The sequence below is a fragment of the Ruegeria sp. YKSF070 genome (assembly GCF_059612725.1).
Genome location: NZ_JBXWRD010000027.1, coordinates 1 through 56,581, shown reverse-complemented (window position 1 = coordinate 56,581; position 56,581 = coordinate 1). Strand labels below are relative to the sequence as shown.

The window sequence follows — 56,581 nt, the reverse complement described above, 5'->3', positions numbered from 1 at the left end:
CTACAGCTTTGCAGCGAAGCGTCTGACGGCGCTGGTCATGTGCCTTGCGCTCATGATCAGCGGCATGGCTGCAGCTGTCGCGATGGAACATCCAGGACACGAGAGCGACGGAAGCGTGGCGTGGGCGGTATCCGACCCCGGCTTGATCGCGCATGCATCACACCACATGCCGGCTGGCGAGTCAGACGCAGAGTGCTGTGAGCCCGAGACCAAAGCTGCGTCAGGCTGCCACATGTCGGCGTGCTGTCTTTCCGAATTGCAATACTCGGATACTTTGACATCCTCGGATCACGGCCGAAGCACATGTGATCAGGCCATAGCGCAAGTAGTCGGACCTTCGATCGCTACGCCACTCCCTGAACGACCTCCTCGATTTTCCTGACAAGTTCGTGGCGGCCCGAGCCCTCGTTTGGCTCGGGTCGATATTGAATTTCGGGCCGGTCTCAAGCGGATCGGCTGTCAGGAGGTTGCAATGCGTGGACGCTACACGGCTCTCGCGATCCTTGCCCTCGCGGGCGGGACCGCAGGCGGCATAACCCTTGAGAGGTTCTACCTCAATCCGGGGAATACGGGCGGGTCGGGTGGGCCGGAGGTCCTCTATTGGGTCGCTCCGATGGACCCGAATTTCCGGCAGCCCGGACCGGGCAAGTCACCCATGGGGATGGACTTGATCCCGGTCTATGCCGGTCAGGAACCGTCCGGCGATCCGGCGGAAGTCTCGCTCAGCGCGGCCGAAGTCAACGCAATCGGAGTAAGGACCGCGCTGGCCCGGATGACCGATGTGGCCCAAAGAATCGAAACCGTCGGTTTCGTTGGCTACGACGAGCACCTTACCAGCCACGTTCACACGCGCGTCGATGGGTGGATCGAGGTCCTGAATGTCAGGGCGGTTGGCGACACTGTCCGGAAGGGCGACGTCCTGTTCGAGCTCTTTTCTCCCGAGTTCGGCATCGCGAGCTTCGATTTCCTGCGGGCGATCGAACCCGGCACCGGACTGTCGATTGAAGCAGCGCGCAACAAACTGCGCAGCCACGGTGCCACCGAAAGGCAGATCGCCGAGATCGAAGAAACCCGCGAATTCTCGCGTCGCATCGCGGTCGAAGCGCCGAGGGATGGTATCGTGGTGGCTCTCCAGGCAGCAGACGGCATGTTCCTGCAGCCAGGAACTCAAGCGGTCTCGATTACGGATCTGAGCCAGGTCTGGTTGATCGTGGATGTTTTCGAACGCGACATCTCGCGTTTGACCGAACAGATGACCGCTATGGCCAGCTTCGAACATCTTCCCGGAAGAGTCTTCGAGGGCGAGATCGATTATGTCTACCCGGAGCTCGACCCGCGCACGCGCACCCTTCCGGTTCGCCTGCGGTTCGACAATTCGGAAGGCCTGCTGCGTCCGGGGATGTTCGGTAACGTGAGTCTCGTTCCCGATGTCAGCCGTCAGGTTCTGACCGTGCCGTCCGAGGCGGTGCTCCGCACCGGAGCGGCCGAACGGGTGATCCTGAAAACGGGCGAAGGCACCTTCCGGCCGCGGCTTGTCACGACCGGACTGCGCGACAGCTTTGGAGAAGGCGGCCGCACCGAAATCCTGCAAGGATTGGCTCCGGGCGAGGAGGTCGTCGCCTCCGCACAGTTCCTGATCGACAGCGAAAGCGCCCTGAGCGCAGGTTTCATGCGAATGGCGCCGACCGATGAAGAGCCTGCCCGCGGGACGGGCACGCTTGTCGCGCTCGACCGGGAACGGCGGATCGCGACGTTGCGCCATGACGCGCTGGAGAGCCTCGACTGGCCCGCCATGACGTCCGAGTTTCCGGTGCGCGCAGATGTGTCGCTCGACCGGCTCCGCGAGGGAGAGGAGGTGGCGTTCCGCGCCGCCCGGGGCGCCGACGGTCTGCTTGGCCTGCTCGAGCTGGGACCCGATGACGGTGTCGCGGCGACGGGAACAGGAATGGCGCTGGCCGTGACGCCGGACGGCAGGCTGACGCTCGATCACGGCCCCATTCCGGACCTTGGCTGGCCGGCCATGCAGATGGATCTCGATGTGGCCGGTCTCGATCCCGCGAGCGTGCCCCTCGATACGCCCATTGAGTTCGATCTCGCCAAGGACGAGAACGGCATGTTCTCCATCATCGCGGTGCGCGCCGAGCGCGAGGACGCAGGATCGGCACAAGAGGGGGGCGAAGCACCGACAGTTTCGGCCCCGCCAATCATCGTTTCCGGAACGATCGACGCTATCGACGCGGCAACGGGAAAGGCGACGATCACCCACGGACCGATCACCGAGATCGGTATGCCCGGCATGACGATGGCCTTCGATGTCGATCCGGGATTGCACCTCGCCTACCTCGAAACGGGTCGCGAGATGACGCTCACCTTCGCGCGCGCGGACGGCATGACCATGGTGCTGGCGGCGGCCGAGCCTGTTGCGCCGACCGCGTCGCCCATCGTCGTCACCGGCACCATCGACGACGTCGATACCGCGACCGGTCGGGCGACCATCACGCATGGCCCGATCATGGAAATCGGGATGCCGGGAATGACGATGGAGTTCGCCATCGATGCCAACCTCGATCTGGCGTCTCTGGCAACCGGGACGGAGATGTCGCTCACCTTCGCGCGCCCCGACGGCATGACGATGGTGCTGACCGATGCCGATCCCGTGCAGCCGCCGATGGAGGTCTCGGGCACCATCAATGCGGTCGACGCAGACGCGAGGATAGCCAACATAACGCATGGACCCATGACCGAAATCGGCATGCCGGGCATGACGATGGATTTCGCCATCGGGGACGGGCTTGATCCGGCCGCCCTGCCCACAGGGGAAGAACTCACCCTGCTTCTGCATCGCAACCCCGACTTCTCCATGACACTCGTCGGCACCACCGCTGCGCGGGGTGTTTCGCAATGATCCCGGCCATCATCCGCGCCTCGATCGCGAACCGCTTCATCATCGTGGCGCTCGCGCTCATGATGGCGGCGGCCGGGATCTGGGCCATCCGCGAGACGCCGGTGGACGCGATACCGGACCTGTCGGACGTGCAGGTGATCGTGCGCACGCCCTTTCCCGGCCAGGCGCCGCAAGTCGTCGAGAACCAGATCACCTATCCGCTCGCCACTGCGATGCTCGCCGTGCCGGGCGCGCAGGACGTGCGCGGCTTCTCCTTCTTCGGTGACAGTTTCGTCTACGTCGTCTTCGAAGATGGCACAGATCTTTACTGGGCACGCTCACGCGTTCTGGAGTATCTCGGCCAGATCACCGGAAGCCTACCCGAAGGCGTGTCGCCGCAGCTTGGGCCAGATGCGACGGGCGTAGGCTGGATCTACCAATATGCCCTGATCGACCGCTCAGGAAACCACGACCTGTCGCAGCTGCGCACGCTTCAGGACTGGTTCCTGAAATACGAGTTGCAGGCCGTCGAAGGCGTCTCGGAGGTCGCGACGATCGGCGGAATGGTGAAGCAATACCAGGTCGTCGTCGATCCGAACAAGCTCAGGGCCTTCGACATAACGCTCCAGCAGTTGCGCAACGCCATCCAGTCCGCGAACCGCGAGACCGGCGGCAGCGTGATCGAGATGGGCGAGGCGGAGTTCATGGTGCGGTCGTCGGGATACATTGACGAACTTGCCGACATCGCCAGCGCACCCCTGATGGTCAACGAGCGTGGCGCCGCCTTGACGCTGGGCGACGTGGCCGAGATCCGGCTCGGGCCCGAGATGCGGCGCGGTGTCGGCGAGTTCGACGGCGAGGGCGACGCGGTCGGTGGCGTCGTGATCCTGCGCTGGGGAGGAAATGCGCTCGCCACGATCAAGGCGGTTGAAGCGAGAATAGAGGAACTCCGCCCGAACCTGCCCGAGGGCGTCGAGATCGTCACCACCTACGACCGCTCCGGGGTGATCGAACGCGCCATTGAGAACCTGCAGAAGAAGCTGACAGAGGAATTCATCGTCGTAGTGCTGGTCTGCGCGGCTTTTCTTCTGCATCTGCGCTCTTCGCTGGTCATCCTTTTGTCGCTGCCGCTCGGCATCTTTGCGGCCTTCATCCTGATGAAGGCGCAGGGCGTAAACGCCAACATCATGTCCTTGGGCGGCATCGCCATCGCAATCGGCGCCATGGTCGACGCCGCTATCGTGATGATCGAGGCAATGCATCGACGGCTCGAGAAGGAGAAGCTTACCGCCGAGAACCGATGGCGGATCGTGCAGGAATGCGCCTCCGAAGTGGGTCCCGCTCTTTTCTATTCCCTCGCGATCATCACGGTGAGCTTTCTTCCGGTCTTCGTTCTCGAAAATCAGGAAGGGCGCCTCTTCAAGCCGCTCGCCTACACCAAGACCTACGCCATGGCTGCCGCCGCGATCCTGTCGATCACGCTTGTGCCGGTGCTGATGGGCTATTTCGTGCGCGGCCGTATCCTGCCCGAACGAAAGAATCCGCTGAACCGCATCGTGGTCTGGATGTATCGCCCGTTCCTCGACGCGGCCATCGCCTGGCCCTGGGCGACGACACTGCTGGCCGGCGCCGTCGTCGCCTCGATGTGGTATCCGCTCCAGCGTCTCGGCTCCGAGTTCATGCCGGAATTGAACGAGGGCGACTTCCTCTACATGCCCACGCTCTATCCCGGCGTCTCCATCGGCAAGGCGCGCGAGGTCCTGCAGCAGACCGACCGACTTATCGCCACCATCCCCGAGGTGGAAACCGTGCACGGCAAGCTCGGTCGCGCTGATACCGCGACCGATCCGGCCCCTCTGACGATGATCGAGACAACCATCCAGCTGAAGCCCGAGGAGGAATGGCGTCCCGGCATGACGATGGAGAGGATCCGCGACGAACTTGACCGCGTCGTGCAGATACCAGGCGTCACCAACGTCTGGATCCAGCCGATCAAGAACCGGATCGACATGCTCGCAACGGGCATCAAGACGCCCGTGGGCGTGAAGATCTCGGGCGCCGATCTTGATGTCATCGGACAGATCGGCATCGCGGTCGAGGATGCCGTCAGGGGTATAGAGGGCACTGCCTCGGCCTATGCCGAACGCCCCGTGGGCGGCCGCTTCATCGAGGTTGATGTAAAGCGAGAGGCTGCCGCCCGATACATGATGAGCGTCAGCGACGTGCAGGATGTGGTGCAGACGGCCATAGGCGGCATGCAGGTCTCCGAATCCGTCGAAGGGCTTGAACGGTTCCCGATCAACCTGCGCTATCCGCAATCCTGGCGAGACAGTCCGGAACGGCTGGAGAACCTGCCCGTGGTCACGCCGTCGGGTGCTCATGTGCCGCTCGCCGCGCTCACGGACATCCGGATCGTCGATGGACCCGGCATGATCCGGTCCGAGAACGCAAGGCGCACCGGCTTCGTCTTCATCGACATCGCAGGCCGCGACCTTGGCAGCTACGTCGCCGAGGCTCGAGCCCGGGTCGCGGAACAGGTCGCACTGCCGCCGGGCTATTCGCTCACCTGGTCGGGCCAGTACGAGTACATCGAACGGATGCAGGAACGGCTCACCATCGTGGCCCCCGCGACGCTTCTGATCATCACGCTGATGCTCTTCATGGCCTTCAACCGGGTCATCGAGGTGGGCATCATCCTCGCGGCCCTGCCGGTGGCGCTGGCAGGAGGTGTCTGGTTCCTGTGGTATCTCGCCTTCGACATCTCGGTGGCCGTTCTCGTCGGCTTCATCGCGCTCGCCGGTGTCGCGGTCGAGACCGCCATCGTGATGCTTCTCTATCTCAATCTCTCCTGGGAAAAGAGGCGCAAGCTCGCGCAGGCCGAAAACCGCCAGCTAACCCGCGACGACATCGAAGAGGCAGTCTTCGAGGGCGCAGTGCTGCGGGTCCGACCCAAAGTCATGACGGTGGCGACGATCTTCGCAGCCCTGATCCCGATCATGTATGGCACCGGCACCGGTTCGGAGATCATGCAGAGGATCGCTGCCCCCATGATCGGTGGCATGGTCACGGCGACCTTGCTCACCCTTCTCGTGATCCCCTCGATCTTCGTGATCTGGAAAATGCTGGCCCTGGCCCGTGTCAACCGCGAGATCGCCCCCCTCATTCTGCGGCCTGAACAAGCAGTGCCTGCCGAATAGTCGAAAACTGCAACCTGAACTCATGGAGCTTCCGATGAAGATACTGACTGCAACTCTCGGCCTTGTGGCCCTAACGACCATGCCGGCCTTGGCTCAGATGAACCACGGCAGCATGGATCATTCCAACATGCCGATGTCGACCGAACAGATGGAAGGCGCGGTCCACACGAAGGCCGTCGTCAACTCGATCGGCGTCGGCACGGCCAACGTCAGCCACGACCCGATCCCGGAGATCGGCTGGCCTGCTATGACGATGGATCTGCCTCTCCTCGAGAACGCGGAAATGATGGGGGAGATCTCCGCTGGCGACGAAGTTACGCTCATGCTTGTGAAGGGATCGGACGGCATGTACGCAATTGGCGCGATGATGCCGAACTGAGCCACGCAGCGCAGCGACCGGCCACTCTGCGCCGGTCGTTCCATCAAGATATACGGGACTAAGCAATGAACCAAAAACTCTATTTCATTTTAGCTGCGACCGCGCTTTGCCTCGCGCCCGCTCCGCTGCTGGCGCATTCCGAGAAGGAGGGGACGACCCCGGCGAATGGCGCACAACTGAGCGAAACGCCCGAGATGATCCATATGGTATTCAACGACCCTATGCGCGTCACGATGGTCCGCCTGCTCGATGCCGATGGCGCCGACTTGCCCCTGGAGCGTGGCACGGGACTGGAGCCATCGCTGGAGTTTCACGCGGTGCCCGCCACCCTGATGCCGGGCAGTTACACAGTGGAATGGCGTGGACTGGCATCTGACGGACACGCCATGCAGGGCAGCTTTTCCTTCGAGATCGCAGACTGACGCGGCATGATCGCTGTGCTCGCCTCTGCCGATACCGTGACGTGGATCTCAATCCTCGTGAAGACACTGGTGTACGCCGCGACGCTGGTCGCATCGGGAAGCGTGCTGGCATTGATTGGTCTTCGTGAAATCACTGAAGATGGCCGCGCCGCGCTTCGCCGGTTGGCTGTGATCGGCGCTCAGGCAGCGGCCGTGCTGAGCATTCTGCGCGTCCCCATTCGTGCGAGCTTTCTGCTGGGTGGCTCCATCGACGGCGCGATCGATCCGATGATGCTGGGGATTGTGGCCGAAAGTCCGCTTGGCGCGAGCTTGATCGTCCGGTTGATCGGACTGGCGCTCATCCTGACCATTCTCCTGCCCGTGCGGGGTGCAAGGTGGGTCGCGTTTGCCGGAGCGTTCATTGCCTGTGCATCTTTTGCGCTGCGCGGTCATGCGCTCGGCGACCCGCGTCTGCTCCTGGGCGCGCTGGTGACCGTTCATATCGCAGGCCTCGCCTTCTGGCTCGGAAGCTTCGCACCGTTGTCGCGCGCCGCCCGCCAAGAGACCCCTGCGAAAGCCGGGGCGCTTGCGCATGAATTCGGAACGAAGGCCTTCTGGGTCGTTGCTGCGCTCGTCGCGGCCGGTGTTATCACGCTCGTGCTCCTCGGAGCGGCGACACCCGAGGCGCTGTCTTCGCCCTATGGGCAGGCATTCCTGATCAAGTTGGCGCTCTTTGCTGGCGTGCTCGGTCTCGCTGCGCTGAACAAGGTGCGGCTGACGCCGGACCTGAAGGCGGCCGTGCCCGGCGCCGCGCAGCGCCTGCGCCGGTCCATTGCCGTGGAAAGCGCGCTTGTCTTGGCCATTCTCACGACAACCGCCGCCCTCACGACGGTGACATCACCCCCGTCTGAACAGGCGAGGAACGCGTCACAACAAACAAAGGCGGTTCAAGCCGACGCATACATATCTGGAGAAGGCCCATGGCGATCCTAAACCGCCGCCAGTTCCAAAAAACGCTTCTCGGCTCTGTGGCGAGCCTCGGCGTCCCTTGTATCGCTTTGGCCGATGCCACTGCAGACCTCGTCGCTGCCCAAGGACGCGCCCGCCTCGCGCCGGCGGAATATCCGGAGACGGAAGTCTGGGCCTTCGGCGGGTTGGTCCCAGGGCCGACGATACGCTTGGCCCAAGGCACAAGGATGTCGCGGCGCTTTGTGAACGATCTGCCGCAGCCCTCCAGCGTTCATTGGCACGGCATCCGCATCCAAAATGCCATGGACGGTGTCGCCGGCCTGACGCAAACGGCCGTCGAGCCCGGCGACGAGTTTCTCTACGATTTCATTGTGCCGGATGCCGGCACCTACTGGTACCACCCGCACAATCGCAGCTGGGAGCAGATGGCCCGAGGGCTCTATGGCGCCCTTGTAGTGGATGAGGCCGAAGGCGCTCCGGAGGTCGATCTCGACGAAGTATTGCTCATCGACGATTGGCGTCTGAACGACACAGCGCAAATCACGGACGATTTCGGGGTCATGCACGACTGGGCGCATGCAGGACGGATCGGCAACTGGATCACCGTGAACGGGGACGGCGCGTGGTCACGAGAAGTGCAGCGCGGCGCGCGGTTGCGTCTTCGCCTTGTCAACACGGCCAATGCACGGGTCTTTGCTCTGCAGGCCCGTGGCCTTGAGGGTTGGGTTGTCGCACTCGATGGCATGCCGCTAGAGACGCCAGAACGACTTGATCGACTGACCCTCGCGCCTGCGCAGCGGGCCGACCTGATCGTCGATGTGACCGCTGAGGAAGGCGAAGAGGCGCTACTCGTCAGTTTCGAACGTGACGGCGGCTACGCAATTGCGGATTTCCCCGTTCGCGGACTTGCCCGGAACGCCGGTCTTGCCGACCCGGCACCGCTGCCGACTAACCCGGTGCCCGCGCTTGGGGTACTCAGCGAGGCCCGGCGCGCGGAGCTTCTCATGGAGGGGGGCGCCATGGGCAGAATGCGGGGCGCCATGATGGGCGACCGCATGATGGGCATGCGCGACATGGCAGCAGCCGGCAAGGTCTGGGCATTCAATGGAATGGCGGAGATGGGAGAGACACCGTTGATCGACGCCGCCCGAGGCGAAACAATCCGCATCGCCATGACGAACGACACGGCGTGGCCACACGCTATGCACCTGCACGGCCACCATTTCCGCCAGATTTCCGCAGATGGTTCGGTTGGACCGTTGCGCGACACACTTCTGATGAACCGCGGCGAGACGGTCGAGGTGGCCTTCGTCGCGGACAATCCCGGCGACTGGCTTCTCCACTGCCACATGCTGGAGCACTCGGCCGGCGGAATGATGACCTGGCTGCGCGTCTCGTGACGTGGCCGCCCTCAAGACAATCACGAATTGGGAGATAGGACAGATGAACCGCAGACACTTCATCCTTGCCGGGATCGCCTCTGGCTTCACAGCGACAACGCTTGGCCGCCCGGCACTTGCAAGCCTCGGTCAAATGGAAGTTTTCAAATCGCCGACCTGCGGCTGCTGTTCGGCTTGGGTCGACCACATGACCGGCGCAGGGTTCGATGCCCTGGCCCGCGACGTCGATCAGGAAACACTCTGGTCGATGAAAGCTCGCGCCGGCGTCACACCGGAACTGAGTTCTTGCCACACCGCCTTCATCGACGGCTACTTCATCGAAGGTCATGTACCGGCTGGCGATGTGCAGCGGTTGCTGGCAGAACGCCCGGACGCACTTGGCCTCACGGTGCCCGGAATGCCGATCGGCTCGCCTGGCATGGAGATGGGTGACCAGCGCGACGCCTATGACACGCTGCTCGTCTTGCGCGACGGGTCGACCGTGGTCTTCGAGAGCCACTCGTGACGTTCACGTTTCTGAGCATGCGCGAATGCTCAGGCTTTCTTGGTAGCGCGGCTCGATTCTCCTCGGAGCGTGGAGCAATTCATCAAGGTGCCCGCTTCGCTGCCTGGGGCGTGAGGAGCGATCGACGCGCCTTGGCGAAGCCCCGATCCGTCGCGATGAACCGCTCGAGCATGGGAATAATCAGCTTCTTCGGTTCGATCGGCCCCTGTCCTGCCTCTCGGCCCAGTATTTCACCATAGGCGATCAGATCGCGATGCAGCTCTGCGGGCAGTTCCACAGTGAGTTTCACAGGCTTGTCGTCCGGGATGTGGCCGAGTTTCAGCTTGGTCATGTCAGCCTCCGAGTGGCGCGAAGACGAGATCGCGCGTGACGATCACGCGGACGGGGAAGCCCGGGCGAATGGTGAGGGTCGGCGGGACCTCCAGCTGGCGCTGGACGATGCGCTGGCCGGCCTCGTTGATCGTGTCGACGGCCCCGTCGCGGAGCGCGCGGGCGAGGCGATCCTCCTCGTCGAGGGAAAGCTCCGCGCCGACGGCGAGCAGGGTCGAAAGCCCTGCTGCGCGCAGGATGCTGCCCCAGTGATTGTCGACGCGGTCTTCGAGACCGGCGAAGCCCGCCGTATCCGCCCCGGGCTGGCGTTCCAGCACGAGAGATCGCCCATCGGGGAAGATCAGACGTGTCCAGACCAGGAGCACGCGGCGCTGGCCGACGGTCACGCTGTCGTCATAGGCGCCGATCAGGCGGGTGCCCTGCGGGATCAGGAGCAGGCTGCCCGTCGGGCTGTCATAGACGTTTTGGGTCACCTGCGCGGTAATCTGGCCCGGCAGGTCGGAGCGGATCCCGGTAATCAGCGCGGCCGGGATGACAGAGCCGGCCTGCAGGAGCCAGGGTGAGGCCGGGGGGTGCACACGGTCGGGGGCGACCGTTCGGCGATCCGTGGGCGCGGTCAGGAAGGCCTGACTTGGGTCGGTTTCCGGGGTAGCGGCCAAACCGCTTACCGGAGCCGCAGGCGGCATCTGGAACCCGGTGGACGTTGGTGCCCCGGGCCGCGTCTGGAAGAAGAGATCACTAACCCGGGCGGCCTCCAGTTCCGCAAGCCGCTGCTGTTCCGCCGGGTCCATGGTCGGGGGCGCGAGGTTTGGGGTCGCGATCGGCTGGCCCCGTTGCTGCGCATCGAGGATGCCGCCGCCCAGATCGCCCGGCAGCGGCGGTCCGAGCCGCGGGATCGCATCATAGCTGCCCGGCAGATCGCGGAGACCATCGGCGGGTTGGCGGCGGTCCGTGGTGATCAGCTCTTCCGGGGTCGCAGTTCGGTCCGGGCGTTGCAGCCCGTAGATCAGTGCAGCACCTATCCCGAGGCCCGCGACGACGCCAAGCCCGACAATCACCTTTCGGGAAATCCGCGTGACACGCGGCGGATCGGCGCGCAGGCGCATGGCGGCGGCGGTATCGGTCGATGTCTCGCTCATGTCCCCCGCTCCGCTTCCTGCCGCACCACGGTCGCCTCTGTCTGGGGTTCGATCCGCAGGATGCGGACCACCTCCTGTCTTGGACCGCGCCCCAAGCGCAGCTCTGCTGCACCAAACAGCCGGTCGACGATCAGCACATTGCCGTGGATGCGGGAGTTGACGATCTCCAACTCGCCATCGGAGCCCAGCACAAAGAGCGGCGGCATTTCGCCCTGGGCAATGCCACGCGGGAAGACGACATAAGTACGGCGCCCGTCATCAAAGACCGAGACCGGCCGCCAGGGCGGGCTGTCGCCCTGCAGTCCGTAGCGGTGGTTGCGGGCATGCGCGGGCGGAATACGCGGCGTGTTCGGCGCGACGCGTGGGCTCTCGGGCGCACGCGGATAGGCCCAGGAGATGGCCGGCATCCAGGTCTCTTCGCTGGCGTTGAGCTCGATCAGGTAGGTCCGCCGGTCAGTCGAGATCACGAGGTTCGTGCGGATATCGGGCCGCGTGGGTTTCACGAGGACGAGGACGCGGGCGTCGCGGCCCGCGCCGCTTTCGGTGTCGCCGATGATCCAGCGCGCGGTGTCGCCCGCAGCGATCGGGCCGGTGCCGGCGAGACGTTCGCCGGGTTCGAGGGCGATGGTCGTGATCTGGCCCGGGGCGGCATAGACCTGATAGAGAGCGCCCTCGGACCAGGGGTAGATTTGGATCGCGTTGAAGTACCCCGCCTGCCGCGGCTCGACGCGGGCGGCCGCATTGGCATTGCCGACCTGGGCGACCGGGGTCGCGGCCGCCTCGCCGCCCCGGCTCGGGCTCCAGGCGGGCGGGACATGGAGCGGGCGCGGGCGGTCGTCGGGTGCGGTCACGGGGGGTGACGGCAAGGGCGGGACCGCGTCGTCATAGGCGAATTCCGGCGGACGGTCGCTCGCGCAGCCGGCCAGAAGCGTGGTGGCGAGGAGGATGCTGGGCAGGATCGGTCGGGTCATTGGCTCATCTCCCGCGACCAGTTGATCGCGTTCACATAGATTCCGAGGGGGTTGGCGCGCAGACGGTCCGCCGTGCGCGGCGGGTCGATGACGATGGTCAGGATCGCGGTCCAGCGTTCGGTGCGGGTGAGCTGGCCGTTCTCGTAGTGCCGCTCGGACCAGGCGACCCGGAAGCTGTCGGGAGAGGCACGGATGACGCTCGACACCTCGACCGAGACCTGGTCTTCGCCGACCCGCGTGAAGGGATCGTTGGCGCGGGCATGGTCGTTCAGCGCCAGCGCACCACGGTCGGTGGTGAACTCATAGGCGCGGAGCCAGTTCTGGCGGACGACAATGGGATCGGCGGGCAGGCCCCGGACCTCCTCGATGAACCGGGCAAGATGCCAGGCGATCTGCGGATCGCTCGGGCGATACCCGGCACTGGCGGCCTCGACGGCGCGCGCCTCGCCGTACCGGTCGATCTCGACGACATAGGGCACGACGGTGCCGCGTGTAGATTGCCAGACCAGCGCGGTCGCGAATCCGCCCGCGAGGACCAGGCAGCCAAAGGCCATGAGGCGCCAGTTCTTGGCCTGCACCCGGGCGGAGCCGATGCGCTCGTCCCAGACCTGGGCGGCCTTCTGGTAAGGGGTCTCGGGGTCCGGGGTCTTGCCGTAATGCGCGGCGGCGCGTTTGAAGAGGCTCATGGGCGGTCGCTTTCTGAGAGGGAAACGGAGGCACCGGAACCGGGACTGTCCCCGGCCCGCAACGCATGGGTGGCGGCGGAAACACCATGGCTCATGGCCTGGCTGCGGCGCATGGAGCGCGCCCAGGCCGGTGGGCTGCCTGCTGGGGCGGACATGGCGGTCGACGCGCCTTCCGCGCTGCCAAGCGAGGAGGTGCCCCCGGTGGCGGCGAAGCCCGCGCGGGCACCTTCGGCGTGGCTTGCCTTGACGGCGTCGGAGGCCTTGGAAGCTGCCCTACGCAAGGGCGATGCGGCGGCAGACCCAGCAGCGCGGGCCACGCCACCGAGTCCGGAGGCCACACCGGCGGCCCCGGTCTGGCCCATCGATCCGAGACTGTAGGCGGTGGACGCGGCCCCGGTGGCGGCAGCGGCTCCGCGCGTGGCGGCTGCCCCGCCCGAGGCGAGGGCCCCGGCCCCGCGGGCGCCGAGCAGGGCCCCGCCACCAGCCGCGACGGCCGCGCCGCCCACGGCAAGCCCGGTGCCGACGGCAGCGCCTGCGCCCATTTGCGGGCCACCGGAGACAAGGCCCGTGGCGATGCCAGGGCCGAAGATACCGAGACCGAGGAGCGAGAGCGCGGCCAGCACGATCGCCATGGCCTCGTCGATGGTGGGTGTCACGCCGCCGAACCCGGCGGTGAACTGGCCGAAGAGCGTCGAGCCGATGCCGATGATCACGGCGAGCACCAGCACCTTGATGCCGGAGGAAACGACATTGCCCAGCACCCGCTCGGCCATGAAAGCGGTCTTGCCGAAAAGACCGAAGGGGATCAGCACGAAGCCCGCGAGGGTCGTCAGCTTGAACTCGATCAGCGTTACGAAGAGCTGCACCGCGAGCAGAAAGAAGGCCAGGAGCACCAGCACCCAGGCGAAGAGCAGGCAGGCGATCTGGATGAAGTTCTCGAAGAAGGCGACAAAGCCCATGAGATCGGCGGTGGATTCCAGAAGCGGCCGCCCGGCATCGAGCCCGGTCTGCGCCACCCGACCCGGGCGCAGGAGATCGGCGGGCGAGAAGCCGGTGCCGGAGGCGAGCAATCCCAGCCCCGCGAAACTGTCGAAGACGATGGCGGCGAGGCTGTTCCAGTTGGAGATGAGCCAGGCGAAGACGCCGACGAAGAGGGTTTTTTTCACGAGACGGGCGATGATGTCGTCATCGGCGCCCCAGGCCCAGAAGAGCGCAGCGAGCGTCACGTCGATCACGATGAGCGTGCTGGCGATGAAGGCGACCTCGCCGCCCAGAAGCCCGAAGCCAGAGTCGATATAGGAGGTGAAGACCCCGAGGAAGGTGTCGATGACGCCGGTGCCGCCCATGGCTCACTCGCCTCCGGTCCGGTCACGTCCGAGGAAGCGGTCGCGGGTTTCGGCCCAGACGGCGAGGCAGTCGGGATCAGAGGCCGCGGCCTCGCCCAGTTCCTGGCACCTCCGTTGTTCGGCCCGCAAGGGATCGACCTCCGGCATGAGTGGAGCCGCCGGACGCACCGCCTGCCCCGCCTCGTCCCGGCCCATCTCCACCACCGCCGCGGTGATCGCGATGGCGACGAAGACGATGGCGGCGATGCGGGCGAGGACCGATCCCTCCATGGGCCTGCCCTCCTTCAGTTGTTGAACATCCGGGCATTGCCGGGCTGGTAGCCCGCGCCCGGGGTGAGGAACCGCTCGCGCTGGATCCAGCCCTGTTCGGCGGCCGCAGACCGCTCAGCCTCGACGAGCGCCGAGGCGCGGCCATTGGCGGCCACGACCGCGATCAGGTCGGCGATCTGCTGGGATTGCAGCGCAAGAAGCTGGTTGCCCGCCTGGGTCGCCTGCAGGGCACCGACGGCGGACTGGCTTTCGCCGACTAGCGCGGAGAGCTCGGCGCGTTGGCCGTCGAGATTGCCGACGACGCCCGCCTGCACGCGCAGCGCGTCCTGCAGCCCGCCGACGGTGTTTTCCCAGCGGGAGCGTGCATCGGCCAGAAGCTGCGCCTCAGGCGCGGCCATGGGGATATTGGCATAGTCCTGCTGGAAGACCTGGTCGATCTGGGCGACATCGAAGGCGATGTTCTGCGCTTGGGACAGAAGCTGTCGGGTCCGGTCCACGTTCTGCTGCAGCGCATGCAGCGAGGAATAGGGCAGGCTCGCGAGGTTGCGCGCCTGGTTCATCAGCATCTGCGCTTCGTTCTGCAGCTGGGTGATCTGGTTGTTGATCTGCTCGAGCGCCCGGGCCGCGGAGAGGATGTTCTCGGCGTGGTTGCGCGGGTCGTAGACGATGCGCCCGCCCCCGCCGAAGAGGAAGGCCTGCACGGGTGTGGCGAAGATCGGTGAAAGACCGATGGGGGCAGCGAGAGCGAGGGCCAAGGCGGAGGCGCTGGCGAGGTGGGACAGGCGATGGGCGGCATGGGTCATGGGGTGGTCTCCTCTGGGGGTTCGGGGGCTTGGGGGATCGGTGCATCCGGAACTTCAGGCTCCGGCGCGAGATTGGTCAGCTCCGGGATCAACTCGGCAGCCCAGCCGACCCCGCGGGCCTCGAGCCAGGCAGCGAGGAAGCCGTCGCGGCCATGTTCCGCGAGGATTTCCGAGATGAGCGCCTGGTCGGATTTGGATGAGGCGGCGCAAAGCGCGAGGCCTACCTCGGACAGGCCCAGCTCGAAGAGCCGGTTGCCGCGCCGCGACTGGCAATAGTAGTCGCGCTTGGGCGTGGCGCGGGCGAGGATCTCGATCTGCCGGTCATTGAGGCCGAAGCGGCGGTAGATCGCGGTGATCTGGGGCTCGATCGCGCGTTCGTTGGGCAGAAGCAGCCGGGTCGGGCAGCTTTCGATAATCGCGGGCGCGATGGCCGAGGCGTCGATGTCGCTCAGCGACTGGGTCGCGAAGATGACCGAGGCGTTCTTCTTGCGCAGCGTCTTCAGCCATTCACGGAGCTGGCCCGCGAAGCCCTCGTCATCGAGCGCGAGCCAACCCTCGTCGATGATCAGAAGCGTCGGTCGGCCGTCGAGCCGGTCGCCGATGCGGTGGAAGAGGTAGGCGAGGACCGCGGGTGCCGCGGCGGTGCCGACCAGCCCTTCGATCTCGAAGGCCTGGACCGAGGCGGCGCCAAGCTCTTCGGTCTCGGCATCGAGCAGCCGCCCATGGGCGCCGCCCAGGCAATAGGGGCGCAGGGCCTGTTTCAGGTCAGAGGATTGCAGCAGGACGGCGAGACCGGTGATCGTGCGCTCGCCGACCGGGGCCGAGGCCAGCGAGGTCAGCGCAGACCAGAGATGCTCTTTCACCTCCGGCGTGATGACGATGCCCTCGCGGGCGAGGATCGCACCGATCCAGCCCGCGGCCCAGCTGCGCTCGGTGGGATCGTCGATCCGGGCGAGCGGTTGGAGGGAGACCGTGGCCTCCGCGCCTTCGGACAGTTCGCCTCCCAGATCATGCCAGTCGCCGCCCATGGCGAGGGTCGCGGCGCGGATCGAACCCCCGAAATCGAAGGCGAAGACCTGTGCGCCCGGGTAGCGGCGGAACTGCAGCGCCATGAGCGCGAGCAGCACCGATTTGCCCGCCCCGGTGGGACCGACCACCAGCGTGTGGCCGACATCGCCCACGTGGAGCGAGAGACGAAACGGCGTCGCGCCCTCGGTCTTGCCATAAAGCAGGGGCGGGCCGTCGAAATGCGCATCCCGCTCCTCCCCTGCCCAGACGGCGGAGAGCGGGATCATATGGGCGAGGTTCAGAGTGGAGATCGGCGGCTGGCGGACATTGGCGTACGCCTGCCCCGGCAGCGAGCCGAGCCAGGCGTCGACGGCGTTGACCGTCTCGACCATGGCGGTGAAGTCCCGACCCTGCACGACCTTCTCGACCAGGCGCAGCTTCTCGTCGGCGCGGCGCGGGTCCTCATCCCAGACAATGAGCGTTGCCGTGACATAGGCCTCGCCCGCGATATCGGCGCCAAGCTCCTGCAAAGCCATGTCGGCATCGGCGGCCTTGTTGGCGGCGTCCGTGTCGACCAGCGCCGATTGCTCGTTGGTCATCACCTCCTTCAGGATCGCGGCGATGGACTTCCGCTTGGCGAACCATTGGCGGCGGATACGCGCGACCATCCGCGCGGCCTCCATCTTGTCCATCAGGATCGCGCGGGTTGCCCAGCGATAGGGAAAGGCCAGCCGGTTGAGATCATCGAGGATCCCGGGCGTGGTGGCCGTCGGGAAGCCCGAGAGGGTCAGGACGCGGAGATGGGCATTCCCCAGCCGCGGCTCGAGCCCGCCGGTCAGCGGCTGATCGGCCAGAAGCGCGTCGAGATAGGCCGGGGTTTCCGGCACGCGGACGCGGTGGGCCTGCGTCGAGATCGTGGAATGCAGGTAGGTCAGCGTTTCGCTGTCACCCATCCAGCGGCATTCGGGCATAATGCCGTCGAAGAGCGCCAGCACACGATCGGTGCGGTCGATGAAGCCGCGGAGCACCTCGCCTGCATCGATGCCGGTCTTGTCGCGGCCTTCGTAAAGCCAGGTCTCGGCCCGCGCGGCCTCCTCTGGGGGCGGCAGGTAGAGAAAGGTCAGCAGATAGTCCGACTGGAAATGCGCCCCCTGCTCGGCGAACCCCGCGCGGCGCTCGGCATCGAGGAGCGCCGAGGCCGGATCGGGAAAGCGGCTGTCGGGATACTCGGCCGCGACCACCCGCTGCGCCTCGACGAAGATCGCCCAGCCCGAACCGAGCCGGCGGAAGGCGTTGTTGATGCGCCCCGCCGCGGCCACGAGTTCCGCCGCGACGGCGCTGTCGAGATCGGGCCCCCGGAACCGGGCCGAGCGCTGCAGGCTGCCATCCTTGTTCAGCACCACGCCGGGCGCCACCATCGCCGCCCAGGGCAGGTAATCCGCCAGCCGCGTCCCTTTCCGGCGATATTCCGCGAGGTTCATCATGGGCGCGCCCTCAAACCTCGAGATGACCGGGCAGCCGCAGATGCCGGCGACCGACCTCGACGAAGAGTGGATCGCGCCGGGCGGCCCAGACCGCCACCAGGTGGCCCAGAAGGCCGATGACGATTCCCGCGACCCAGAGCTGCAGCCCGAGCCCGATGGCCCCGGCCAGCGTGCCGTTCAGGATCGCGAAGGCCCGCGGCGCACCGGCCAGCAGGATCGGCTCGGTCAATGCTCGATGGACCGGGACGGTGAAGCCCGGCACGTCCGCCAGCTGCTCGAACGTGCTATCCATCAGATCAGCGCCCCGCCGCCGAAGCTGAAGAAGCTCAGGAAGAAGGAACTGGCCGCGAAGGCGATGGAGATGCCGAAGACGATCTGGATCAGGCGGCGGAAGCCCCCGGAGGTGTCGCCGAAGGCCAGCGTCAGGCCGGTCACGATGATGATGATCACCGCGATGATCTTGGCGACCGGCCCCTCGATCGACTCGAGGATCGATTGCAGCGGCGCTTCCCAGGGCATGGAAGAGCCTGCCGCCCGGGCGGGTCCGGCCAGCATCAGGGTGACGGTGGCGTAGGTGACGGCGTGCGCGGCCTGCGCGCGCAGCCGGTGAAGGGGTCGGGTCATGAAGGGTCTCCTGTTTCAGTTTCCATCCCGGTCGGCGGCGCCGCCGGTGTGATGCGATAGTCACCGTCCGGTCCCAGCCCCTCGATGCGGGCGAGCTCGGCGAGGTGGCGGTTGGCCCCGCGCCCGGAGAGGACGGCGATGAGATCGATGGTCTCGGCGATGAGGGCGCGCGGCACGGTGATCACGGCCTCCTGGATGAGCTGCTCCATCCGGCGCAGCGCGCCGAGGGCGGAGCCCGCATGGATGGTCCCGATGCCGCCGGGATGGCCGGTGCCCCAGGCCTTCAAGAGGTCCAGCGCCTCGGCCCCGCGCACCTCGCCGATGGGAATGCGGTCGGGGCGCAGGCGCAGCGAGGAGCGGACAAGATCGGAAAGCGAAGCAACGCCGTCCTTGGTGCGCAAAGCGACTAGGTTGGGTGCTGTGCATTGCAGCTCGCGTGTATCCTCGATGATCACGACGCGGTCGGACGATCCGGCCACTTCGGCCAGAAGCGCGTTGGTCAGGGTCGTCTTGCCGGTCGAGGTGCCGCCCGCCACGAGGATATTGGCGCGGGCGGCAACGGCGTCGCGCAACAGCGCCGCCTGGGTCTCGCTCATGATCCCGGAAGCGACATAGTCGGCAAGCGTGAAGACCGCGACGGCGGGTTTGCGGATCGCGAAACAGGGCGCGGTGACCACGGGCGGCAGGAGCCCTTCGAAGCGTTCCCCGGTCTCGGGCAGTTCGGCCGAGACGCGCGGCCGCGCCGCATGCACCTCGGCCCCGACATGATGGGCGACGAGCCGCACGATCCGCTCGCCATCGGCGGGCGAGAGCGTGGCGCCGGTATCGGAGAGCCCTTCGGACAGCCGGTCGATCCAGAGCCGCCCGTCGGGATTGAGCATGACCTCGACGGTCATCGGGTCTTCCAGAAACCCGGCGATGGCGGGCCCGAGCGCCGTGCGCAGCATTCGCGCGCCGCGGGCCATCGCTTCAGGTTTCCGAGCTGCCTCTGCCATGCTTTCCCCGTTCCGTGAGTAGTGGCCGACGGGCGGCCCTGGATCGGGTCCATCAAGAAAACCGGAAACCGGCTGCGCTCAACAGGTCATCAAGGGGCGTAGGGCTCTGGCGTGCAAAGACAGGGAAAAGGGTCAGTTGGACCCGAGTTATCAGATCTCCAAAATCAAAAAACTCAGCACGCTCTGTTGGCGCTCCGATTCGAGCATTTCCTGCTGCTGAAGCCGGAGGTCAAAGCGCACATTGGAAATCGGATCTCCGCCCTCGACGGCCGGCACCGGCAAGGTGCCAGCGTCAAAAAGCGCGATGGATGCGCCGCCCGGCAGCGTGCTTAGGCGCAACTCTGATCCATAGATGTCCGCGCCGCCTTTGCGCAGGCATTGGCGAAAAAACCGGGCGCGGTTCTGGGGATCGTCAAGCGCAGCGTAAACCTCATCGATCAACTCGTAGGCCGCTTCACCACCCGGCAACTCAGTCAGCAAGATGGATGCAATGTAGACCTGAACGTCCGCGTTGGGGCGAAGCTGCTCAAGCGAAAACCGGTGCTGCCGCGCAGACTTAAGGGTCGTCTTCACTTCCAGCGCAAAGCGCTCGGTCATGAAGTCGTAACGGGAACGGGCGGACGATGACCATGCGCGTGCTGCGGCGTTCACATCTTGTGCGGTGCGGATGATGTGCAACTCACCCCAAAGCCCAACCACGTCTTTCAACTCGTCGCTCAGCCGCGCGAAGAGGTCCGCAATCGAAAGGATTTGGTCGCGTACTGCCGCTGCTGAGTGATCCGCGCCGGGCGTCAGGAACGCTTCTTCCAAAAGGCGGAGGAAGACGCGGATGATGTCGGGATCGTCATTGGCAAGGGAAACCAGCGTGTAGGTGCCGGAAAGAGCACTGCCATCCTGAAGCTGGATATCGCAGGGGCACGCGAAGCGAACCTCAACGGCCTTCAGCTTCAGATCAGGCTGGCCATCATCCTCGGCCATCTCGAAGAGCAAATAGGGCTGCCCTTGCGCATCCAAGGAAAGCCAGAGGCCATGTGCACCATCGATCTTGTTCCCGAAGAGATGCTGGCAGGCATCCGGGAAGCGGCGCGCAAGTTCCTGATACGCCTCAAACAGCATCGTCCTCTCGTTCTACCCAAACACGCTCCGCCAGGTGCTCGGGGATGTGCACGGCGAGCACGGGCAAGTCTTCCAGAAGCACGCGGTTCTTGGCGGCATTTTCTAAGTGATAGCGATGAATCTGGAAGGTGATCGTGTCATCGGCCCGGATTTGGCGCGCGCCGGGATAATTGGTGCGCGCGTTGCTACCCTGAAAGAGGTTTCTGATCTTGGGCGGGTCTTTGGTATCAAGACTGCGGCGCGCTTCCACGCCCGACCATGGGCCGGAGAAGGCAAAGACGCTGCACCGCATCTCAGCATCTTCGCTGGCCAGCTTTTCAAGGCCGACCATGATGGCCGAGTGCTGCAAGCTATCGCCGGGGTTCTTGTAGCGGATTTGCCCAATGAAGGGGATTATCTCGCTGAGCGGAATGTCGTCGCTGAACGCAGGAATGGTCTGCTGCTGGTTCCAGCCATGCTGCTTATATTCCCAGAAGTCGAACGCGCCGAGTAGCTGGTTTACTGCTTCGCGGTTATCGGCGACGAAGCCGGTATCCTCATAGGGGTAGTCGGGGTAAATCCACCCCTCCCGCCCGCGCGACTGGTACATGTCGAGCAAGATGACAGAGCGCCGTGTCGGCTGAAGCCTCTGGCTGAGGAACCAGGTGCGCCGCCAGTCCTTCAGGCCGCTCCCATCTTTGATGTGCTTGGAGATCGATGAGCGGACCGATTCCTCGTGGGACACGTAGTCTTGGAACGCTTCGATGTTTTCTGTCGTCAGATAGATGCGGCAGAGGCCAAGATAGCGCTTCTTGTAGCCGAAGAAGCGCGCGCGCTGCTGGATGTTGTCGGCGTTTCCGATGCCGATGGACCTCGGCATGTAGGAGACCGTCAGGCCTTCAACGGTGAAGCCACGGTCCAGGCCGATCCCGCCGACAAGTATCCAGCTATAGTCGCCCTTCCAATCGATGGAGGGGATTTTGGTCTTCTCGCGGGTGTTGAGCTCGGCGATGGCGGTTTCCGACACAGCGTCGAAGAGCAGCGGCTCGATCTGGTTGAAGCCGTAGTTGACCGCGTAGGTCTCGCTCAACCGTTCGAAGGCAGCGCGAAAACCTGCCAGCAAGTCGTCATGGCCGTGATGATCCGGGTCGTCCAAAATGGACGCCCATTCATCGCGCGTGTTCCGCGCCCATCTTGAAAACATGAGATGATCGGCCTTCGGGATGGCCGGATGGATCATCATGGAGCGATTGCCGCCGCCCTGGTCATCTTCTTCGCGCAAGCCGATGGCTACGCCAACGAAGAAGTCTTTCAGGGCCTCCAGCATGCTGGCAGGCGGGCTCGCTGGCGGATCGTCCCTGTCCGGTACATCGGTTTGGGGAATGAGCTCGATGTATTTGTCCGGCCCGTCCACAAAGAACTCTATGCCGCCGACATAGGCGTCGCCGGGTGTCAGCACCGCCCCAAAGTCAGGCGAGAGCGTGTCGATGCGGCTGATCAGAAGCGGCGCTTGCGGTGTGGCAGTGTAGAGAAGATAGCTGTGATGCGGGAAAAGACGGCGCAGCGCCGTGATGCGCGCGTAGGTCGTGCTTTCTTCTTGTTGCAGGGCCTTGGTATTCATCCCCGCTTGGTCGCCTTCGTCATCAATGATGAGCGTCGGCACGTTCGTCAGATCGACCCCGGCGAGCAATGTGGCTAGATGATCAAGATGGCGATGCTCCTTCATGGAGACGATCAGAACAGTGCGCGAGCGCGTGCTCCCCTTGCGCCATTTCGCAAGCTCGCTTTTGACCCGCTCAACCTCAGCACCCTGAAAGCCTTTGTCTCTGGTCGAGAACAGCTTCCAGTTCCGGTTCTTCTCGACTTCCAAGTCCTTCTTCAGACGTTCGAAGGATTGCTCGACCAAGTTGTTAGTCGTTCCGGCCAGAAGAAGGACGATCTGATAGTCATTGTCGTGCGCGAGCGCAGACAGGCTTGTGAAGGAAAGCGTCTTGCCGCTCTGGACATAGCCGATGATCAGGCCAGTATTGTGATCGCCCGGATTCTTCGGATCAGCGCATTGACGCATGATCGACAAGGTTTCCGAGACCAGCCGGGTCTTCTCGACCTCTGAAAGTGATGTGTTTGACTGAAGAAGGCGCGTTAGGGCCGGACCTTGCGCCGGGTTCCATTTGCCGGACGTCTGGCGCTCGTGAATCTGGATAATGCCTTCGTCACTCATCGGGGACAGTCCTCGTCACCAGGTTCTTGAGGATTTCATTGGTGTATTGCCGGATTGCTTTGGGGTGATGCGAGGCAAGTTCCGTGGCGATGACTTCTGACAGTGCCATGGTGGCAGCGATGTTCAGGACCGCCGCAAAACCTTCCGAGTCCAGATTAGGAAACTGCGCCATGAACGGATGGAGCATGGCCACGCGGATCAGCACTTCGCGCGGATCGGGGTCTGTGATGGCTGGTCTGCTTTGGATGGAAAGCCAATCGCTTTCCTTGTCGGCATAGGACAATTCGAGCTTCACGATCCAAGGCGTCCCCCGGAACAAAAACTCAAACTGAAAATCATCGCGCTCACCTTCCGCAACCGCGTCAAGCTGCTCCCCTACATCGGGAAGGTTCGCGTCCGGCGAAGGCTCAGGGCGCGGCGATTGGGCGCTTGGAAACGTCTGCTGCGATGTAACCAGGGCTCTGTGATCGAACTGCTTGGCCACGGCGGGCGCTGCGCTGCGGGCGACCTTGCGCGCGTTGCGCGCGTCCTCCAAGGCCCTGTACTTTTGTGTCTGCTTGATGATCGGCAGGTCTTCGGCGTTCAGGATTTTGTAGAGCTTCCGAAGAAACTCGTCTTCATGCTCGCCCCACTGAACACCGTCCTTGGTATGCGAGACACTGAAGCCCTTCAGATGGATTTCGCCAAAGATGCGCTGCGATTCATAGCTATTTGGCCGCTTGAAAATGTCGGCAGGCCGGTAGGTTTCATCAGCGCTGCCAAGGACCAGTCTATTGCGCCGGAAGAGCGCGAGGCCAGCAAGGCGGGTATCGGCCTTCTCCCGGATAGCAACGAAGCCGGTAGCTGATTTTCCTGGCCCGAGATCGATGTCGATATCGCGCTTCCAAGTGATCTGTGGTCCATCGGGGTCTTTGTAGGATGGCGTGACCAAAACCTTGGGCTCGTCGTATCTAAGGCGCTCACCGTCCACAAAGAGTTCCAGCGCGCCTGATCGTAGGAAGATGCGGTAGATGCTGGCCAGATGCTCTTTGATCTTGCCGATGGTCCGGCCCTTTGGAAAGCGGCGAATGTCTTCCAGCCGGATTTCCGTGTAGTGCTTGTCTTCGGACGCAACCGAAGTGACGACATTCAACTCTTCGATGCTGTCATGGACGATGTGATCGATATCGAAGAAGACAGTGCGCTCGTCTCTTTCTCCAAGTGCACTGGAGCGGACGCTCCATTTCGGCGCGAACCAGCATGCCGCGCTCTTCATGCCCATGCCGAACTCGGACAGACCCGTTGCATCAGGTGGGATTTCGGCAGGCCGGAAGGCACGTTGATAGTCAGATGAGGCAATGCCGGCAGCGTTGTCGAGAACCACGATCCGGCTGTCGTCCGCATCGAAGGTGATATCGACCCGCAAAACGTAGGAACCGCCCGAAGTGGCTTCTAAGTCCTTGCGACGCGAGATACTGCTCTGGATCGAGTTATCAACGAACTCGGCCAAGGCATACCACGCCTTGTAGTTAAGGTGCGGCAGCACCGAAAGGACGTTCACACCGGGCCGGATATTGACCGTGTTTAGGCGGCTCATATTACTCTGCGGCAACGGCCCGCTGTACGGACTCCGCTGCATCTTCTCTGGTGACAAGGGCGGCGAAGATGCGCTTCACAACTTCAACATTTACGGCATTGCCAAAGGCTTTATAGGCACCGTTCTTGGTGCTTGGCAAATGGGTGAGCTCAAGGCTTTGCAGGCGGCTGCATTCACGCGGCGTCATATAGCGCCGCTCCCATCCGATGATGGGAACTTGACTCGTTGTCATCGCAATGAGTGAGGGAGCAGTATCGGCCTTTTTGATGCGAATGCCGCTCGCCCGGAATTGGATAACGTGTTTCCAGATATCCCGCGCTCCGCCTTTAATATTCCATTCGAGCTTCTGAAAGCTGGGCGGGAAGGACCTAATCTGGTCAATCCAAGGATCGATGATTGATCTGTGCTCGGCGTAGAAGGCGCGGTTCTTTTCGATGAAATCAATCTTCCATGCCGGAAAGTGCTCAAGCTTTGTGCGGGCATAGCCTGGAAGCGCAGCTTCAGTCTCTTCGGCCGATAGTCCCTTCAAGGACTGCCCGAATGCGCCCTTATACCGGCCAAGCCGACGAAATCCGCGCTCATACGGTGTCAGGCCATCTAGGGGATAATCTGCACCGAATTCCATCGCCCAAATCGGGAATGACGGCAGTTCCATATTTTTCGGGAACGCCGCCACGAATTCCTGCCAGATGGTAAGATAATGGACATGGCTTGGGCTCAGGTGCAGAGCATCCTCGGGGCTATTGTCTAAGACGGACGAAATGGAAAGCTGCGCCGCGTCTTCTGGCACCGGCCAGGAAAAGCCGCCAAGCCCTTCGCGGTCGCCAATGATGAAGGCGCGTTCACGCTTTTGCGGCACCCCGAACATATGCGGGGACAAGCGCGCAAAATCGACATCATAGTCGAGCGCGCGCAGCCGGGTGCAGATATTCTGCCACGTCCTGCCGCCGTCATGGCGGACAAGGTTTGGCACATTTTCGATGATGAAGAAGCGCGGTTCCTTCAGACGCAAAATGTCGATCACGTAATCGATGAGGTCGCCCCATTGGGGGCATTGCAGGCCTTTCTGCTCGCCAGCCTTGGAGAACGGCTGGCAGGGAAAGCCTGCGCAAAGGACATCATGATCAGGGATTGAAGGAATATCGACGCTGCGGATATCGCCGTGGGGCTTTGTACCATAGTTCTTCTCGTACAAAGCGGCCAGATCGGCGTTGATCTCCGAGGCGAACACGCACTCACCGCCTGACGCGCTCAGCGCCTGATGAAATCCGCCCAGACCGGCGAAAAGATCGATGAAGTTCATCTGGGCCAAGGCACTCAAGCTCGCAGTCTAGAAGTTTCAGTTGGGCGTTGGCGATATCCTTGAAGGCCAAGCGTTTTCCCGACACACGATATAGACACACTTCACAACGTCAACGCAAAACCTGCCAATCAGTATGGTAAAGTACGACTTTCTCGGGACTACCGCTTCGCCTGCGCATCACCGACTATCTCATCCGCAAACCACCGCCCCTTCTGCACCCGCTTGCCCAAGGTCTCGACGAACCCGTCGAACCGCTCGCGGCCCTTGGCCTGTGCCGCGGCTTGCTTCTCAGGCGCAATCGGTGGGGTGATGGTGAGCCAGAAGCGGACGAAGAGCGCGAGGGTCTCGGTCGTGATCCGCTGGTCGCGCTCCAGACGCGCGACCTGGCGTGAGAGGCGGTCGAGGCGGCGCGTCAGGGCGGCCTCCCGCATGTCGGAATGATCGGGCGAGAGGAAGGACTCGACGGCCGCTTCGACGATGGCGGAGCGGGTCACCCGTTTCCGGTCGGCGATGTCGTTGATCCGCCCGATCAACTCGGCTGGCAGGGAGAGGTTGAGACGGTCCCGCATGGATTTGCCCTCAGAGATCGATGCCGTCGTTGCGGTCCATCGAAGCCTGCCGGGCCACCTGCCCCATCTGCTTGCGCAGGGCCCGCCGTTGCCGTGCCGCCTCCTCCGGTTCGTCATCGAGCATCATCTCGAACTCGCGCGCTGGTTCTGTCGTCTTTTCCGGGGCTGTAGCCACATGCTCAGGCAAGTCAGGTTCCCGACGCGGGCCTGCATTCGCCTCATCAGCTTCACCCGACGGCGCCGACGCGCGCAAAGGCGTAGCGGCTTCGATGGTCGGGAGAGATGACCATGGATCATCCTGCATCATCGGCATGCCTTGCTCCGGTTCTGGCGGCCCAACCACGCGATCAACAAACCGCTTGTCCTCGAAATACCGCGCCTTCTTTGCCCGGATCGGCGGGCAGCCTGCGACCATGACGATCTCGTCCTCTGGCGGCAGCTGCATAATCTCGCCGGGCGTCATGAGTTGGCGCGCAGTTTCGGAGCGCGAGACCATGAGGTGACCCAGCCAGGGTGCCAACCGGTGGCCCGCGTAGTTCCTCATCGCCTTCAACTCGGTTGCCGTACCAAGGGCATCCGAGACACGCTTGGCAGTCCGTTCATCATTGGTCGCGAAGCTCACCCGGACGTGGCAATTGTCGAGGATGGCGTTGTTCTGGCCATAGGCCTTCTCGATCTGATTGAGCGACTGCGCGATCAGGAAGCTCTTGATCCCGTAGCCCGCCATGAAGGCCAGCGCACTTTCGAAGAAATCGAGCCGCCCGAGTGCGGGGAATTCGTCGAGCATCATCAAGACGCGATGACGACGGCGGGTGTCCTTCAGGTCCTCCGTCAATCGGCGGCCGATCTGGTTCAGCACCAGGCGGATCAGCGGCTTGGTGCGCGAGATGTCCGAGGGCGGCACGACGAGGTAAAGGGTCGTCGGGTGTTCTGCACCGATAAGGTCGTCGATCCGCCAGTCGCAGCGCCGTGTCACATGGGCGACGACGGGATCGCGGTAGAGGCCAAGGAAGGACATCGCCGTCGAGAGAACGCCCGAGCGTTCGTTGTCGGACTTGTTCAGAAGCTCCCGCGCGGTCGAGGCAATGACCGGATGCGGGCCGGCCCCTCCCAGATGACGCGCCGCCATCATGGTTTCGAGCGTCTGCTCGATCGGGCGGCGTGGGTCGGAGAGGAAGGCGGCAACGCCGGCCAGTGTCTTGTCGGGTTCGGCATAAAGCACATGCAGGATCGCGCCGACCAGCAGTGAGTGCGAGGTCTTTTCCCAATGGTTTCGCTTCTCCAGAGACCCTTCGGGATCGACAAGTACATCGGCCACGTTCTGAACATCGCGTACCTCCCACTCGCCCCGGCGAACTTCGAGCAGCGGGTTGTAGGCGGCCGAGGTCAGGCTGGTTGGATCGAAGCGCAGCACCCGGCCATGGCGCGCGCGGAACCCGGCCGTCAGGTCCCAGTTTTCGCCCTTGATGTCATGGACAATGGCGGAGCCCGGCCAGGTCAGCAGCGACGGGACAACGATGCCAACCCCCTTGCCCGACCGGGTCGGCGCGAAGCAGAGCACATGCTCCGGCCCGTCATGGCGCAGGTAGTCCTGATCCAGCTTGCCGAGCACGACACCATCGGAACTCAGCAGCCCGGCGGCCTCGACCTCGGCCCTGTTCGCCCAGCGGGCCGAACCATAGGTATCGACGTCGGCGGCCTCGCGCGCCCGGATGACGGACATGGTGATGGCCACGGCGATGGAGATGAACCCGCCCGAGGCCGCGATCGCGCCGCCCTCCCAGAAGACCGTTCGCGCATAGGCGTCGTAGAAGTACCACCACCAGAAGAATGCAGGGGGCGGGTAGATCGGCAGGCCGAAGGCCTCGAACCATGGGCTGCCCAGCTGCGCCTGAAACCCCAGCCGCCAGGCGACCCATTGCGTTGCGCCCCAGGTCGTCGTGAGCACGATCAGGAAGACAGCGAGGATCTGGCCCCAGAGGATTTTCGTAGCGGTCATACGGGTATGGTCGAACCATCAAATCCAGATGCAACCTTCGTCGTCGATGCGTCGCATTCTTGGATATCATAGTGCATATAAAGGACAGGTTGTTCCGGCAGAGTGACGCGTTCGTTCGCGCAGTACACGAGTGCTACGGCAATCCGACTTGAGGTATACTTTGGTTGAAGCGATTGTTCATCTAAGACCCGGAAAACTGAGAGGTGAACGTCTCGTGAGTGATAATCAATTGAAAAGACTTCTTGAAAAACTCGAGAGCTTAACTGATGGCACATACTCCCTTTCAGAAGAACAAAGCCGCAGGCTGATCGAAGCTTTTTGCCGAGTAAAACCGCCGGAAATACCTGAGAGCGAGCGCCGGATGGAACTAATTGTAGTCTCACACGGCGGTCGGAGGGGCGGCGCAAGCATCAAGCCAGGAAACATCGTACTAAATTGGTCAAAGCTTGTAGGAGCATTACCAGGTATTGCGTTGACCGGTGCGGGAGCAGCATCAAATCCGTGGCTGGCCTGCTTAGGCGCTTTGGTTATCTGGAAGGACCTTTACTCAACTTCAAAGGTCGAACTCAGCAAGGAGCATGCGATTGCGATCGTTGCGATGTGGAAGAATCACGATGGCAGACATCGTATCTCAGAAATGAGCGCTTTAAATTTGACGAATAAGGCTCTTGCCGAAGCCGATCTGAACGAATTAAGCGACAAATCCTTCGCGCAAGTAATCGATGACCTATCTAAAATTGGGTGCATCGAGCTATCGGACGGCGAGATCTGGTTGCGTGAATGGATTCGCAGAAGTTGGCCATAGGCCTTATTCCGCAACAATTCCGAATTGACGCATCCTTCTACAACTCAAGCCCGCGCTTGCGCCCGAGGCTCCAGTCGATTCCACCGCCGCCGCGCACGATCCCCGTGATGTGCAGGCCAAGGCGGGGCTCGATCTCGCGAGACCAGGGGACGAGCTGGAAACTGCGTCCGCCGTCCTGGCCGATACCCTCGATCATCGCATAGCGGCCGGAGGTCAGACGGAGCTGCCGGGTGTAGGTGCCGGACACTTGCTCACCGGACTTTGCGGGACGATGAGGCAAGCCTGTCTCGGTCTCGAGGGTCTGGCCGACAGTATCGAGCTCACGCTTCCGCAGGGTCGCGAGAAGATTGCGCTGGAAGATGATCCGCTGTCCCTGCCTTTGTGCCAGCCCCTCATCCACCAAATGTTCGGCGCGGGCATCGAGCGCGTTCCGGACCTCCGCCCCGAACCCGCCCATCGCAAGCGGCATGCGGGAACGTTCGACCAGACGGTGATCGAGCCAAGTCGCGCCTGGCGCGGTGATCTGGCCTTGCAGGTCGAGATCGGACCGGTTGGCCAGGACAAGCGTCGGGCGCGGATCGTCCGGACCACCGAAGCGGCGCACCTCGACGATGCCGCCCGGCGCGGGCGCGTGGTCGAACGCGTCCAGACCGCGAAAGCGTACGTGGTGCGCGCGCCCGTCCGTGCCATCGATCACGGCATAGGCGGTGCCGGACTGCTCGTCGTACAGGCCGGTCGCGACCAGCCGCCCGATGATCGGGTCCCCTGCCCGGCCTTCGTCGATGGCGAAGTCGGAGAACCCGCGGTCTTGCCGCCGCTCGGCGAAGGCGCGGTGCATCGTCTTGATGATGTCGCCGCGCTCGCCCAGATCGCGGAGCGTGCGTTCCGCTTCGAGCCCGAGCATCCATTCACCGGGGCGGCCTTCCGAGGCCAGGCCGAGTTTCCGAAGGTGCTGCAAGCGGCCGACCATCAACCGGCGGATTTGCGGGTCCGCGGGTCCGGGTGCTGAGGGGCGCAGGTCGAGAAGACCGAGTTCGTCGGCCTGATAGCGCAGCTCCCGATCGAGGCGCGTCCAGCGTTCCGCCGTGACCTCCCGTTCGAGCGCATGCCGGATTTCGTGCTCCGGTTTCGGACCGAGCTCCAGCGCGACCAGATCCTCGGCGCGGGACCGAAGCCCGCTACTGATGTAATCGCGCGCGATCACAAGATCGCCGCCACGATCATCGACGCCGCGGACGATCAGATGCACATGCGGATTGTCGGTGTTCCAGTGATCCACTGCGACCCATTCCAGCCGCGTGCCGAGATCGGCCTCCATCCGCCGCGCAAGGTCGCATGTGAAGTCGCGGAGGTCCTCCATCTCGGCGGCGTCCTCGGGCGAGATGATGAAGCGGAAATGGTGACGATCGTTTTCGCATCGTGCCGCGAAGTCGGAACCGTCCAGACCGTCGGTCTCGGCATCGAAGAGCAGACCCCTCTCCCCAACCTTGCCGACACCGTCGCGGCGCAAATAGGCCAGATGGGTCGAGAGCGGTGCCGCGCGATAGGCCCGGCCCTTGTGGCGAGCGATGCGGGCTTTGACGACAACGCGGCGCGCGGGCGAGAACAGTCGGCTGCGCCCGAACCGGCCATGACCGCGCCCGAAGGTCGAGCACCTTGGCCGACCCAGACTGCGCGATGGCGCGGTATGCCCGGCTTTCTGAGCCGCACGCAGCACCCGGTCCACGAAGCCTTTGGAACTCGGCGTTCGGGTGCTACGGGGTTTGCCCGGTCGGATCCGGAAGTCGCGCTCGGTCTCGGTCATGCGCTGCCCCATCCGAGGCCTGAAACGCACCTGTGCATGCCGGAGCGTTGAAATCGCAGGGAAAAATCTCGCAACCTGCACACGACCGAAAGACATGCACTCGAAAAGGCCAGTCCCGTCAGGGACTTGCGGCATTCGTGGCAGGGGCTTTTATCTCGCCCTTTTTCCTTCCCACCCGTTGTCCAAGCGCGCCCTTCCGCCTCCCATACGAAACGGCTCGCCCACGCACACAAAGCTACGATCGCGTTCATGGCCGTGTCTCCGGGCCGGGCCGAGCAACGAATATGCCGGGATCTGGGGTGGCTGGACCCGTTTCGCGGGCCGGTCGATCTGCATCCGGGCTGCCGCCATTTTGTTGTGGATGCTCCGCCGATCTGTCGGTGAACAGCGACGCCTCGCGCCAATCAGCGACGGTTGCGCGGTTCGGCAGCGGCGCCGTGCCGTCCAGGCGCGGAGCCAACATCGCGACATAAGCGCGGGTTTCGGCGGGCAGTGGACGGCCCTCCGAGAGGTATGCGTCGTACCGCCCCGGCCCGGCATTGTAGGCGGCGAGCATGCCACCGACGGTGCCATAGCGATCGAGCATGGCGCGCAGATAGGCCGTGCCCGCCAGGATGTTATCGCGCGGATCGAATGGATCAGCGTCGAGACCGTGGTCCTGCCGCAGAGCGGCCCATGTTCCGGGCATGACCTGCATCAGCCCCATGGCCCCGGCCCGGCTGACGGCGCCCGGATCGCCCGCGCTTTCGGCCTGCATTACGGCACGGATCCAGTGTTCCGGGATGGCAAAGCGTACCGAGGCTTCGGCAATTGCGGCTGCATGGGGATCGCGGGCTGGATCGCGGATGACGACTGGGATTTCTGCGAGAGCCGGACCACTGGTCGGTGTTGTCACGGCAAGGCCGGAAAGAAGGAAGGCGGCCAATATTTGCGCGATGCAAGGTCGCTCGACTGTGATCCGGTTGCTGCGTTTCGATCTATTCAGCGCCATCGCTCACCCTGCCCCATTGCGCTTGGGCGGACGGTTCCATTGCAGCGACCAGACCGAACTTTCACCGTTGCGGAAGAGATTTGCCCGGATAGGCTGCGCCAGCATCGGATCGTCGATCAGCACCGAGAAATACTCGCCGGCCTTCTCCCCGGTGCGCGCCCAGGCCGCCCCGATTTCACGGGCAAGGTCGCCATCTCCGTGAAAAAGACGGTAGTCGGGTGCGTTCTCGGCTTCGGTCGTCTCGGCTTTGTCGAGGGAGACCTCAAGGTCCAGTGTCAGCGTTCGGACATACCCGGCAAAGCCGGATTTCGTGCGGGTGAATTCACCGATCTGGGGCATGGCGTGCCTCCTTTCTGTTGCGGTGCGGTGTGGGCTCCGGATGCGCCGACTTGGCGGTAATGGCGTCGTCGACGGTCCAAAGCGGTGTCAGTCGGGCGGTGATCGCGGTGCGCGGCAAGGGCCCGAAATACCGCCCGTCCAGGCTGTCCGGCGCATCCGGGTTCATGAGAAAGACTTCGCCAGCTCCAAGTCGATGACAGCCCTGCCATACGGGCAGATCGCGGCCGTAGCGGTCCTGCACATGGGCGTAGCCGAGACGACGTTGATCGACCGTGACCCTGTCGCCCGAGCGGCAGACCAACGCCCCTTCGAGCGCCACGACATGCTTGAGCAGCGGCACGCCGCGCGGCATGTATCCGCGCTCATCGAGGTAGTCCGAAAGCGCCGGAGGCGGCTGCACGGCGACCAAATCCCCGATGGTCAGGTGGCCAACCGAGTGCAACCGATAGAGCCCGACAGGAACGCTCGCGCTGGCATTCCAAAGAACGCGCGGCGACCAGCTAGCAATGGCATGCAGGACGATCAGGGTGACCGACAAGGCCGTCGCCCAGACGATGGTGCGCCGCGCAGTCATAGCCCAAGGCTCCGCCGCTTGAGCCAGGCTCGGTGCTGAAGACGCGTATAGGTGTGGGCCGGTTGTGCGGTGGTCAGGCGATTGTGCAGGTGTCGCCAGTAGTCCGGCGAGGCATCCGCCGGGTCGATCCCGAGCGCCTCGATCGCGTCGATCGCCTGCAACACGCGTTCGACCTTGGGCCAGCCGTGGGTAGAGAGCAGCAAAGTCCCTCCGGGCAGCAGATAGGGCAGCGTTTGAAGGGGAGTTCCGGGCTTCGCAACCTGCAGGATGTCGAAGCGCGAGAGGACCGTGCCATAGGCGTTGGCCGCCCAGCGATTGACCCCGAAGACGGCGCCTGGCGCGAAGCCGAAGCGGCGCCGGTGATGATCAATGCGCTGCTCGCAGACCGAATGGCCGAACCGGACCCATTGTTCGATGTGCCCCTCTTTCCAGGTCAGTTCGACGAAGGTTAGGTCGCCTTCTCTGCCAATGGTCTGTGTATCAACCGCGCGCGGTTCGGAGCGGATCGGACTCATGTCGTCGCCCTCCTCGACGTGCCGAGAGGTCGCTCGGGCCTGTCAATCCGAGGGTCTGTTTCGAGGGATATAGAGCGTCCGCGTGCGGGCTTGTCCCCAGCGGGGGCGGCACAACAAGAGTTAGATTCTTTGTTAGAGTCTAAGTTACGGCTCCGAATTCTGTCGTCTTTTGAGATGGATGGACCCGTACCGGGTTCCTGATAGCACGAGGGTCGGGTTCCCGATGGCACGACACTCCGGGTTCCCGATGGCACGAGCCCGTCCACAGGTTGTCCACAGGGCTCGAAGGCGAGCAGTCGTCGCCCCCGCGCCTCAATCTCGAGCGCCAGGCGATAACCCGGCAGTGGCTGTCGGCGGATGATGTCCCGCAGCTCAAAGGCAAAGCGTTTGAAGGGTGAGAGGCTGCCGGATTTGACGTGGAGATGTCGGAATTCGAACCGCCACCCAGCCTTTTGGCGGCCACCATGCTTGCGAACCAGCCGATAGAGCCAGCGATCGAGGCCACCCGTCAGATCGAAATACGCGCGGTCGATGGTCAGGATCAGCGCATCGTCGAGGACGGCTCGGTAGAACCAGTCCGGCACGATCAGCTCGATCCCGTCCGGGCGGCCGCCGCTATCGGACCGCTCCGTCCACTCGTTGATCCAGGAAAACCGGTGCCGACGTCCTTCGGCCGGCTGGCGGATCGAGGTGCGAACCGTCGTCGATTGCAGCCGGTCCAGCGCGGCCTTCAACCGATGATAATCGCGGACGGAGGTGCCGCGGCCGATGAATGTTAGAATCTGGTACGGCGTCGCCGCCATGAGCCGCGATGTGCGAAGCCCGGCGTCGCGCGCCTCGACGATCTGGCTTGCGGCCCAGATCAGGATATCGGCGTCCCAGATCGTGGCCATGCCATGGTCGGCCACGGCTTCGACACGGATTTCGATACCGCCCGCCGAGAACTCGATGGGTCGCGTGCGACGGGTCTTGGAGAGGGAAAAGAAAGGATAGGACATGAGGTCCTGCGCGTCCCGCACCGCGAACTCGCCTGGGAGAGCGTGGAACAGATCGAGCTGACCGCGTTCTGACGCACTGCAGGACATTGGAGCTGCCTCGACCGGATCAGCGGAAGGCCCGGCCCGCGGGCGGGGTCGCGGTCAGCACGTGACGCTTTGCGGGCAGCACGCGGCCTCCGCGCGGATCGGACGTCGAAGTCACGGAACCGCGCTGGACCCAAGCTTCCAGATCCTCGATCGAATAAACCACCCGCCCACCGAGCTTGTGATAGGCCGGACCGGTGCCGTAGGTCCGGTGCTTTTCGAGGGTGCGCGCGGATAGACTGAGGAACTGCGCGGCCTCCTTGGTCCGCAGATAGCGTGGCGGCAGGGGAGCGTGATCGGGTTGCATGGAAAGCCTCCGTGGGGTCCGTGGGGCCGCCGGACAAAGGCGGCTGATTGGGGCCACGATGGCGAAGTGCGACAGATGGGATGGAGTGCGAAGAACGCAGGGTCGAAATCGCACTTGCCGAGGCTTGGGCAGCGTTCTCGATTATGCCCTTAAGTCTCTGCTATGGGAGCGTACTCGGTTTTTGCACGTTCCAATCGTGCTTCTTGAGTTCCAAGTCCCCACCGACGATCAAAAAAGAACTCCAGCGCTTTTCTGGTTTCGACTCGAAGCCATTCGCCTTCAAAGCCGAATTCACGTCTGACGACCTTTGCTTGCTCATCTGAAAGTCCTGTCTTTGGTCGCAGCCAGATGATTGCTCGAGTATTCCAATCCACGTCCTCCGGCAGAGGCTTGTCTATGACTTTCTCCTCGAAGGAGCTGTCAGGATCGATGCGGATCGGGAGGTAGTTCCGATATTCACCGTGCTTGAAACTGTGGGCACGCAAGTGCACGCTTTCACCATCGGACGTGAAGCGGGTCGGCGCAATCCACTGCCCTTCGTCGGCACCGGACGACATCGACGTGTACCGTACGTGGAGGGCTTTCCCCGACCTGCTTGCCTGGTGAAGCAGCGCGATAGTCCTCCGATCTGCCTTGCGTTCCGGTCGTGGCAACGCGGAAGGCGGCGTATTTTCATCATCGCTCGTCAGGATATCGAGGGCTTCGGTCAGGCCGGATGGTGCTAAAGGCTCGTGTTCGATCGCAGCAATATAGGTCTTTCGCACCGGATCATAGGTCGGCGGTGTACTGTGCGCGAGACCGAGATAGACACGAAAGTCCAGCGCTGCCTGCGCGGTCGAAATACCGAAGCGGTCGATCAGATCCTTGCGGTTTGCCATACCCCGCCAAGTCAGGCAGCGGTCCAGAAAGATCAGGCGCTCTCTCTGCGCATGTTTGAGGTCGTCAAGCTTCATGTGCGCATCCCTACCTTGACTCTCGCCTGTATGTCCATCTAGAAAATATACGAATAAAAAATATACGGATTATTGCCATGAGGATTCTTCACACCGCCGACCTCCATCTCGGGCGTCAGTTCAACGGGATTCCTCTCGATGCCGATCACGGAGCAATACTCGATCAGATCGTTTCGGCGATCACCTCCCGCGACGTTGACGTTCTTGTAATTGCAGGAGATATTTTTGACCGGGCTGCCCCGCCGACGTCTGCCGTGCGTCAGTTCAATGGGTTCTTGGCGCGCGTTGCCTCGGAGACCGAGGCGGCCGTGGTAATGATCGCCGGCAATCACGACTCGGGTGATCGAATCGCGTCCATGGCGATCATGACAGACACACGACGCGCTTTGATACGTGGGGCTATCAGTGCGGACGAGAAGCCGCTGTTACTTACGGACGCCCACGGACCTGTGGCGTTCACAGGGTTGCCCTTCGCCTACGAGTATGCCGCCCGTGAATGTTTTTCCGACGAAGCTCTCCACACTCCCGAGGACGTTCTCGCGGCTCAGGTGGCTTGCGGACGGCGTAACATTCCCAATGGTACGCGTTGGGTCGTCGTTTCGCATGCTTTCGTAGCCGGGGCTTCGAGCAGCGAAAGTGAACGACCTCTCACTAGGGTCGGCGGCATCGAGACCGTCAGTTCGGCCGTGTTCGAGGGTGCCCACTATGTGGCTCTTGGCCATCTGCACCGGCCGCAATCGGTTGGTGCCCCTCATATCCGGTACTCGGGATCGCCATTAGCTTTCGGGTTTGATGAATCTGACTGCCAGAAGTCGATGAGCCTCGTCGAGATCGATGCAGTCGGGCAAACCACGATTGAGAGCATTCCTTTCACACCCATTCGCCAAGTGCGCGTCTTGAAGGGACGTCACGCAGAACTTCTCCTCGCAGACAGATCTGACGATTTTATCAAAGCCGTGCTTACCGATGATGCGCCTGTGATCGATGGAATGAAGCGCATCCGCGACGTGTTCCCGAACGCCTGTGAACTTATCTACGAGCGGGATGAACAGGCGCCAGAAGTAAAGTCCTTAACGGGACGTGCCCTAGTGGTCGCGAACCCTGTCGAAGTCATTGGCAACTTCGTTGAACATGTGCGGGACGAAGGGTTCTCAGAGAAGGAACTGGAGGTCGTAGCGTCGGCACTCGGTCGCCTGCGTGAGACGGAGGATGTCCAATGAGACCGGTTCGGCTAACACTTCAGGCGTTCGGTCCCTATCCAGGTCGGGTGGTTATCGACTTTCGGGATGCCGTCGAGGCGGGTCTTTTCGGCATCTACGGACAAACAGGATCAGGTAAATCGACCATCTTCAGCGCGATGACCTTTGCGCTCTTTGGAGAAGCGGCGAAGGCAGAGCAAGACGCTCCTTCGTTGCGCTCGGATCACGCCGATCCGGATATAATGACCGAGGCGGAGTTCGTGTTCGACATTGGTGAGCGGCGATTTGTTGTGCTTCGCCGGCCCGACCAGATGCGACCCAAGGCACGCGGTGAAGGCGAGACGCGGAGCGCACACGAAGCTTACCTGTTCGATGCGACCGGAATGTCGTTAGACAACATTACAGACGCGGCGCGGGGCAAGATCGTGGCAGAAAAGAAGGTGCGCGACGTCGACGCGGCCGTCGTCGAGATGCTTGGATATGGCTCCGAGCAATTTCGCCAGATCGTCCTCCTGCCGCAAGGGCGCTTCGAGAAGTTCCTTTCGGCCAAGACGAAAGAGCGCCTCGAAATCCTGCGAGAACTCTTCGATGTCTCGCTATACGAGAAGCTCATGGCCGATCTCAAGTCAGCAGCCGATGAGGCTGAACGGCAGGTGCGAGAGGAACGTGCGCTCTGCATCAGGCAACTCGCGGCAGAAGGGTTCGAAAGCACTGATGCACTGATTTCGGGCATCGAAGCCGCAACTGGGAAATGCGCAGAGCTACGCGCGAACGAAGAAACCGGGAAGGCGACGGCGGAAGCTGCCGAGAAAGCAGTGCGTCAGGCGGAGGCGATCGAAGAAAAATTCGCGACGGCCGAAAAGATGAACGAACGGCTTCGCGCACTTGAGGCGCAGAAGGGCGATGTCGAGACGCTTTCTGAGCAGGTCCGACAAGCCGAGCGCGCGCGCGGTCTGATCGATGTCGAGGAACGAGTGAGGGATGCCGAACGTGAGGTTGGTGAAGCCGAGGGCGCGCGCAAGAAGGCTGACGAGGCCAGCGAGCTTGCTTCCAGAGAAGCAGAAAAGGCGGCAGAGGCGCTCCGGCGCGAGGACGATCGTGCCGATGAGGTCGAAACCCTGCGCCGGAGAAGTGATGAACTGGAGAGGTATGGTCGAATCCTCGAGGCAGCGGCCGATAGCAATCAGGAAGTCGAAACCGCGCTGAAAGAGCAGCTGGACGCCGACAACGCTTTTCAGGCAGCAAAGGCACAACTGACCGAACTGCAGGAGAAGCGCACCTCGAAAAGCGCAGAGCTAAAAGCTGCGCGCGAAACGGAGGAGAAGCGCGCCGAGATCGCGGGTCGGCACGCAGAGCTCGACAAACGGCATCTGGCCGCCAAGTCCTACGAGGGCGCTTTGCAGGATGTTGCAACGGCTCAGGCCGCTGTCGAAGAACAACTGCGGACGTCGGAAGCTGCGGCCGGAAAGGCCGAGAAGGCGCGAGATGATTATGAGACGGCCGAACGGGATCTAGCTGCCGCACAGGCGCTTCACCTTGCGACGAGATTGGAAGCAGGGTCGCCATGTCCGGTCTGCGGCGCAACCGAACATCCTGCGCCGGCGACTGGCGAGATCGGTAGTGCCGGCCTGGACAAGGCATTCCGAGAGTCACGAGAAGCATGGCTGGCCGCCGATCGCGATGCCCGGAAAGCTGGCGAAGCACTGGTCGGGGTGCAAGCGACGCTCGAGGAGCGACAGAAACGCTTGTCCACCCTTGAACCGCCAGAGGAGCGTGCAGCCGTCATCGCGGCGCAGATCGGTCGTGAAGACGACGCACTCGCAGCGCTTGGGCCCAGGGTCGACATTCTTGCCGCGGAGACCGGGATCGAGGAACTGGCACTTCAGATCGAGGAATTGGAGCGGAAACGCGATGAGTTGCGGGACTGCTTCAATGAGCGGCGGAACAAGGCAACTGAGGCCAAAGCGGCGCGCGATGGCAGGCTCGCCGAGGTGCCAGAGAACCTGCGCGATGTTCCGGCGCTCGCGGCCACACTGAAGAAGGTGACCGGATCTCTGGAGACGCTTCAGGTGGCGCGGACTGCCGCGGAAAAGGCGCTGAACTCCGCGCGCGAACAGGCACTCGGCGCGGCTAAGGATCTTGAAGGCGCGGATAAGGCGCTTGTGGACTGTAAGGCGCGCCATCAAAAGTCGGTTGCGGTCTTCCGAACGAGACTGGCTGGAGCTGGCCTCACAGCAGAGGCGTTTCAGTCTCTTAAGCCGGCCGTCGAAACTCTCAATGAGGATAGGGAAACCGTCGAGACATACCGGCGCGAGCACAAAAGTGCGTCTGATGCAGCCGCAGATGCTGCCTCTGCGATTGAAGGCATGTCCCGGCTTGACATCAAAGCGCTGCGGGAAACGCACCAGTCCCTTGCTGAGGCACTCGGTAAGGCGACCGAAGAACGTGTCGCCGCCCAGACCCGTGTCGATCATTTGGATCGGCTTAGAAAGGGGATGGAAGAGACGCTGCGCAAGCTTGACGAAGCCGAAGCGGCATCAGGCCCGCTGCGCGGACTAGCTGCGCTGGTGAACGGGCAGAACTCGCAAAGACTGACCCTGGAGACATTCGCGATAGGCACGATGTTCGATCAGATTCTGGAAGCGGCAAACTTACGCTTCGGCCCAATGACAAACTATCAGTATAGTCTTGAGCGCGAGATGGAGAATGGAGGGCGAGGTAAACGAGGCCTTGGAACACAGGTGTTTGACGCGCACACCGGGAAATCGCGCGCCACGAGCACCCTCTCAGGTGGTGAGACGTTCATTGCCGCGCTCGCTCTCGCACTCGGTCTTGCCGACGTGGTCGAAAGCGCGAGCGGCAAGGTGCGGCTTGACACGATTTTTATCGACGAAGGATTTGGAAGCCTCGACACCGAAAATGGGTCCGGCACGCTCGACCAGGTACTCCAGGTTCTCAACTCCATCGTCCGACAGAACCGTGCCGTGGGGCTGATTTCGCATGTACCGCTCGTCCAGGAGGCGATCCCCAACGGCTTCTATGTCAGAAAAGGGATCTCTGGGAGTAGCGTGGAAGAAAGAGGGCTTGTCTGACTGGTCACCGCTGGATCCCAAGACGCTCACATACACGGCGGCTGCCGGACGGCAGGACCACTGCAGTTCGTGCAAGCTGGGTACTGCAGCATTCGCCAGACGAGAAGAAGCGTCGGAGCTTTCGTCACCAATGCCCTATGTGCGGTACCGAAGTAATCACGGTGCGAATGCCCAACGGCGGGAGCGCCCATTTTGAAGGGAAGAGAGGACTCACAAAGATCAAGCATCCCTGCTTGCACCTCGGCGAAAGGCTTAGTCGGCAAAGAGATGACAAGACCCCCGATCTATTCGACTTTGAATCGCACGGACAATGACTTGCACACCCTTTTCGATGGCGCCAAAACCGGTTTCCGGCTCAGAGGTAGCGGTAGCGCTTAACGCTGCAGCGACGGCTTTAAAAGTCTCAAGTAGCCACCGTCGACCATGCTTTCGGCTTCTGATAACAGCCTCATAACGACGAAACGCTCCGGAGCGCTTTGCCAATCGTCCCGGGCGAACCGCTCTCGCTGAAAGACCATCTCAGCTATCTCGCGATATGATGCTCCGGCGCGCCGTCCATCATATGCCTGCAACATGCGTTTGGCACGCAGTCGCTTCTGACGGGTGAGGCGTTTGTCGGCAGGAACCACTCTGCCGTGAAGCTGCGCAAGCAAGCGAAAGACGGCGTCGAGACGAGCAAAGCCATCCTGATCGAGAGGGACGATCGCCACAAGCGCATCGTGCTCGGAATCCGATTGCAGAACCTGCAGGCGACGTTGCCCTCCGGCGCCAAGAAGATGGTGGAGGCCGTCATGGGCGTATTTGACTGTCCCTTCAGGCAGGATCGTCGGTTCCACCTCGCCGCTCAGGACCTCCGGAACCCTCTGCAGCACGACCACCGAGTGATCGATCCGGGGGGCCCAGAGTACGCAGGCCTTTGGAGCAGGGAGGTTGGGATCGGCCGCGAAATCGCAACCCCCATTTGTCGAGGAGCGCTGCTTTCAGAGACGCGTCGTCGGGTGCGGCCTTGGAAAGGGTCGCATAGTCCTTCGCATAGCGCTTGTTGCGGCGCAGCCATTCCCAGGCAATATCGGACGCGCTCAGGTCTTCGACGTAGTCGTACTCTGCCGAGGAACGCCAGCCGGAGCGTTCCGACGGCATGACAAATCCCGTTCGTCAACTTCTCAGAAACGACCTGATTTTACACGTTTTGATTGATCTTCGGGAGTCCGGCCCACCCGACATGAGCGGGTTTCGGCGTGACTCAGCCGTTCGGGCCGTCGCCCCGCTGCCGAAGCAGATCGCGATAGCCGCGCTCGGTCATCCAGCGGGCCCGCGCGAGGTGACTATCATAGACATTCCTGCAGCGATCGGGATCATGCTTCGGATCGAGTCCAAACAGGACTTCGACCACTTCCTGCCAATCGGCTCCTTCCTCGGCAGCGTCGAAAATGCGGAGGTAGAGAACCATATGGGCATGGTCGTAGTCGGTCAGCGTGTCGCTGTCCGGCGGAGCATCCAGAAATGTCGTCTCGCCCTGTGCCATTTGCCTACAGGATCGCAGGAACGACCCCCCTCCCGATGTTGCCTTTCCGTGCAGGCGCGCCACCGATACCCGCATCAACCGATTACGATCACTTGGCCTTTTTCGCCTTGGTCACATCGATCAAGACGCCTTCACCCTTGTCCGAATGCAGAAACGTGATCCCTGCATCCTCGAACACCCGGCGCACCTGATCCTCAGTCGACTCGTACACACGAAGATCCTTCTCGGATTCGAGCCTCTTCAGTGCGGTCAGTGATACCAGGGCCTTATCGGCTAGCTCCTGCTGCGTCCATCCCAGCAATGCGCGCGCGGCCCGTGATTGTCGGGCGGTGATCATGATGATCACCTCCCACCCGGCCATTCACACATGCCAGAACTACGACTATTTTAGTCGCATTTCCGGGGGCTTGCCAGTGATCATCGCGGTCAGTGGCCGTTTCGGGCACTGGATCGCGAGGAAGGCGACCTGCGTGCGACTCAGTGCCCATCCAGCCGCTGGGCGCGGCGGGATATCGCCGAATGATACGAATTGTGATCGGCGTCCGGCAGTGCCATCGGAGAAGCCCGGCGGCTCGCGCCGCCGGGCTTCGTTGCCGAGTCAGGACTGGTCGTCCTCATCGTCGATGAAGGAGGGCTCCTCTTCCTCGGCCTGCTTGGCCTTGGTCAGGAAGTCGACCGTCTCGGCGATGATCTCGCAGCCGTAGCGATCGACACCCGCGGCGTCGGTCCACTTGGTGTAGTGGATGCGACCGCGGACCAAGAGCTTCATCCCCTTCTCGCAATACTGCTGGACCGTCTTGCCGAGGCCGTTGAAGCAGGTGATGCGGTGCCATTCTGTGTCCTGGACGCGGTAGCCGTTCTCGTCGCGGACGACCCGGCCTTCGGAATAGCGCGGGCGGGAGGTGGCAAGGGTGAGGGTTGTGATCGATGTGCCGCCCTGGGTGGTGCGGGTCTCGGGGGTCTGGCCGATGTTGCCGGCGAGGATGACGATGTTCTGCATGGTATGTCTCCGTTGCTTCATCCGGAGGGACCGTCCCTCCGATGAGGCCCGTCAAAGACCGCTGGACGTGGCCTGCACGGACGCCCCCGGTGTCCGCTCGACCCCCAAGGCGGGACGTGGCGCGGGCAGGCGTGGAACACGCCAACACGGGTCCCGCCGCGCGGGGTTGCTGGCCTTGGACGGACGGGCTTAGGGGATCAATCAGGAGGAGGGACAGGTCCTCTCGGGGGAGCGCCAAAGGGGACGCAGTGCCGAACAATCTTTCTCGCGAAGGGCAACTTGGCCCCCAGATCACGCGCCCATCGGCAATCAGCCTCACGCACCCACCGTCGCGTGCCACAGCTGCGCCGTGTCCGACGGCCAGAAACCGCAGGCAGAACAGAGCACGTCAGGCGCCATTCACCACACTCACAGGCATCGGCCCGGTTGGTCCATGGTCATGCGAGAAGACAGGGATGATCCGGGCTTTGGCCTGCGATCAGCCAAGAACCGTCGAAGCGCGGATTTCCACCGCGCCTACGATCAACTGACGAGGGACGGCCGCAACCAAGGGCTAAGGGTCGAGAAGCCCCTCGCCCAAGGCATTGAGGTTGACCATCGCCGCAACCGCGACGACCGCGCCGCAGCCACTGCAGATCAACGTCAGCATGACACCCGGCTCGAGCGCATGTTTCGCGACGCCATGGGCCAGCGCGTAACCCGCCACGGCGGCGGGCACCGCAAAGAGACCGAGCGCCCCGAGGCGGAGGAACGGGTTCCGAGCAAAGCCGAGAATAGCGATCACGAGCGCGACGGAGACCGCCGCTCCCGCCAGGCCAGCAAGGAAGGACAGGCCGAAAGCGGCACCGCCACCATGAACCTGCAGGAACGCGGCGATCCCGGCCATGACCGGCAGCGCGAAGACCGCGAAGCGAAAGGCCAGTACGCCGAGGGCGATGGACAGAGAGATGGCAAGAAGAACAAGCGACATGGACGCCTCCATAGGTCGGTGACTTTGGGGATCACAACAGGCTGCCCGAATGTGCGCACCGCCTGCGACTATGCTGCTTCGCCGGTTCTGCTGATTGGATTATGCCTCAAGGTCATGGGTTTCCCAAGCCGAGCATCATACAGAAGCGGACCTTCGCGCATGTTCCAGCCAAGGACGGCAGTGCGGACAAAGCGCCATTTCGCTGCGCTCGCACCGCTGTCCGCTTAAGGAAACACGATTGACGTTTCGCGGTTTTGGAGTCCAGCAGGGAGCGTTGCAATCCGGCACTGGTTTGTGCGGTAGACCCTAGGAAAGTACCGGAAACTTATTGATGATGTGCGGTAGCCAGCTGCTGCTTGTCAGGTGTGGAGTGCCCCGGATCAATCACCTTGAGCGGCTGCCAACGAAGGACCTCCGTTACGTTGCAACCAACATGTACGCCACTTCAAAAAGAACATACCGATAGGTGACCCCGTTTATCGTGACGCGAAGCAACGCAACTTCATTCAAATACCGGTTTCCACCCCTTTCGACGACACGCAGGCGCCGTTCTACATGTCCACCCGTCTTTGAAAAGAGTTCCTTGATCACTGCTTTTGGCACAGCCTTGTTTCGCTTTGTTTTCTTGATTTCAGAAACAAGCACAGCTTCTCCAATGACGGCCGCAACCTCGACCAAAAGGAAGACCCCGCCAAACAAGGAGCCCCCGATTGCACCGACCGCCAGCCCACCAGCCCCTTTAACAATCGCAATACCCACCGTCTCAGCTTCGGAATTTCGGCTAAAGGAAAGAAAGGACACTACCGACCGGGACATCTTATCACCGACAGTTTTGGTGCCCACCAACTTGCCCAACGACCGGTGCAAATTGTCCGTGTCACCATCGGTAACACTGTTCAGGGCATTAGCTGCCTCCGGACCGAGTAAAACAGCACAAGAGTAAAATCGTCCCCCTCCAAGCGACGCGGTTTGTGTCGTGAAAAACTGCCTTTCCGGAAACTTTGACGGGCCCTTGATGAAAGGGCTTTGATCATAGGTTTCGAATAGCCGAAACGGATCGACGACTTTCGCACCTCGCGAACAGACCGACGCGGCGTAGACAGAACTTGCGCAGATCGTAAAAACGCAAAACGAGAATACAGTTCGAAAACACTGCATTTACTTACAGTAGTAAATTGTGCCGGGACCGCAGTTTTCATAATACACAGGCGGGCGTGGCTTCGGAGGCGTTGTAACTGGTGGTTTTTCCGGCTCTGTTGGAAATAGCTTTGCATCCAGATCCAGGGACAGCGATGCTAGCATCGCGTGGAGTTCTACATCGTCCAGGCAGATTTCAACACCCGCTCCGACCTGACAAAGCTCTTCGCGCATAGGATAAAGTCGCAGAAAGAAAATCCTGTCGCGGATATACCGCTGGACGATGGGCTTGTTTTCATCTTTGGACCAGAGTTCATGCGCTGGAATGTCGAGATGCTTGCTCATAACACTCACATTCAAATCGGCATTTCGCACGGGCAACGCAACGGCATACCGAAAAAGCTGTCTTGCCAACTCCCCTAGGGGTGTCAGGTTCGTATTTAGGGCAGGTGATGATGTCGCAACCATTTTGAAAGTCTTTGTGGCCGGATCAAACTGCGCTTCTTGCGCCGTTTGGTTTGCCGTTGCAAACAGGAAAGACAGCCCGAAATCTGGCGCTAAACTGTTGGCTGCGTCTGGCGACAGCCTGAGCCTCGAAGTCATATTCGTAAACTCTGCTTCATCTGCAAATTTTTGGCCCGCAAGCTCCTTGAGACGCTGCTCTCTAGATCCAAACGCAAACTCTGTTTTGGCTTGGTCTAGGCTGGTTTCGATCGAACAAGTGCCTTCCGCGAAATCAGCTTCCTCATAATAACAATCCTCTAGCGCTGTCAGAAGCGCTCGTATTGTACGCCTGATGTTGTCTCGGTTTGCCAACACCTCATTTTCCCCACCCACAGATGCAATCGACAGGTTCGAATAGGCGAATTCTTCCGGTTTCGCAGTGGAGTCATACTGGGTCAGATAAATGTCACGCGCAGCCTCATTGTACATGCCCAGAAGGTCATTCAAAAAGAAATAAAGCCTGGAATAATCAGCCATCGGGAACGTTGTTCCGACCAGATCATAGGGGGCACCCGCCACAGATGTGTAGGGAAAAACGGTGGCCGAAAAGGCACTTGGGTTTGTGTACACAGTGGACACATCAATAGATTGCGAAAACGTTTCGGGATTGAAATCTTTATCAAACTTAATCAGTTCAGATCCGCCTTCCTGTAGGATCCTGATTTGAGCACGCTGATCCCGTGTCGTTGCCTGTTCAGTATCGATGAATTTTCCAGAGAACGATACGCCCCAACCGCTCGCGCTGGCAGACGCCTCAATCCTTTGCTTTTCTTCTGTATTTGACACGTCGCGCGTAGCCATAACCGAAATTCGTGCACCACGTCTTACACTGGCGACATACCCCGTACCGCAGGCTTGCCGAAACAGGACCCTGCGTTGGGTTTCCGTGAGGCTGTCATCATTCAAAAGCGCTTGAATTTCGGGAGTAAAACCAAGCAGCGTGCCTCGATTAATGCCCAGCAATTCTCGTTCCGACAGACGCAAATCTTCATCGGATTGGAGGGTTCTTACGTTTGCTGCTTGGGTGCTTCCAACTTCAAAGGTAAACTGAGAGAGTATGTTTGCAGAGTCGCGTTTAATGCTCTCGGACCGATCATAAGAGCCGGAAACAGAGGCATCAATAAAGCCCCAATCCACCGAACCTGACAGGCTGGCAAAGCTGGACCTGCTCAGTTCATAAGAGTTTCTGATCACTCGGTTGTTGTGGCTGAAGGCCGTCTTCTGTAAATCGATTTCGATGAACTGAACGCAAGTAGAATTCGTTTTCCGACCCAGTAAGGCATCCCACCCAGAACCCACCTCAACCCCATAACTTGGATACGCGATTTCAATGGGTTGCAGCGCTCTCAATTCAGAGGCCAGTTCTTGGGCCTCACCGCCTTGCCACGGGAAAAAGCCTGCCAAAGATGCCAAGATGATTTTGATGGGGCTGGTCACACTGGTCTTCATTCATTCAGTCCTTCGACTCACATTTTGAAACGACGTCGACCACGACCGAAGAGTCGACGTTTTGCATGATTACACCGTTAACAATGACTTGGCCGACCTCTAGCTCAATGTGGACCAATTCATCCTTTGGCAGAATGATCACATCTTTCGGTCCAAAAATTACTATGGACGACGCCACGATCGCACATGTTAGCATTCTAAAATCCGCCTTGCTCAAGTCCTCCACGTGCTCCGAAAGCTGTCGTGGTATTGGCAGGTTGCTATATGGTAGCCTGACTTTCAACCTTGATCGAAAAAGCCGCGCCACCCACAACCATAAGAACTTTGCCGTCCCGACGGTAAGAATTGGACATTGGACCCGTCAGATGAGGCCACTCAGATCGAGGTTGTGTTATGGGCTTATGTTTCTGTTTATCGTAGGTTTATGTTATCGACGGCTTTTGGTGACAACCTAAACCGGAATTTAGTGCGACGTGCAGCACCGGTAGCTTTGGGCTCGAACCGGCAGTTTGCTGCGATGGGCATGAACGTCCGGTCTGACGCAGTGGCCGCATGATTTGCATTTCGAGGAGATAGCAGCGCTCACGCGCCGCCCTCGTGCTTCAAGATCGGAATGCCTAGCTTGCGGGCCTTATCTGCGAGGTTCTCCTGGATCCCGGTGCCGGGAAAGACGAGCACACCGATCGGCAGGACATCCAGCATCGCGTCGTTGCGCTTGAACGGGGCCGAACGGCCGTGTTTGATCCAGTCGGGCCTGAAGGCGACCTGCGGCACCTTGCGGTGATCGGCCCAGCGGGACGCGATGAGTTCCGCGCCCTTGGGTGACCCGCCGTGGAGCAGCACCATATCCCGGTGCTTGGCATGGACCTTGTCGAGCCGCGCCCAGATCAGGCGGTGATCGTTGAAATCCGCCCCGCCGGTCACGGCCACCTTGGGGCCTTCGGGCAGAAGCAGCTGCGCCTCGGCCCGGCGGCGGGCGGCGAGGAAATCCCGGCTGTCGATCATCGCGGCGGTCAGGTTGCGATGGCTGACGCGCGAGCCGGTCCGGGGATACCAGGGCTTGCCGAGGTGATGCTCGAAGCCCTCGGCGGCGAGGTCGCGAAAGAGTTCCAGCGCGGTGCGCCGTTCGACCATGCTCTGCCCCTCGGCCACGAGGCGTTCGAGTTCGAGGGATTTGACCTCGGAGCCGTCCTGTTCCAGTTGCAGGCGGCGCTGCGCCTGTTCGTTGTCGTCGAGTTGCCGTTCGGCCCGGGCCAGCGCTCGGTGGAAGAGGTTGACCGCGCCCCAGAGCAGTTCATCGAGATCAGGCTCGAGGCGCGTATCACCCAGCGTCGCGACAAGGGCGTCGAGGATATCGGTGACGGCACCGGCGATCTGGCTGCCCTCGGGCAAGGCACGCGGGTCGGGTTCATCTTCGTACGGGCGCCAGCCGTAGAGCTGGAGTTCGGTCAGGATATGGGCGGTCGAGGACGTGCTGTGATGCGGCTCGTGGGCATCGGTTTCGGGATCGAGGGTCATCTGCGGGTTCCTTCCTCGGGGGAGCCGCGCGCCACACGCGGCCTTCGTGGCAGGAACGCGCCCATGGACGGGGCGGCCGGGCAGCCCGAGCCCTTCGCGAGGGCCTTGATGGTCAAGCCCGGCTATTTTGCCTCGCGATGCAAAGCGCCCCAACGGGGCGCGGCGGAAAATAGCCGGAGCGCGGCCATTGCCGGGCCGTCCCGATTGTGGGCCTCCTGCCCTCTCAGAAGGCCGTGCGCGCCGGCCTTTCCCGTGGATGGGACCCGCGCGCGGGATGCCCCTGCGAAAACGATGCTATGAGCCGTGCAGCGCCAGCCCGATTGCCGCCCCGTCACACCGGCACGGAACGAGAGGCATCCTCGGCGTGGAGATGAAGCCGCAACCGCGCTTGCAAGGCTGCCAGACCGTAGCGCTGGAGATCGTCGTTGAAGTCGCCAAGTCGCGGCGTGAGGGTCAGCGCCTCGATCCCGGCCTCGGCTGCGCGCGCCGCAAGTCGATCCCTCGCCGCCGCGCCTGCAGGGTCACGGTCGCGCAACACGTAGAGCCGCCGCAGGCCAGCGGGAAACCGGATGGCGGCCAGGTGTCCCGATGAAAGCGCCGCGACGGCGGGCAACTCAGGCAGGGCCGAGCGCACGGAAAGAACCGTTTCGATCCCCTCGCCCGCGATGAGCACGTCACCGGGCGCGCCGAACCGCACCCCGTTGCCAAGCAAAGCGCCCATCGCACGCCGTGGTGTGTCGATATCAGCCTTGGCGCTCCCGTCCGAGCGCAGCCACGTGCGGTGGGTCCCGGTCTGCCGGTCCTCGAGATCAGTGATGGCAGCGAGCATGGCCGGAAGCCGCGCGACCGGCCCGCCGCCGTCGGGCCGATAGAAGCAGGCGGGATGGAACCGCAGGCTTGGCATTTGGTCAAACGCTCCTATGCCACGCCTGCGCAGATAGGTTTCTACCGGAGTGCCGCGGATCGGTACACCCATTGCAAACAGGCGTCGTGCCGCCTCCTGAGATCCGGTGGCAGCTGGTGGCTGTGAATGTGGAGAATGCTGTCGGGTTGGATCAGGTAAGGGCAGGCTCAGGAAGCGTCGGGCCTCATCGGCAACGTCCTTGAAGTCGACCAAGCCGCAGCTTTCACGGATGACATCGAGCAGGTCGCCATGCTGCCCCGTGGCTGCGTCGGTCCATTTTCCAGCGGCACGGTTGCCGGACAGTGGCCCGGACAGCCGAACGAACATGGATCGGCCCGGTGTGTTATTAACGTCTCCCACCAGCCAGTAATGACCCTGCTTCCGGCCGTTCGACAGATAGTGCCGGCACACCGTTTCGGCGTTCTGGGAAAGCTGGCGCGAAAGCTCGGTGGCGGGGCTCGTCATGGCGGTCTCCAATAGGGTTGGACGCAATCAGGGGCCCGCCATGACTGACGGGCCCCTGACTTTGGACCTTGGGGGAAGGTCCTGTGCTGCTCGTAGGTCACTCGGCGGCTGTCCTGGCGAAGGCGTCACCGGCGACGGGATCATCTTCCTCCATTGGGTCGGAGTCTCCGATAGCCGGTTCGCCGCCGTCTTCCGCCGATTGCGCTTCGCTGCTGTCGGGATCGTTTTCCGAAGGGTCATCGTCGGAGCGGTCCGCCTCGTCGACCAGCTCGATCTCCGGGGCATCCTCTTCCTGCAGCAGCGGCGTGCGCAGGGGTTCGGGCAGCCAGCCGGTGCCCACGAGCAGCTCCTCGGCGGCCGTCACCATCTCAGCCTTCTTCAGCCCGGTGATCCGGTCAGCGGCGTCTTCGCCTTTCGCCTCGCGCACGGCTTCCAGGATGCGCGCCTTGGTCACGCGGCCGAGGTAGCTGTCACCGGTCGTCGTCCAGCCCGCCTTCACCATGTCGAGCCCGACAGTCCCGGCCAGCACATCCGCATGCGCGATGGCGCGCGGGCGGCGCTGGTAGGGGTCGTGTACGGCATTCACGCTCATCGCCACGCAATGGGCGAAGAGCGCTTCGCGGCTACAGCTGTCGAATTCGGTCAGCGCCTCCCAGAGGTCCTCGGATGCATTCGGCAGGTTCCGCGCCCAGGTCTCGTGGCGCTGGTCGATGGCCTGCGCATAGGCCGTGTCGCCGAGACCCGGCACCTGCGATCCGAACCCCGCATTGCGCGGTTCGATCTCGACGCAGCTGTCGACCGCGTAGCGATAGAAGAGGCGCAGGACCATGGCGTGAAGGGCGGCGAGGAAGGCGACCTGCGGGTCCTGGGCCAGCGCATTGCGCAGAGCCAATGTTCGATGAGCCGTCAGTTCAATCACGAGGCGGTCGGAGAGCGGTTTGAGGCCGTCATCCTCTTCCTCCTCGTCCGTGGTGGGCACAACGGCGTCGTCGGTTTCGTCGATCGGTGCTGGGTCAGACGTGATGTCGACCACGTCCTCCACCTCCTCGACCGGCTCGTCTTCGGGCCGCACGTAGCCGCGTTCGACACGCAGCCGCCCTGAACTGTCGATGCTGGCGAAGGCCCCGGCCAGCGCGAGGTCTTCCGCCTCGAACCGGATGGGGCGCGCCTCGAGTGCCTCCATCGCCTCCTCGATCTCGCCCAACCGGGCATCGATGTCGTCGGGCAATTCATCGGCTTCCGCATGCTCGGCCTCGAGCGCGTCGTATTCGGCCTTCAGCGCCTGGTAGCTGGCGGCTTCCTCGTCGCTCATCGGCACCGCTTCGCCATGAATCCGGCGCATCCCGAAGGTGTGGCCATAGGGGAACTCGGTGTCGACCTCGACCCATTTCCAGCCCTCGGCACGGATCGCTTCGGCCTCTTCGGCCAGTTTCTCGCGCACCATGACGTCGAGCAGGGCGGCATCCTGCAACCAGCCGCCGTCGTCCTGCTGGAACAGGTCGCGCAGGATCTCGCCCCCGGCCTCGATGTAATCGTCGAGCCCTACGAACTGCGCCCGCTTGTCCGAAGCCCGCACCGCACCCTCGGTCAGCATGCGGCGGATCTCATGAGGCGCTCGCGAATAGTGCCGCTGCAATGCCTCCCAGACCTGCTCCTGCCGCGCGTGATTCGGGTTGACCGTGAAGGCCATGAGCTGGTCGAGCGTCATCTCCTCCTCGGCATAGGCGTCGAGCAGCGACGGCGCGACCGCGGCGAGCTTCAGCCGCTGCTTGACCACGCTGGCCGAGACGAAGAAGGCCGCTGCGATCTCCTCCTCTGTGCGGCCCTTCTCGCGCATCGCCTGGAAGGCGCGGAACTGGTCGAGCGGATGCAGGGGTGCGCGCTGGATATTCTCGGCGAGGCTGTCCTCCTCGGCGAGCCCGTCTGTGCGGACGATGCAGGGGACAAGTGCTGTCTTGTTCATACGCTTTTGCTTGACGAGTAGCTCGAGCGCCCGGAACCGCCGCCCGCCGGCGGGGATCGTGTACATACCGGTCTCGGCACCGCTGTCGTCCAGCACGGGCCGCACGGTGATGGAGCTGAGCAGCGTCCGCCGCGCGATGTCCTCGGCCAGCTCCTCAATCGACACGCCCGCCTTGACGTGGCGCACGTTCGACTGGCTGAGCGTCAGCTTGTTGAAGGGAATGTCGCGCGAGGCGCTGAGGGTGATCTTCGCTTGCTTGGTCATCGGGATATCTCCGCGACGGGCCAGCCGGGAGCCTTTCTCCCGACCTCCAAACCCGTCACGGAAAACCCGGCACCCCTCTTACTCTAAGCGGAAATTTCCTTTGGTTGCGCTAGCAATTTACGCCTTGTCAAAGACCTTGCGCGCCAACTCTCGCCGAAGCTTCTCTACCAGTTCTTTGTGATCCGTGTAGAAAAGGATGCGTCGTGAGTTCACGTCAAACGGCATTTCCGCGTCGGAGTTGGAAATCATGACCACATCTTTCCCAAGCGCATGCGCGATGCCCAACTCGTACATGACATTTGGGTTGCGAGTATTTACGTTTGCGATAACGATACGCGCTCGTAGCATTTGCCGGATTATGTGTGAAAGTATGTCGCCACGCGAAGACTCTTCATCACCCCGAACAACCCTAATTCCAAACTCAGATAGCCCTTCTACAATTGCCGAATAGGTTCGCTGCTCACTTGGATGAAAGGGAGTGAGAACAAAAACCAGATTGCGGTCCATCTCAAGCTCATTGGAGTCAATCGAAAGGCTCTCCAGAAAACTATTGGGGTCTATTGCACTGCCGGAAAATAGGCGGACACGTTTTTGACCGTCAATCAGTAGGTGATTGACATCTTCAAATCTTTCAAGTGATCGCGTCAAACGAATGTTCAAGTCAGCGATTTGGCGCTCCAGAGATAGACGGTCATCATCGTATCGAGAATGGAACTCCCGTTCGCGAACTGCTCGGGTGAGTTCGCTATTTCTTTCTATCTGACGTAGAATGCGAACACCTATGAAGATCGCGTAAACGACCCCCATGGCGACCGACATCGCGAGGATGACATTGGAGAACTCGGACAGGTATTCTAAAGGGTTCAAGGCCTAGCTCCCAATACAAAGATGGGGAGCGCAATAGCTCCAAGTGCTAGTGCGATGTTTAGAAGTGTAAGCCAGAAAAGCTTCTTCGGACTCGCGATGTAAACCTCCGAATCCCGGTCACTCATTAGTGAGCAAGAGTACTTCCATACGATGATGGACAGGTTCATCAATATTATGGACCCAACAATTGTAGTTGATGCGTGCTCATTGGGGCTTTGTAACTGAGATATCGTCGCAATCCCAAGCATGAACCCGACGAGGTTTGCATCAACAGGAACCTCAAGAAAACCTGCGTAAAGGGCCTTGCCTCTATCAGCCTGAAACATGAATTTTTTTGTGATGAGGAATAGAAATATCCCCAAAAGAGAAAGAAAAATTGCCATTGTAGCTTTTCGTCAGACCTGGTGAAGCCGAGGCGAACTATCGTACACCCTAGGATCCCATAGAGTATCCTCTGACGCTCGTCTACCATCGAGACAACCATGTAGCTTGAATCAAACCCGCGCGTTCTGGCCCGAAAAATGCGGTTCAATCAACGCCTGCGAAGGCTTCTGCACTACTTCAGCGCAGAAACTGCGCTAACCGGCCCCCTCCAACAACGCTTTCGCCTTGCCCTCCATCACCAGCCGCGCATCCTGCTGCGGCTTGGACCGGGCCACCGCAGTGATGCCCTGCACGAAGTCGAAGACGCTCTCGGGCGGGCGGCCTTCCTCGGCCAGGACCGTCTCGACGATCCGCCTCGTTTCCGCCTTTGAGAATCCGCGCTTGCGCAGGAAGTCTTGACGGTCCTCGTCCGACCGCGCGACGATCTTGTCCCGCGCCGCGCGAATGCCGTCGATGAAGGGTGCGGGCGAGGACTCGGCGAAGCGGCTTAGCGCAGGCGCAGCCTCGTGAGCGAAGCGGGAGGCGGCGTATTTCGAATGCCGGATGGTGATCTCCTGGAAGTCCTCGACGCCCCAGAGGTTGCGGTTCTGACAGACCGCGCGCAGGTAGAAGCTGGCGATGCCGAGCGTCTTGGCCCCCACCTCGGAGTTCCAGCAATAGAACCCCCGGAAGTAGAGGTCGGGCGAGCCATCGGGCAGCAGCCCCGCCTCGATCGGATTGAGGTCATCGACGAGGAACAGGAAGACGTCGCGGTCGGAGGCGTAGAGCGTCGTCGTCTCCTTCGTGACGTCCACGCGCGGATTGTAGATGCCCGTCGACCAGTCGAGCACGCCCGGCACCTTCCAGCGCGTGTCGCCCGTGCCATTGCCCGCGATGCGCTGAACGGCAGAGACCAGTTCGTGATCGTAGATGCGGCCATAGTCGGGTCCGGTCACCGCACGCAGTTCCGTCCGACCATCCGCGACTTCCATCGTCTTGATCTGCTCGGCGCGGTGGTTCGTCAGCCCGTATTGCAGGTTGATCCCCGCCAGCGGCGCGGGAAGTTGCCGCAGATAGGCCGCGGGCGCGCCCACGAGGCTCGAGAGCTGGCCGAAGGACCAATGCGTCGGCGCAACTGGCTCGTCCGCGCCCGGCAGGACAAGGCCCAGCTTCTCCGGGTCGTCGCGATGCGCCTCGACCCGGATCGCTGCGCTCTCCACCGTGCGCGTCCGGCTTCGCTCCGCCCGGCCCTTGACCGAGGCGAAAAGGTCGTCGAGCGACAGATACCGCTCGTCATCCGGCCGCGCGAACCACTCGGACGACACGCGGTCCACGTTCTCGCCGCGCGACACATCCACCTTGTAGCCGCCGCTCGTGTCACGACCGGCATCGATAATCTCGGTATTCATTGGAAAACCTCCGCGACGGGCGCCGGAGGCCTCTCCTCCAGCCCTCAACCCGTCACGGCACCCCTCCCAGTCTCTTGCTCTTTCGCCGGTCCAGTGGCGGCTTCCCGCGCCGCAAGCACACCCGCGTTGCGCGATTCGGGCAGCCTATGGCAGACTTCTTTCAGGCAACGGTCTTCGGACCCCGCCACAGCTAAGGGCCCCGAAATGGTGAGAATTCACATAGAACAGCGCAGTATCTCCGGATTCCGGGCCGCCGATTTGCGCGACGCTGTAGCAGCCATCAATGCGCCAGGCTACGCGAGTATGCGCGCGCCCCACCTTCAACGCGCTATGATGCATAGGCTTTTTCCTTCGTACGTGTGCCAGCCTCTGGCAGGCTGGTGCTTATGGAAAGGCACCAGAAAAGCAGGCCGGGGGCTGACGCCTCAATGGACGCCCAGGACTCATCTCGGGAAAGCGGGGCGGCTGAGAACACCATTGCGCGCCTCACGCCTTCTGGCGATGATCCGCGACTGGTCAACCTTGTTCGCTTGTTGGCGCGGCAGGCGGCGAGAGAGTTCATTGAGACAGAGAACAGGCGGCATGCACGGGCTCGCCTCCGCGATTAAGGGGGCTATCGCATGAAGGCAGCGCTTTACGCTCGGTATTCATCTGACAACCAACGTGATGCGTCGATCGAGGACCAGCTTCGCATCTGCCGTGCACGCGCGGAGCGGGAAGGCTGGACGATCATCGACAGCTACACGGATCGTGCGATTTCCGGGGCGTCCTTGCTACGGCCCGGCGTTCAGGAACTGATCTCGGATGCGCTGAAGGGCCGTTTCGACGTTATCCTCGCGGAGTCGCTGGATCGTCTCTCTCGGGACCAGGAGGACATCGCCGGGCTCTACAAGCGGATGCGCTTTGCAGGTGTGAGTATCGTGACGCTGTCCGAAGGCGAGGTCAGCGAATTGCACATCGGTCTCAAGGGCACGATGGGCGCACTCTTTCTAAAGGATCTAGCCGACAAGACCCGGCGCGGTCTCCGCGGGCGCGTCGAGAAGGGTCGCTCCGGTGGTGGGCTTTGTTATGGGTATGATGTCATTCGTACGGCCGATCCGGACGATCGGGGCGAGCGGGAGATCAACCCAGCCGAAGCAAACGTCGTTCGGCGCATCTTCAGGGATTACTTGTCCGGACAATCATCGCGGACGATCGCAATGACCTTGAATCGGGAGGGCATTTCGGGACCGCAGGGAAAGGAGTGGGGGCCGTCGACAATCCACGGCAACCCGAAACGAGGGACGGGCATTCTCAACAATGAACTCTACATCGGGCGGCTGGTCTGGAACCGTCTGCGATACATGAAGGATCCTGACACCGGCAAGCGCGTCTCCCGCCCGAACCCGAAAAGTGAGTGGGTTGTCCAAGAGGTCCCGGACCTTCGGATTGTGGACCAAGATCTCTGGGACGCGGTGAAGATAAGGCAAAAGAGCCTGTCGTTTGATACGTCGCCGACAGGAAGCAATCCTATGAACGATAGACGGCGGCCGAAGCACCTTTTCGCCAGCCTCATAAAGTGCGGTTGCTGTGGTGGCGGGTACTCCCTGATCTCGAAAGACCTGCTTGGCTGCGCAGCGTCGCGGAACAAGGGCACATGCGACAACCGTCTGAACATCCGTCGGGATGCCTTGGAGGCGTCGATCTTGAATGGCCTTCGGAAGCATCTCATGTCGCCGCAGCTCTTCAATGAATTCTGTGCGGAGTTCACGCGCGAGGTAAATCGGCTCCGGATCGAGCGCGGGGCCGACCTGGCCGGCTGGAGGAGCGAACTCGAGAAGGTTGACCGAGAGCTCGACAAGATGGTCGACGCCATTCTTCAGGGCTTCCCGCCTGCCAAGCTCAAAGACAAGGCTGAGAAGCTGGAGGCGAGGAAGGCGGAGTTGAGCGAGCTCCTGGCCAATGCCGATGAGCCGCCGCCATTGCTGCACCCGAACATGGCACGGATGTATCAGGATCGGATCGCCAAGCTCTGCGAGAACCTGCAATCCGAGGAAGATCGTGGCGCCGCCGTCGACGTGCTTCGATCACTGGTCGATGAAATCAGCCTCGTGCCCGAGAACGGCGAACTCTCCATCGTCCTTCGCGGCGACCTGGGGGCGATCCTGCGATTTGCCGCCGGAAAGCAAAACCCCGACTTCCTTTCGGAGGCCGAGGCTTTGGATAACCTGCTTTCGCAGAAATCGTTGGTTGCGGGAGTAGGATTTGAACCTACGACCTTCAGGTTATGAGCCTGACGAGCTACCTGGCTGCTCCATCCCGCGCCGGTTGTTTTGTTATCGCATTAGAGAGATGAGTATTTATTAGGTTTGGCGGTGACCTACTCTCCCGGGGCTTTAGCCCGAGTACCATTGGCGCGGAGGCACTTAACTTCCGGGTTCGGGAAGGG

Annotated in this window: 50 protein-coding genes, 1 tRNA gene and 1 rRNA gene; 11 read left to right on the top strand and 41 right to left on the bottom strand. The window is 62.2% G+C overall.

Annotation, left to right across the window (positions count from 1 at the left end):
- The first annotated feature begins 472 nt into the window (after positions 1-472).
- The 7 genes from AC2FL1_RS14210 (at position 473) to AC2FL1_RS14180 (ending at position 9,735) form a co-directional block, all read left to right on the top strand.
- Positions 473-2,905 (top strand): efflux RND transporter periplasmic adaptor subunit, encoded by a 2,433-nt coding sequence (locus tag AC2FL1_RS14210; protein ID WP_496877380.1) that lies wholly within the window; start codon positions 473-475, stop codon positions 2,903-2,905.
- On the top strand, positions 2,902-6,081 hold the full coding sequence (locus AC2FL1_RS14205; RefSeq protein WP_496877379.1) for an efflux RND transporter permease subunit: 3,180 nt from the start codon (positions 2,902-2,904) through the stop codon (positions 6,079-6,081). Before AC2FL1_RS14210 ends, AC2FL1_RS14205 begins: the two co-directional genes overlap by 4 nt.
- Before the next feature lie 34 nt (positions 6,082-6,115).
- Entirely contained in the window at positions 6,116-6,460 is a 345-nt protein-coding gene (locus AC2FL1_RS14200) for a copper-binding protein (protein WP_496877378.1), read from the top strand.
- A gap of 65 nt (positions 6,461-6,525) precedes the next feature.
- Positions 6,526-6,882, top strand: a complete 357-nt coding sequence (locus tag AC2FL1_RS14195) for a copper resistance CopC family protein (RefSeq protein WP_496877377.1) — start codon at positions 6,526-6,528, stop codon at positions 6,880-6,882.
- A 6-nt stretch (positions 6,883-6,888) separates the two neighbouring features.
- Entirely contained in the window at positions 6,889-7,854 is a 966-nt protein-coding gene (locus AC2FL1_RS14190) for a CopD family protein (RefSeq protein WP_496877376.1), read from the top strand.
- Positions 7,842-9,230, top strand: coding sequence for a multicopper oxidase family protein (locus tag AC2FL1_RS14185; RefSeq protein ID WP_496877375.1), 1,389 nt, complete (start codon positions 7,842-7,844; stop codon positions 9,228-9,230). Before AC2FL1_RS14190 ends, AC2FL1_RS14185 begins: the two co-directional genes overlap by 13 nt.
- 43 nt (positions 9,231-9,273) lie before the next feature.
- Positions 9,274-9,735 (top strand): DUF411 domain-containing protein, encoded by a 462-nt coding sequence (locus AC2FL1_RS14180; protein WP_496877374.1) that lies wholly within the window; start codon positions 9,274-9,276, stop codon positions 9,733-9,735.
- Between the two features lie 82 nt (positions 9,736-9,817).
- On the opposite strand, the gene AC2FL1_RS14175 is transcribed toward AC2FL1_RS14180, so the two are convergent.
- From AC2FL1_RS14175 to AC2FL1_RS14095, 17 genes are all read right to left on the bottom strand, one after another.
- Entirely contained in the window at positions 9,818-10,066 is a 249-nt protein-coding gene (locus AC2FL1_RS14175; RefSeq protein WP_496877373.1) for a DUF2274 domain-containing protein, read from the bottom strand.
- A 1-nt stretch (position 10,067) separates the two neighbouring features.
- Positions 10,068-11,204 carry a TraB/TrbI/VirB10 family type IV secretion system protein gene (locus tag AC2FL1_RS14170; protein ID WP_496877372.1) on the bottom strand — a complete coding sequence of 379 codons (1,137 nt, stop codon included), beginning with the start codon at positions 11,202-11,204 and terminating at the stop codon, positions 10,068-10,070.
- Positions 11,201-12,175 (bottom strand): P-type conjugative transfer protein TrbG, encoded by a 975-nt coding sequence (gene trbG / locus AC2FL1_RS14165; RefSeq protein WP_496877371.1) that lies wholly within the window; start codon positions 12,173-12,175, stop codon positions 11,201-11,203. Before trbG ends, AC2FL1_RS14170 begins: the two co-directional genes overlap by 4 nt.
- Complete coding sequence (gene trbF, locus AC2FL1_RS14160; RefSeq protein ID WP_496877370.1) at positions 12,172-12,861, bottom strand: conjugal transfer protein TrbF; 690 nt, start codon at positions 12,859-12,861, stop codon at positions 12,172-12,174. The genes trbG and trbF overlap by 4 nt, the downstream gene beginning before the upstream one ends.
- Positions 12,858-14,207, bottom strand: coding sequence for a P-type conjugative transfer protein TrbL (trbL, locus tag AC2FL1_RS14155; protein ID WP_496877369.1), 1,350 nt, complete (start codon positions 14,205-14,207; stop codon positions 12,858-12,860). The genes trbF and trbL overlap by 4 nt, the downstream gene beginning before the upstream one ends.
- Positions 14,208-14,210: 3 nt before the next feature.
- Positions 14,211-14,477 carry a putative entry exclusion protein TrbK-alt gene (gene trbK-alt, locus AC2FL1_RS14150; protein WP_496877368.1) on the bottom strand — a complete coding sequence of 89 codons (267 nt, stop codon included), beginning with the start codon at positions 14,475-14,477 and terminating at the stop codon, positions 14,211-14,213.
- A gap of 14 nt (positions 14,478-14,491) precedes the next feature.
- Entirely contained in the window at positions 14,492-15,280 is a 789-nt protein-coding gene (gene trbJ, locus AC2FL1_RS14145; protein ID WP_496877367.1) for a P-type conjugative transfer protein TrbJ, read from the bottom strand.
- Complete coding sequence (trbE, locus tag AC2FL1_RS14140; protein ID WP_496877366.1) at positions 15,277-17,772, bottom strand: conjugal transfer protein TrbE; 2,496 nt, start codon at positions 17,770-17,772, stop codon at positions 15,277-15,279. The genes trbJ and trbE overlap by 4 nt, the downstream gene beginning before the upstream one ends.
- A 10-nt stretch (positions 17,773-17,782) precedes the next feature.
- Positions 17,783-18,064 (bottom strand): VirB3 family type IV secretion system protein, encoded by a 282-nt coding sequence (locus AC2FL1_RS14135; protein WP_050532552.1) that lies wholly within the window; start codon positions 18,062-18,064, stop codon positions 17,783-17,785.
- Positions 18,064-18,396: a TrbC/VirB2 family type IV secretion system protein gene (locus AC2FL1_RS14130; protein ID WP_050532553.1), complete on the bottom strand. Its 333-nt coding sequence runs from the start codon at positions 18,394-18,396 to the stop codon at positions 18,064-18,066. Before AC2FL1_RS14130 ends, AC2FL1_RS14135 begins: the two co-directional genes overlap by 1 nt.
- On the bottom strand, positions 18,393-19,343 hold the full coding sequence (trbB, locus tag AC2FL1_RS14125) for a P-type conjugative transfer ATPase TrbB (protein ID WP_496877391.1): 951 nt from the start codon (positions 19,341-19,343) through the stop codon (positions 18,393-18,395). The genes AC2FL1_RS14130 and trbB overlap by 4 nt, the downstream gene beginning before the upstream one ends.
- A 198-nt stretch (positions 19,344-19,541) precedes the next feature.
- Entirely contained in the window at positions 19,542-20,507 is a 966-nt protein-coding gene (locus AC2FL1_RS14120; protein ID WP_496877365.1) for a PD-(D/E)XK motif protein, read from the bottom strand.
- Entirely contained in the window at positions 20,497-22,707 is a 2,211-nt protein-coding gene (locus AC2FL1_RS14115; RefSeq protein WP_496877364.1) for a Z1 domain-containing protein, read from the bottom strand. The genes AC2FL1_RS14120 and AC2FL1_RS14115 overlap by 11 nt, the downstream gene beginning before the upstream one ends.
- The gene (locus AC2FL1_RS14110; RefSeq protein WP_496877363.1) at positions 22,700-24,283 is read right to left on the bottom strand and encodes an ATP-binding protein; all 1,584 of its coding nucleotides are present in this window, start codon (positions 24,281-24,283) and stop codon (positions 22,700-22,702) included. The genes AC2FL1_RS14115 and AC2FL1_RS14110 overlap by 8 nt, the downstream gene beginning before the upstream one ends.
- A 1-nt stretch (position 24,284) precedes the next feature.
- Entirely contained in the window at positions 24,285-25,586 is a 1,302-nt protein-coding gene (locus AC2FL1_RS14105; RefSeq protein WP_496877362.1) for a DNA cytosine methyltransferase, read from the bottom strand.
- Between the two features lie 158 nt (positions 25,587-25,744).
- Positions 25,745-26,155: a ribbon-helix-helix domain-containing protein gene (locus AC2FL1_RS14100; protein WP_496877361.1), complete on the bottom strand. Its 411-nt coding sequence runs from the start codon at positions 26,153-26,155 to the stop codon at positions 25,745-25,747.
- Between the two features lie 10 nt (positions 26,156-26,165).
- Entirely contained in the window at positions 26,166-28,154 is a 1,989-nt protein-coding gene (locus tag AC2FL1_RS14095) for a conjugal transfer protein TraG (protein ID WP_496877360.1), read from the bottom strand.
- 214 nt (positions 28,155-28,368) lie between these two features.
- Here AC2FL1_RS14095 and AC2FL1_RS14090 point away from each other — a divergent pair, with 214 nt between their 5' ends.
- On the top strand, positions 28,369-28,959 hold the full coding sequence (locus tag AC2FL1_RS14090) for a hypothetical protein (protein WP_496877359.1): 591 nt from the start codon (positions 28,369-28,371) through the stop codon (positions 28,957-28,959).
- A gap of 37 nt (positions 28,960-28,996) precedes the next feature.
- Here AC2FL1_RS14090 and AC2FL1_RS14085 read toward each other — a convergent pair whose 3' ends face one another.
- The 8 genes from AC2FL1_RS14085 to AC2FL1_RS14050 all read right to left on the bottom strand — a co-directional run bounded on the left by AC2FL1_RS14085 (position 28,997) and on the right by AC2FL1_RS14050 (position 35,524).
- Positions 28,997-30,763: a relaxase/mobilization nuclease domain-containing protein gene (locus AC2FL1_RS14085; RefSeq protein ID WP_496877358.1), complete on the bottom strand. Its 1,767-nt coding sequence runs from the start codon at positions 30,761-30,763 to the stop codon at positions 28,997-28,999.
- A 247-nt stretch (positions 30,764-31,010) separates the two neighbouring features.
- Positions 31,011-31,658 (bottom strand): lytic transglycosylase domain-containing protein, encoded by a 648-nt coding sequence (locus AC2FL1_RS14080; RefSeq protein WP_496877357.1) that lies wholly within the window; start codon positions 31,656-31,658, stop codon positions 31,011-31,013.
- Between the two features lie 99 nt (positions 31,659-31,757).
- Positions 31,758-32,093: a DUF736 domain-containing protein gene (locus AC2FL1_RS14075; protein ID WP_496877356.1), complete on the bottom strand. Its 336-nt coding sequence runs from the start codon at positions 32,091-32,093 to the stop codon at positions 31,758-31,760.
- Positions 32,077-32,667 carry a S26 family signal peptidase gene (locus tag AC2FL1_RS14070; RefSeq protein ID WP_496877355.1) on the bottom strand — a complete coding sequence of 197 codons (591 nt, stop codon included), beginning with the start codon at positions 32,665-32,667 and terminating at the stop codon, positions 32,077-32,079. Before AC2FL1_RS14070 ends, AC2FL1_RS14075 begins: the two co-directional genes overlap by 17 nt.
- Complete coding sequence (locus AC2FL1_RS14065) at positions 32,664-33,182, bottom strand: DUF2840 domain-containing protein (protein ID WP_496877354.1); 519 nt, start codon at positions 33,180-33,182, stop codon at positions 32,664-32,666. The genes AC2FL1_RS14070 and AC2FL1_RS14065 overlap by 4 nt, the downstream gene beginning before the upstream one ends.
- On the bottom strand, positions 33,179-34,267 hold the full coding sequence (locus AC2FL1_RS14060) for a replication initiator protein A (RefSeq protein ID WP_496877353.1): 1,089 nt from the start codon (positions 34,265-34,267) through the stop codon (positions 33,179-33,181). Before AC2FL1_RS14060 ends, AC2FL1_RS14065 begins: the two co-directional genes overlap by 4 nt.
- 19 nt (positions 34,268-34,286) lie before the next feature.
- On the bottom strand, positions 34,287-34,571 hold the full coding sequence (locus AC2FL1_RS14055; RefSeq protein WP_496877352.1) for a helix-turn-helix transcriptional regulator: 285 nt from the start codon (positions 34,569-34,571) through the stop codon (positions 34,287-34,289).
- 149 nt (positions 34,572-34,720) lie between these two features.
- Entirely contained in the window at positions 34,721-35,524 is an 804-nt protein-coding gene (locus tag AC2FL1_RS14050) for a BrxR family transcriptional regulator (RefSeq protein ID WP_496877351.1), read from the bottom strand.
- A 77-nt stretch (positions 35,525-35,601) separates the two neighbouring features.
- Here AC2FL1_RS14050 and AC2FL1_RS14045 point away from each other — a divergent pair, with 77 nt between their 5' ends.
- Together AC2FL1_RS14045 and AC2FL1_RS14040 are read left to right on the top strand one after the other, a co-directional pair.
- On the top strand, positions 35,602-36,744 hold the full coding sequence (locus AC2FL1_RS14045; protein ID WP_496877350.1) for an exonuclease SbcCD subunit D: 1,143 nt from the start codon (positions 35,602-35,604) through the stop codon (positions 36,742-36,744).
- Positions 36,741-39,815, top strand: a complete 3,075-nt coding sequence (locus tag AC2FL1_RS14040) for an AAA family ATPase (RefSeq protein ID WP_496877349.1) — start codon at positions 36,741-36,743, stop codon at positions 39,813-39,815. Before AC2FL1_RS14045 ends, AC2FL1_RS14040 begins: the two co-directional genes overlap by 4 nt.
- A 374-nt stretch (positions 39,816-40,189) precedes the next feature.
- Here the strand turns inward: AC2FL1_RS14040 and AC2FL1_RS14035 are convergent, their stop codons facing one another.
- From AC2FL1_RS14035 to AC2FL1_RS13970, 14 genes are all read right to left on the bottom strand, one after another.
- Complete coding sequence (locus AC2FL1_RS14035; protein ID WP_496877348.1) at positions 40,190-40,651, bottom strand: DUF2285 domain-containing protein; 462 nt, start codon at positions 40,649-40,651, stop codon at positions 40,190-40,192.
- Positions 40,629-40,955: a transcriptional regulator domain-containing protein gene (locus AC2FL1_RS14030; RefSeq protein WP_496877347.1), complete on the bottom strand. Its 327-nt coding sequence runs from the start codon at positions 40,953-40,955 to the stop codon at positions 40,629-40,631. Before AC2FL1_RS14030 ends, AC2FL1_RS14035 begins: the two co-directional genes overlap by 23 nt.
- Before the next feature lie 103 nt (positions 40,956-41,058).
- Positions 41,059-41,340 (bottom strand): DNA -binding domain-containing protein, encoded by a 282-nt coding sequence (locus AC2FL1_RS14025; RefSeq protein WP_496877346.1) that lies wholly within the window; start codon positions 41,338-41,340, stop codon positions 41,059-41,061.
- A gap of 88 nt (positions 41,341-41,428) precedes the next feature.
- Positions 41,429-41,677 (bottom strand): helix-turn-helix domain-containing protein, encoded by a 249-nt coding sequence (locus AC2FL1_RS14020; protein WP_038076360.1) that lies wholly within the window; start codon positions 41,675-41,677, stop codon positions 41,429-41,431.
- A 261-nt stretch (positions 41,678-41,938) separates the two neighbouring features.
- Positions 41,939-42,340 carry a single-stranded DNA-binding protein gene (locus tag AC2FL1_RS14015; protein ID WP_496877345.1) on the bottom strand — a complete coding sequence of 134 codons (402 nt, stop codon included), beginning with the start codon at positions 42,338-42,340 and terminating at the stop codon, positions 41,939-41,941.
- Between the two features lie 553 nt (positions 42,341-42,893).
- Positions 42,894-43,310: a hypothetical protein gene (locus tag AC2FL1_RS14010; RefSeq protein ID WP_496877344.1), complete on the bottom strand. Its 417-nt coding sequence runs from the start codon at positions 43,308-43,310 to the stop codon at positions 42,894-42,896.
- A gap of 417 nt (positions 43,311-43,727) precedes the next feature.
- Entirely contained in the window at positions 43,728-44,126 is a 399-nt protein-coding gene (locus tag AC2FL1_RS14005) for a hypothetical protein (protein WP_496877343.1), read from the bottom strand.
- Between the two features lie 342 nt (positions 44,127-44,468).
- Positions 44,469-46,400 (bottom strand): hypothetical protein, encoded by a 1,932-nt coding sequence (locus tag AC2FL1_RS14000; protein ID WP_496877342.1) that lies wholly within the window; start codon positions 46,398-46,400, stop codon positions 44,469-44,471.
- A gap of 582 nt (positions 46,401-46,982) precedes the next feature.
- Positions 46,983-47,918 carry a DUF2493 domain-containing protein gene (locus AC2FL1_RS13995; RefSeq protein ID WP_496877341.1) on the bottom strand — a complete coding sequence of 312 codons (936 nt, stop codon included), beginning with the start codon at positions 47,916-47,918 and terminating at the stop codon, positions 46,983-46,985.
- 331 nt (positions 47,919-48,249) lie between these two features.
- Positions 48,250-49,287, bottom strand: coding sequence for a DUF7146 domain-containing protein (locus AC2FL1_RS13990; RefSeq protein WP_496877340.1), 1,038 nt, complete (start codon positions 49,285-49,287; stop codon positions 48,250-48,252).
- 97 nt (positions 49,288-49,384) lie between these two features.
- The gene (locus AC2FL1_RS13985) at positions 49,385-51,514 is read right to left on the bottom strand and encodes a ParB/RepB/Spo0J family partition protein (protein ID WP_496877339.1); all 2,130 of its coding nucleotides are present in this window, start codon (positions 51,512-51,514) and stop codon (positions 49,385-49,387) included.
- A 117-nt stretch (positions 51,515-51,631) separates the two neighbouring features.
- The gene (locus AC2FL1_RS13980) at positions 51,632-52,381 is read right to left on the bottom strand and encodes a hypothetical protein (protein ID WP_496877338.1); all 750 of its coding nucleotides are present in this window, start codon (positions 52,379-52,381) and stop codon (positions 51,632-51,634) included.
- The gene (locus tag AC2FL1_RS13975; protein ID WP_496877337.1) at positions 52,378-52,764 is read right to left on the bottom strand and encodes a hypothetical protein; all 387 of its coding nucleotides are present in this window, start codon (positions 52,762-52,764) and stop codon (positions 52,378-52,380) included. The genes AC2FL1_RS13980 and AC2FL1_RS13975 overlap by 4 nt, the downstream gene beginning before the upstream one ends.
- 195 nt (positions 52,765-52,959) lie before the next feature.
- Positions 52,960-54,153, bottom strand: coding sequence for a DUF932 domain-containing protein (locus AC2FL1_RS13970; RefSeq protein ID WP_496877336.1), 1,194 nt, complete (start codon positions 54,151-54,153; stop codon positions 52,960-52,962).
- Between the two features lie 620 nt (positions 54,154-54,773).
- Between AC2FL1_RS13970 and AC2FL1_RS13965 the strand changes: the two genes are divergently transcribed.
- Positions 54,774-56,423, top strand: coding sequence for a recombinase family protein (locus tag AC2FL1_RS13965; RefSeq protein WP_496877390.1), 1,650 nt, complete (start codon positions 54,774-54,776; stop codon positions 56,421-56,423).
- On the opposite strand, the gene AC2FL1_RS13960 is transcribed toward AC2FL1_RS13965, so the two are convergent.
- Both AC2FL1_RS13960 and rrf read right to left on the bottom strand, forming a co-directional pair.
- A tRNA-Met gene (locus tag AC2FL1_RS13960) sits at positions 56,380-56,456 on the bottom strand. The two genes, AC2FL1_RS13965 and AC2FL1_RS13960, sit on opposite strands and share 44 nt — an antisense overlap.
- A 43-nt stretch (positions 56,457-56,499) precedes the next feature.
- Positions 56,500-56,581 (bottom strand): 5S ribosomal RNA (gene rrf, locus AC2FL1_RS13955); the annotation flags it as partial.

Bases quoted from the DNA above. Each gene is read 5' to 3' on its own strand.
- AC2FL1_RS14210 (WP_496877380.1), top strand. From the start codon at position 473: ATGCGTGGACGCTACACGGCTCTCGCGATCCTTGCCCTCGCGGGCGGG.
- AC2FL1_RS14205 (WP_496877379.1), top strand. From the start codon at position 2,902: ATGATCCCGGCCATCATCCGCGCCTCGATCGCGAACCGCTTCATCATC.
- AC2FL1_RS14200 (WP_496877378.1), top strand. From the start codon at position 6,116: ATGAAGATACTGACTGCAACTCTCGGCCTTGTGGCCCTAACGACCATG.
- AC2FL1_RS14195 (WP_496877377.1), top strand. From the start codon at position 6,526: ATGAACCAAAAACTCTATTTCATTTTAGCTGCGACCGCGCTTTGCCTC.
- AC2FL1_RS14190 (WP_496877376.1), top strand. From the start codon at position 6,889: ATGATCGCTGTGCTCGCCTCTGCCGATACCGTGACGTGGATCTCAATC.
- AC2FL1_RS14185 (WP_496877375.1), top strand. From the start codon at position 7,842: ATGGCGATCCTAAACCGCCGCCAGTTCCAAAAAACGCTTCTCGGCTCT.
- AC2FL1_RS14180 (WP_496877374.1), top strand. From the start codon at position 9,274: ATGAACCGCAGACACTTCATCCTTGCCGGGATCGCCTCTGGCTTCACA.
- AC2FL1_RS14175 (WP_496877373.1), bottom strand. From the start codon at position 10,066: ATGACCAAGCTGAAACTCGGCCACATCCCGGACGACAAGCCTGTGAAA.
- AC2FL1_RS14170 (WP_496877372.1), bottom strand. From the start codon at position 11,204: ATGAGCGAGACATCGACCGATACCGCCGCCGCCATGCGCCTGCGCGCC.
- trbG (WP_496877371.1), bottom strand. From the start codon at position 12,175: ATGACCCGACCGATCCTGCCCAGCATCCTCCTCGCCACCACGCTTCTG.
- trbF (WP_496877370.1), bottom strand. From the start codon at position 12,861: ATGAGCCTCTTCAAACGCGCCGCCGCGCATTACGGCAAGACCCCGGAC.
- trbL (WP_496877369.1), bottom strand. From the start codon at position 14,207: ATGGGCGGCACCGGCGTCATCGACACCTTCCTCGGGGTCTTCACCTCC.
- trbK-alt (WP_496877368.1), bottom strand. From the start codon at position 14,477: ATGGAGGGATCGGTCCTCGCCCGCATCGCCGCCATCGTCTTCGTCGCC.
- trbJ (WP_496877367.1), bottom strand. From the start codon at position 15,280: ATGACCCATGCCGCCCATCGCCTGTCCCACCTCGCCAGCGCCTCCGCC.
- trbE (WP_496877366.1), bottom strand. From the start codon at position 17,772: ATGATGAACCTCGCGGAATATCGCCGGAAAGGGACGCGGCTGGCGGAT.
- AC2FL1_RS14135 (WP_050532552.1), bottom strand. From the start codon at position 18,064: ATGGATAGCACGTTCGAGCAGCTGGCGGACGTGCCGGGCTTCACCGTC.
- AC2FL1_RS14130 (WP_050532553.1), bottom strand. From the start codon at position 18,396: ATGACCCGACCCCTTCACCGGCTGCGCGCGCAGGCCGCGCACGCCGTC.
- trbB (WP_496877391.1), bottom strand. From the start codon at position 19,343: ATGCTGCGCACGGCGCTCGGGCCCGCCATCGCCGGGTTTCTGGAAGAC.
- AC2FL1_RS14120 (WP_496877365.1), bottom strand. From the start codon at position 20,507: ATGCTGTTTGAGGCGTATCAGGAACTTGCGCGCCGCTTCCCGGATGCC.
- AC2FL1_RS14115 (WP_496877364.1), bottom strand. From the start codon at position 22,707: ATGAGTGACGAAGGCATTATCCAGATTCACGAGCGCCAGACGTCCGGC.
- AC2FL1_RS14110 (WP_496877363.1), bottom strand. From the start codon at position 24,283: ATGAGCCGCCTAAACACGGTCAATATCCGGCCCGGTGTGAACGTCCTT.
- AC2FL1_RS14105 (WP_496877362.1), bottom strand. From the start codon at position 25,586: ATGAACTTCATCGATCTTTTCGCCGGTCTGGGCGGATTTCATCAGGCG.
- AC2FL1_RS14100 (WP_496877361.1), bottom strand. From the start codon at position 26,155: ATGCGGGACCGTCTCAACCTCTCCCTGCCAGCCGAGTTGATCGGGCGG.
- AC2FL1_RS14095 (WP_496877360.1), bottom strand. From the start codon at position 28,154: ATGACCGCTACGAAAATCCTCTGGGGCCAGATCCTCGCTGTCTTCCTG.
- AC2FL1_RS14085 (WP_496877358.1), bottom strand. From the start codon at position 30,763: ATGACCGAGACCGAGCGCGACTTCCGGATCCGACCGGGCAAACCCCGT.
- AC2FL1_RS14075 (WP_496877356.1), bottom strand. From the start codon at position 32,093: ATGCCCCAGATCGGTGAATTCACCCGCACGAAATCCGGCTTTGCCGGG.
- AC2FL1_RS14070 (WP_496877355.1), bottom strand. From the start codon at position 32,667: ATGACTGCGCGGCGCACCATCGTCTGGGCGACGGCCTTGTCGGTCACC.
- AC2FL1_RS14065 (WP_496877354.1), bottom strand. From the start codon at position 33,182: ATGAGTCCGATCCGCTCCGAACCGCGCGCGGTTGATACACAGACCATT.
- AC2FL1_RS14060 (WP_496877353.1), bottom strand. From the start codon at position 34,267: ATGTCCTGCAGTGCGTCAGAACGCGGTCAGCTCGATCTGTTCCACGCT.
- AC2FL1_RS14055 (WP_496877352.1), bottom strand. From the start codon at position 34,571: ATGCAACCCGATCACGCTCCCCTGCCGCCACGCTATCTGCGGACCAAG.
- AC2FL1_RS14050 (WP_496877351.1), bottom strand. From the start codon at position 35,524: ATGAAGCTTGACGACCTCAAACATGCGCAGAGAGAGCGCCTGATCTTT.
- AC2FL1_RS14045 (WP_496877350.1), top strand. From the start codon at position 35,602: ATGAGGATTCTTCACACCGCCGACCTCCATCTCGGGCGTCAGTTCAAC.
- AC2FL1_RS14040 (WP_496877349.1), top strand. From the start codon at position 36,741: ATGAGACCGGTTCGGCTAACACTTCAGGCGTTCGGTCCCTATCCAGGT.
- AC2FL1_RS14030 (WP_496877347.1), bottom strand. From the start codon at position 40,955: ATGCCGTCGGAACGCTCCGGCTGGCGTTCCTCGGCAGAGTACGACTAC.
- AC2FL1_RS14025 (WP_496877346.1), bottom strand. From the start codon at position 41,340: ATGGCACAGGGCGAGACGACATTTCTGGATGCTCCGCCGGACAGCGAC.
- AC2FL1_RS14020 (WP_038076360.1), bottom strand. From the start codon at position 41,677: ATGATCACCGCCCGACAATCACGGGCCGCGCGCGCATTGCTGGGATGG.
- AC2FL1_RS14015 (WP_496877345.1), bottom strand. From the start codon at position 42,340: ATGCAGAACATCGTCATCCTCGCCGGCAACATCGGCCAGACCCCCGAG.
- AC2FL1_RS14010 (WP_496877344.1), bottom strand. From the start codon at position 43,310: ATGTCGCTTGTTCTTCTTGCCATCTCTCTGTCCATCGCCCTCGGCGTA.
- AC2FL1_RS14005 (WP_496877343.1), bottom strand. From the start codon at position 44,126: ATGTCCCGGTCGGTAGTGTCCTTTCTTTCCTTTAGCCGAAATTCCGAA.
- AC2FL1_RS14000 (WP_496877342.1), bottom strand. From the start codon at position 46,400: ATGAAGACCAGTGTGACCAGCCCCATCAAAATCATCTTGGCATCTTTG.
- AC2FL1_RS13995 (WP_496877341.1), bottom strand. From the start codon at position 47,918: ATGACCCTCGATCCCGAAACCGATGCCCACGAGCCGCATCACAGCACG.
- AC2FL1_RS13990 (WP_496877340.1), bottom strand. From the start codon at position 49,287: ATGACGAGCCCCGCCACCGAGCTTTCGCGCCAGCTTTCCCAGAACGCC.
- AC2FL1_RS13985 (WP_496877339.1), bottom strand. From the start codon at position 51,514: ATGACCAAGCAAGCGAAGATCACCCTCAGCGCCTCGCGCGACATTCCC.
- AC2FL1_RS13975 (WP_496877337.1), bottom strand. From the start codon at position 52,764: ATGGCAATTTTTCTTTCTCTTTTGGGGATATTTCTATTCCTCATCACA.
- AC2FL1_RS13970 (WP_496877336.1), bottom strand. From the start codon at position 54,153: ATGAATACCGAGATTATCGATGCCGGTCGTGACACGAGCGGCGGCTAC.
- AC2FL1_RS13965 (WP_496877390.1), top strand. From the start codon at position 54,774: ATGAAGGCAGCGCTTTACGCTCGGTATTCATCTGACAACCAACGTGAT.